This window comes from Paenibacillus hemerocallicola (assembly GCF_006265175.1).
Lineage (GTDB): Bacteria > Bacillota > Bacilli > Paenibacillales > NBRC-103111 > Paenibacillus_AB > Paenibacillus_AB hemerocallicola.
Genome location: NZ_VDCQ01000026.1, coordinates 676 through 58,346, shown reverse-complemented (window position 1 = coordinate 58,346; position 57,671 = coordinate 676). Strand labels below are relative to the sequence as shown.

The following is a 57,671-nucleotide window of genomic DNA, read 5'->3' as shown; positions in this document are numbered from 1 at the left end:
GGCATATGCCAGAACAGCAGCAGGATCGCCAGAAACAAGCCGACGTCCCCGATCCGCGTAATAATAAACGCCTTTTTCGCTGCCGCCTTCGCTTCCGGCTTGAAGTACCAGAAGCCGATCAGCAGAAACGAGCCGAGGCCTACCAATTCCCAAAATATGTACAGCTGCAAAATGTTCTCCGCCATGACTACGCCCAGCATGGCGAACGTAAACAGCGAAACGTAGCTGTAGAAGACCGAAATCCGTTCATCCCCGTGCATATACCCTTTGGAATACAAATTGACCAGAAAACTGACCAACGACACGATGATGAGCATCAATGCGTTCAAGTTATTGATTTCGTATCCCATCGAAAGCGAGTAATCGCCAAGCTTGATCCATTCCAGACTGTTCCACGTGAAATCTTCCGCGCCTTTTCCGAGGCGCTCGACGAACACTAGCACCGACACAATGAACGATGCGAGCGTTGCGAGAATGCCCACATACGCCCCTGCGCCTTTCCACCCGCGCCCTGCGGCGATCAGAACGAGGAACGCGAGCAGCGGAAACAGTGGAACGAGCCATGCGATTTGTGCGTACGATTCCATCTTTTTTCCTCCCGTTACTTCCTCAATTCGTTCATATCGTCCACATTCGATGTCCCTTTATTTCGGTACAGCGCGATGAGGATCGCGATGCCGATCGCCACCTCCGCCGCAGCCACCGCCATGTTGAACAGCGAGAAGAGTTGGCCTTGCAGCGACGGGTTGACTCCAAACTTGGAGAAGGCGACCAAATTCAAGTTGGCCGCATTCAGCATCAGCTCGATGGACAGCAGGACGATCACCGCGTTCTTTTTGGTAAGCGCGCCGTACAGACCGACGCAAAACAAAATCGCTCCGAGCGTCAAGTAAGGCAGAATCGTATTGCTCATCCTATTCTTCCTCCCTTTTCGCCAGCACGATAGCTCCGATAAACGCTACAGTAAGCAGGATCGACATCAACTCGAACGGAATGACCTGCTCGGTGAATAACAGCTTGCCGATTTCGAGCGTGTTGTCCTCGGGCGATTTGAACTCCCCTTGCGGAAACGTCGCTTTTTGAAAAGCGTAGAACAGAATGCCGAACAGTCCCAATATTCCGATCCACAAGAGCGTGCCGTGCAGCGTACGCTTCGTTTCCTGTTCTTCGCCGCCCTGGTGGCGGGTCATCATAATTCCGAATATCATCAGAATGGAGATGCCGCCGGCATAAATCAACACTTGAGCCATGGCCAGAAACTCCGCCTCCAGTAGGACGTACAGGCCGGCCAAGCTTAAGAACGTAACGGCAACCGACACGACCATCGAGACGACCTTCGTGAAACTGATCATGAAGATCGCACCGCCGATGGCCAGCAAGGCGAACAGGAAAAACATCAGATTGGCACCGCTGGAGAAAAAGTCCGCGATATTAGCCAGCATCTTTTTTGGCTCCTCCCTTGGGCGCCGCCAAGTTGTTTTCCTTGCGGATGTTCGTGTTGTTCTCGTTGAGCCACTCCAGGTTTTTGAACAAATCGTCCCGGCTGTAGGTACTAAGCTCGAAATTGTTCGTCATGACGATCGCTTCCGTCGGACATACTTCCGTACAAAAATCGCACAGGATGCAAATTTCGAAATTGATATCGTACGTGTCGATGACGAGCTTCATTTTGCTTTCCGGATCGGGATTCTTTTTCCCGGTCAACGTGATGCAGTCGGTCGGACATATTTTGGCGCATTGATTGCATACGATGCATTTCTCCGGATCGAAATGCTGGATTCCGCGGAAGCGGTCCGGCAGCTTGAGCGGCACGTCGGGGTAGGCGTAAGTAACCTTTTTTTGCATCATCGTTTTGAACGTTAGCCCGAGTCCTTTGACAATCCCTTTCATATCGCATTCCCTCCGATCCTACCCTGGTAGTGTTAGCGCAATATTTCCTTTACGATAGCCGTCAGGAAAATGTTGACGAGAGCGAGCGGCAGCAGCACTTTCCAGCCGATGCCCATCAGCTGGTCTACGCGTACGCGTGGAAGCGTGGCGCGCAGCCAGAACATAAAGAAGACGCAAAGCGACAGCTTGATCAGAAACCAGAGAATACCCGGTATGAAATCCAGGAACGGAAACGGCGCATGCCAGCCGCCCAGGAACAAAATCGTGGTCAAGGATGCAATAGCGAACGTGTATACGTATTCGGACAACATGAAGAAGGCGAACCGGAAACCGCTGTATTCGACGTGGTACCCCGCGACCAGCTCCGACTCCGCTTCCGGCAAGTCGAACGGCGTCCGATTCAATTCGGATACGGCGGCAATGACGAATACGACGAAACCGATAATTTGCGGAATGAAGTTCCATTCCCAGAACCAGTTGCCCTGCGCCTCCACAATTTTACGCAAATTCAAGCTTCCGGTCATCAAAATGACGCCTACCATCGACATGACAAGCGGGATTTCATAACTGATCATCTGCGCGGCGGAGCGCATGCCGCCCAGCAATGAATATTTGTTGTTGGATGCCCAGCCGCCAAGCACGATTCCGATTGTGGATATACTCGACAAGGCCGCATAGTAAAGCAGTCCGACATTCAAATCGGCAAACTGCCATGTCTTCGTAAATGGAAAGGTGGCAAGTACGGCAAATGCCGGTACGAAGGTAAGAGCCGGCGCGAGAATAAACAGCTCCCGATCGGCCTTCTTCGGAATCGTATCCTCTTTGATCAGCAGCTTCAGTACGTCGGCCACCGTCTGCAGCAAGCCGAACGGTCCCGTCCGGGTCGGCCCGTGGCGGAATTGCATCCATCCGAGCACTTTCCGCTCGAAATAAATCGCGTACGTTACATAGCCGAGTATAAGCAGCAGAAACAGCACCGCGAAGGCGAACATGATGCCGAAATTGGCCCAGGTCAGCTGTTCATGCAATAGATCGAGCATCAGCAGTCCACCTCCCCGAGTACGATATCAATGCCTCCCAATATCGTGATCATGTTCGCCATCGGCTGCCCGACCAGCAGCTTGGGCAAAATTTGCAGATTGACGAACGACGGGCGGCGGAACTTCAGCCGGTACGGCTTGTCTTTGCCTTTGGACACGATGTGACAGCCGATCTCTCCGCGCGGCGATTCGATGCGGACATACGCTTCGCCCTCAGGCGGGCGGACGACTCTCGGCGCCTTGCCCATAATTTCGCCTTCGGCAGGGAACTGCTCTACCGCCTGCTCCAAAATGCGCAGCGATTGGCGAAGCTCCTCGAGACGTACCAAATAACGGTCATAGCAGTCGCCGTTTTGGCCGACCGGCACGTCGAAATCGAAACGGTCGTAAATCCCGTATGGCTTATCTTTCCGCAAGTCCCATTTGACCCCGGTACAGCGCAGATTGGCTCCGCTCAATCCGAAATCGATTGCTTCCTGAGCCGTATATTTGCCGATCCCTTTAATACGGGCAAGGAAAATTTCGTTGCCGCTCACGAGATCGTCATATACCTTCAATTGCTCGCGCATATGCGGGACAAAGTCGCGGACCTTTTGGATCCAGCCTTCAGGGGCATCCCATTTGACTCCGCCAACCCGCATATAATTGTACGTAAGCCTTGCTCCGCACAATTCGTTGAACAGGTCGATAATGATTTCCCTGTCTTTAAAAGCGAACAGGAACGGGCTAATCGCGCCGATATCTAGCAAATAAGTCCCCCACCAGACAAGATGGCTGGCAACCCGCTGCAATTCCATCACGATCAGACGCAAATATTGAGCCCGCTCGGGAATTTCCAGCTGCATCATCGTCTCGACGGCATGACACAGCACATAGTTATTCGTCATGGCGGACACGTAGTCCATCCGGTCCGTATAAGGAATGATTTGCGTGTAGCTTAAATCCTCCGCAAGCTTCTCCGTCCCCCGGTGCAAATAGCCGATTACGGGCTGAGCTTCCGTGATGACTTCTCCGTCGAGCTTGACGATGACGCGGAATACGCCATGCGTACTAGGATGCTGAGGTCCGACGTTAAGCAGTAATTCTTCGGTCCGAATCAAAGGTCACACCTCCGGATCAATCGGTTCGTAGTCTTTGCGCAACGGGTGACCGACCCAGTCGTCCGGCATCATGATTCGTCGCAAATCCGGGTGACCCGGATATTCGATGCCAAGCAGATCGAACGATTCCCGTTCATTCCAATTGGCCGTCGACCAAACGGGGGTCACGGAAGGGATCGATGGCGCTTCCCGGTTCGTTTTTACTTTAAAGCAATAATCATGCTTAGTCTGGAGCGAGCCGACGTAATACACCGTCTCCATGTATGACTCATAATCGACACCGCTCAAGTTGCTTAAATAGTTCAGCTGCAGCTCTTCGTTATTTTTTACGAATTGGGCTACCGCTTCCCAATGTTCGTTTTCTATCGTCAAGGTCGGCAGATGGCGGTCCCTTTCATTTATAACCGCTTCCGTTACGGCATTGTCCGCGACATGCTCTTTGATCAATTGCACGATACGGTCCAGCCTCGGCTGATTCGGCGACGGTTCCTTCGGCCCGGCATCCGCAGCCTCTCCTTCGATTTTCTTCGCACGCGCAGCCGCTCTCGCCGCACGGGCGTCGGCTGCCGCATCGCCTTCCGCTTTCGGTGCGCGGGCTGCCCGCGCTTCCGCCGCATTCCCGTCGGCGGTTTCTCCCTCCGCTTGCTGCGCCCGCGCAGCCGCTCTTGCCGCGCGCGCTTCCGCTGCGGCTTTTATTTTTGCTTCCCGTTCTTCATCGGCGGGATTCTTTGCTCCATCTGAAGAGTCTTCTGGCGTCGGGGCGGCATCCGCTTTCTTTGCATCGCCCTGTTCGGCGGAAAGGGCTTCCCCTTCCGGGTCGACTTGCTTTTTAATATTATCGGTCTCGCCAGAGGTGGGATTGGTTGCGCTTTCTTGTTTGCGATTATTTTCGTTTTCCTCGCTCATGAGTTGGTCACCCTCTTCCCGGTCTTGGCCTCATAGCGAATTTTCTCCTGCAGCTTGTTAATTCCGTATATGAGCGCGGCCGGATTAGGCGGACATCCGGGAATATATATATCGACCGGTACGATCTGGTCCACGCCTTTTACGACCGCATACGATTTGATATAAGGTCCGCCTGCGGTAGCGCAAGAACCCATGGCGACTACCCATTTCGGCTCGGGCATTTGCTCGTACAAGCGTCGCAGCAGCGGTGCCATCTTTTTCGTAACGGTTCCGGCCACGATCATGACATCGGACTGTCGCGGCGACGTACGGAATATGACGCCAAAACGGTCGAAGTCATAGTGTGCTCCGCCGGTACCCATCATCTCGATCGCGCAACAGGCCAGCCCGAACGTTAACGGCCACAACGAGCTGCTGCGTGCCCATGCTTTGACTTGATCCAGTGATGTCGTAAATACGTTCCGTTCCAGTTCTTGTCTCTCTTCCGGCGAGATCGTCTCTAGATTGAGCTCCATTGCAGCACCTTCTTCTTCCAGGCGTAAAGTAACCCCACCACCAGCAGGGCGACGAAAATCAGCATTTCAATCAAGGCGAACAGTCCCAAGAAATCATACGCGACGGCCCATGGATACAAGAAAACGGTCTCTACGTCAAAGATAACGAACATCAAGGCGAACAAATAGTACCTGATGTTAAAGCGGACATGGCTCTCGCCCACCGGCTCGTTACCGCTTTCATATGTCGTTTGCTTCTCCTCCGTCGGTTTGTTAGGACGAAGAAATCTTCCTAACGTCAAAGCGACTATCGGCAACATAATGCCCAGCGCAATAAAGATGGCTACAAGCACATAATTGTTGCTGTACAACGCCATTCCAACGCCTCCCGCCTTTTCATGGAATTATGACTTTTTCAAATAAAACCTTAAATTTTTTCTAATATTGCCCACACAATTATATCAAAAACAGGTATTGCAGTCTATCCAAGAAGCTCGCCCACGATTCTGCGCTATACTTCATGCATGACCAAAGTACATGGTAACAAATGCAAACATTCGCGTCTATGACATTAATCCGTCTCAAATACCTATTTATCGACAATGTCTTTCCCCGGCCAACTACTAGTATTGCGTTTTAATTCCTTTTTCATTCCTAGATCCGACAAAACAAAAAAAGCAAAGGAACCAACTCCTCTGCTTGATCGTTTTACTTCTTCAGTACGGTCTCCAAGCGGCTCATCGCGCGCTGCAGCGAAAGCTCGGCCCGACGGAAATCGATCTCGTCCTTTTTGGCCGCATTCATACGTTTCTCGGCACGCTCTTTAGAGGCGCGAGCACGATCTACGTTGATGTCTCCAGGAAGCTCGGCCGATTCGGCCAGTATAACGACCTTATCTTTGCGCACTTCCATAAATCCGCCGTTTACTGCGATGTATTCCGTCTCCTTGCCTTTTTTGATCAAGACAGGAGCGATTCTGAGAGGTGTCACGAGCGGAATGTGATTTGGTAAAATCCCTAGTTCCCCGGAGACGCCTTTCACGACGATCATATCTACATCCTGAGCGTATACTTTCCGCTCGGGCGTAACAACTTCCAATAGAAAAGTACTCACGCAAATACCTCCTGAGAGCTTTCAAGCCCGAAAGCTTCATCGTATGCCAATGCTGATGCCATAGAAAGAGAGGCATCAGCACGACACGGTCAAACGGCTTATTGCATCGTTTTCGCTTTTTCGACAGCTTCTTCGATGGTGCCTACGAACAGGAACGCGGCTTCAGGAAGATCGTCATGTTTTCCTTCCAATATTTCCTTGAAGCTGCGGACGGTATCCTTAACCGGCACGTATTGGCCCGGGAAGCCGTTGAATTGCTCGGCAACGTGGAACGCTTGGGACAAGAAGCGTTGGATTTTGCGCGCGCGCAATACGATAACTTTATCGTCATCGGACAACTCATCCATCCCAAGAATCGCGATAATATCTTGAAGCTCTTTGTAGCGCTGAAGAATTTTCTTTACGCCCTGAGCAACGTTGTAATGCTCTTCGCCGACAATATCCGGAGCCAAAATCCGCGAACTGGAAGCAAGCGGGTCAACCGCGGGGTAAATCCCCATCTCGGAAATTTTACGCTCCAAGTTGGTCGTGGCGTCCAAGTGGGCAAAAGTCGTTGCCGGAGCCGGGTCGGTGTAATCGTCCGCCGGTACATAGATCGCTTGGATCGACGTAACGGAACCTTTTTTCGTGGACGTAATCCGTTCCTGCAGTTGACCCATTTCGGTAGCCAGGGTCGGTTGGTATCCTACCGCAGAAGGCATACGGCCGAGAAGGGCCGAAACCTCGGAACCTGCCTGGGTAAAGCGGAAAATGTTGTCAACGAACAGAAGAACGTCTTTGCCTTCGTTATCGCGGAAATATTCGGCCATCGTCAATCCGGCCAAAGCAACGCGCAAACGCGCCCCAGGCGGTTCATTCATTTGTCCGAATACCATTGCGGTTTTGGAAATAACGCCAGAATCTTTCATCTCGTGATACAAGTCGTTGCCTTCGCGCGTTCTTTCGCCGACGCCCGCAAATACGGAAATACCGCCATGCTCTTGCGCGATATTGTTGATCAATTCTTGGATCAAAACCGTTTTACCAACGCCTGCGCCGCCGAACAGACCGATCTTACCGCCCTTGGCATAAGGTGCGAGCAAGTCGACGACTTTAATGCCGGTTTCCAAAACCTCCGCTTGTACGGACAACTCATCAAATGCCGGTGCCAGTCGGTGAATAGGATCTTTTTGCGCGGCGTTAACTTCGCCAGCGTTGTCGATCGGATCGCCGAGCACGTTAAATACGCGCCCCAGCGTAGCGCTACCGACTGGAACGCTGATCGGAGTACCGGTGTCGACCGCTTCCGTGCCGCGCACCAATCCGTCCGTGGAAGACATCGCGACACAACGAGCCACGCTATCGCCCAAGTGAACCGCGACTTCAACTGTCAGGTTGATTTCCGGATCGTTGGAGTTTTGCGGTTTTGTTTGAATTTTGACCGCATTCAAAATATCAGGAAGGTGACCTTTTTCGAACTCAATGTCGACGACAGGTCCCATTACCTGCAAAACGCGTCCTTTGTTCATTTTTTTCCCTCCTAAGAAGCTTTCGTAAGAAGAGCTTCACATCGTAAGCATCAGTCGCTAAGATTTTTCGCAAGAAAAATCTCTCATCGCAAGCAGTGGCTAGGCATTTCTTTGATAAAAACTTCACAATGGCACATCACCGAGTTCCCTTCGACTGGAAACTCGCGTTTCGCCCATGCATTGTATTGATTTCAGATCCGCTTGTTACCCTTGCGCATTCGCGCCGGCGACGATCTCAGTTATTTCCTGGGTAATCGATGCTTGACGGGCGCGATTGTACATAAGCGAGTAGCGCGCGATCATTTCCGTCGCGTTACGCGTTGCATTACCCATTGCCGTCATTTTCGCACCGAACTCGCTCGCCTTGGCTTCGAGCAGCGCGCTGAAAATAAGCGTCTCCGCATATTTAGGCAACAGTACGTCGAGCACTTCTTCAGACGACGGTTCATACTCGTAGTCAGCCGCTTGTCCGCCGTCCGCCATATCGAGCGGCAGCAAACGGTTCAGAACCGGCTCTTGCGATATAGCGTTGTGGAATTTGTTGTATACGAGGAATAACTCGTCGTACTTGCCTTCCACATAGTTGTTTACTGCAAGAGATGCGAGTTCCTTGATGTCGGCAAACTTAGGCGAATCGGCCAAGCCGGTTACTTCCCCGATGACCGGAATGTCGCGCTTCTTCAGGAAGTCGCGCCCTTTCCGTCCGACGACGAACACTACGTATTCATCTTTGGATTTATGCTTTTCGCGAATCGTTTGCATCAATTTGCGAAGCAGGTTGGAGTTGTAGCCGCCTGCGAGTCCGCGGTCGGAAGTGATAACCAAGTAGCCGGTCTTTTGGATCGGGCGCGATACGAGAATCGGGTTTTTCGACCCTTTCGTTCCGGCCGCGATGCTGGAGACAACTTCTTTGATTTTTTCCGCATACGGACGAGCCGCTTGGGCTGCTTCTTGCGATCTTCTCAATTTCGAGGCAGCTACCATTTCCATTGCTTTGGTAATCTGCTTCATATTTTGAGTACTTTTGACTTGTCTTTTAATCTCGCGCATTCCTTTTGCCATGCTTTCACCACCTCAAAGCTTTTGCAGAGCAAAAGCTAACTTCGTAAGCATAACCCTGAATCGTTCTATTAACGCGCTTGTGCGGCCTTATGAGGCCGCCCAAGCGGTAGTCGTCTTATTGCTCCGATACGGCAAAGCCCTTTTTGAACTTCTCGATCGCTTCAACGAGCACCTTCTCGTTGTCTGCAGTCAAGTCTTTCGACTCACGGATATTGGCATACACTTGACCATAGTTGGCATCTACGTAAGCCAAGAACTCGCGGTCAAAGCGAAGTACGTCTTGAACCGGAATTTCGTCAAGGAATCCTTTAACCGCTGTGTAGATCGACACGACTTGCTTCTCGACCGGCATCGGTTGATTGTTACCTTGCTTCAATATTTCCAATGTACGTTGTCCACGGTTCAAGCGAGCCAAGGTGCTCTTGTCCAAGTCGGAACCGAACTGCGCGAACGCGGCCAGCTCCCGGTATTGGGCAAGATCGAGCTTCAAGGAGGAAGCGACTTTTTTCATCGCTTTGATTTGCGCGGAGCCGCCGACACGGGATACGGAAATACCGACATTGATAGCCGGACGCTGACCCGAGTTGAACAGGTCGGACTCCAAGAAGATTTGACCGTCCGTGATCGAGATCACGTTCGTAGGAATATAGGCAGAAACGTCGCTCGCTTGGGTTTCGATGAACGGTAAAGCCGTCAGTGAACCGCCGCCGAGTGCGTCGCTAAGCTTAGCAGCGCGCTCGAGCAAACGGGAATGCAAGTAGAATACGTCGCCCGGATAAGCTTCGCGGCCCGGAGGACGACGGAGCAGCAAGGACAGCTCGCGGTATGCGGCAGCTTGTTTGGTCAAGTCATCATAAATGATAAGCGCATGCTTGCCTTTGAACATGAAGTACTCGCCCATCGCAACGCCTGCGTATGGTGCCAAGAACAACAGAGGGGAAGGCTCGGAAGCGCCGGCCGTTACGACGATCGTATACTCGAGAGCGCCGCTGCGGCGAAGCGTTTCGACAACGTTCGCTACGGTCGATTGCTTTTGGCCGATGGCGACATAAATGCAAAGCACGCCATTGCCTTTTTGGTTGATGATCGTATCGATCGCGATCGACGTTTTACCCGTTTGACGGTCACCGATGATCAACTCGCGTTGTCCGCGGCCGATCGGAACCATCGCGTCGATAGCCTTGATACCCGTTTGCATCGGCTCGTGAACCGATTTCCGGTCGATAACGCCCGGAGCTTGCGATTCAACCGGACGGAATTCCGTAGTTTCGATCGGACCTTTGCCGTCTACCGGTTGTCCGAGCGGATTGACGACCCGGCCAAGAAGAGCTTCTCCTACCGGCACTTGCATGATGCGGCCGGTACGTTTGACTTGATCGCCTTCGCGGATGTCCGTATAGGGACCCATAATAACGATACCTACATTGTCTTCCTCGAGGTTGAGCGCCATACCTATAACGCCGTTCGAAAATTCGAGAAGCTCGCCGGCCATACAGTTTTGCAGACCGTGCGCACGTGCAATACCGTCACCGATGTAAATGACCGTACCGACATCGTACACTTGGATATCTGATTTATATTGCTCGATTTGCTGCTTGAGCAGTGTGCTGATTTCTTCAGGTCTGATACTCAACGAAACTCACCCCTAACATTGGCTTTAAGCTTGAACCAAAGATTTTTCGATTCTTTGCAGCTTTCCGGACAAACTTCCGTCGTATAGGCGGTCTCCGATCCGAATTTGCAGTCCGCCCAGCAGACTCGGGTCTACGAAGCTTTCGATACGGATTTTTTTGCCGGTAATTTGGCCGAACGCTGCAGAGATTTTGTCCGATTCCTCCGCAGTAAGCGGAAGCGGCGTATATACTTTCGCTTTGGCCTGCCCCAAAGCGTCATTCGCAACTTGGGAATATTGGGTGACGAGATCGCGAAGAATCGATTCTCTTCCCCGTTCTACGAGCAATTGAAGCGTATTTAACACTTCCTCGGACGCACTGGCTCCGAAAGCCTGCTTGAGCATGGTTCCTTTAACCGAAGCGCCGATATTCGGATGTTCGAGCAGCTTGACGTAATCCGGGTTCGCCTGAAGGGCATCGGCAATCGCTTGAAGCTCTTGCTCCACTTCGGCGATTTTGCCGCGTTCGCGGGCTACCTCGAACAACGCTTTCGCGTACCGTTTCGCTACGATCGTCTCCTTGCTCATACTTTGCCCCCTACCTCTTTCAGGTATTGGTCAATCAGCTCTTGCTGGGATTTCTCGTCCACTTGCTTTTCTACGATTTTGGAAGCGATCATAACCGACAGTGCGCTAACTTGACTGCGCAATGCGATAATCGCTTTGTTTTTCTCGCTCTCGATATCTTTCAAAGCGTCGTTTTTGATACGAACGGATTCGTCCTTGGCCTGTTGAATGATCTCATCCGCCTGACGGACGCTGGTCGTTCTAGCCTGTTCGATCAACTCGTACGCATCTTTGCGTGCGTCTTGAATGGCTTTCTTCTGGTCTTCCAGCAGCTTTGCCGCCTCCGAGCGGTTTTGTTCCGCCGACTTCATTTGATCCAGTACCTGTTCCCTGCGCTTTTCCATAATGGAAAAAAGCGGTCCGAACGCATACTTGCTCAACAGAACATACAAAACGACGAAAGCGACGATCGCGTATACAAACGACTCCCAATGCCATGCCATAACAGGTCACTCCCTTCTGAAAGCTGTATTCCGAATTGGTATTGAGTGGGTTGTCAAAACGAAGGCGCGGACGGCATAGGGCCTTCCCCGCCTAACCCAATCTATTACTTACGCGCCGAAGTACAGCAGGAAGCCCAATACTACGCCGATGATCGGAACAACCTCGACGATACCTACACCGATAAACATGGTCGTTTGCAACGTGCCTCTAAGCTCAGGTTGACGGGCGATGCCTTCTACCGTTTTGCTGACGATCAAACCGTTACCGATACCTGCGCCCAAAGCGCCCAATCCGATTGCTAATGCTGCTGCCAAAAAAGTCATTGTAAAATCCTCCTTAAAATGGTCCTGATTATAGTTTATTTGTCTTTCATTTATATCCCAACCCTTATTGTAAGGGGTCGAATACAGACATGTTGCATTAATGGTGCTCTTCGTGCACGGTCGATTCGGAAATGTAGACCATCGTCAGTATCGTGAACAGGAACGCCTGAATCGCGCCGACGAACAAACTGAATCCTTGCCATGCAAGCAATAGCGGAGTTCCCAATACGCCGGCCATCAAAATCGTGGCAATCAGCACCTCGCCCGCAAAAATATTCGCGAATAGACGAAGGGCAAGCGTGAGCGGCTTGGAGAATACTTTGATCAAGTTCAGCGGGAAGAAGAACCAGAAAGGCTCAAAGTAGTGTTTGAAGTAATGCTTCGTATTGTTCTTGATGCCCAGATAGTGGATCAGGAAAAATACAACTACGGCTAATCCGCTCGTTACGGACAAGTCGGCCGTAGGCGATTTCCACCAAGCGAATTCATGACCTTCGATTTTGTACCCGAACAGGGTCAATCCATGCTCGTGATGAGTCACGATCCCGAACGGTAGCCCGAGAAGGTTCGACACGAAAATGAACAAAATGATGGTCATGCCTAGCGAAACGTACTTCTTGGCTTTGTCGAGCGGCATGGTGCTGGCCGCCAAATTGTGAACGAATTCGACTACCCATTCCATGAAGTTCTGCAGCTTGGAAGGATTGTCCACCGACAAGTTGCGAGTGGCCCTAATGGCCAGCACCAGAACGATAATAAACGAAACGGTTATCGCCAGGAAGCTCGAAATGTCGATATTTAAAGATCCAATCTCTAACACGGGAAAATCATGCATCGGATGTTTTCACCCCTTTCCAGTAGTTTATAGCAATCATGAAGATTTCCTAAAAAAAGCTACCGCAGCGGTTACAAACAATGCCGCTTGTCCATAAAACAGCCCGATAATCGTGGTAACCAGTTCGACATGCTCGGATTTAAAAGCGAACATGACCGCCAATACGGCAAGCGAGGCCCGGGTCAGAAAGCCGAGGTTGAACCGCTTTCTCTCTCCCTGTGCTACGAGTTCTCCCAGCTGCCGCGTCTTCATGCCCAGATAGAGCACATTTGCATAGCTGACGAGCATGCCGAGAAGCAATCCGGAAATATACGGGCGATAAGACGGCAAAGCACCCCATAGAACCACACCGACTGCAAACAGAACCATGGAGCTTCTAGATATCGTTTTCAGAAAGCCTGCGAGATCGCTCATTTGGAATCCTTTACATAAAATCGAATTAACATGACCACGGTGAAAATCCCGACGAACAAACCGACCAGTGCTCCGATCGCGATATAAATGGGTTGATTGTCCATTCGGACGCTGACCCACTTGCCCCCGAAATAGCCCAGCACAATACAGACGGCCAAATCGGCACCGACGGCGCCGGCCATTCCCGCTGCTCTCCAAGGATTATTCTCGGATTTGCGTTTTTGCATACATGATCTCCTGTTAATCCTCAATTATTGTATCGAAGCATGATCTCGTTTGTCAATCGATATAATATCAAACATTGTGTGAACGCTGATTCGAAGAGTCCTTGTGCTTCAACGGCTCCCGGTATTTGCAAACCAGACACCGTACAGTAGCGCTGTCTGGTTTGCAAGCCGGTTTCGCAAGTTAAGCCCGGAACGTTTCCGGAGCGTCTTCTCGACGTCCGAATCGATGCAGGATGGCGTCGACGATTCTTTCCGAAGCGCGGCCGTCCCCATACGGATTTGCCGCCCTGCTCATCTTCTCGTAAGCGGAGGCGTCGCTCAGAAGCGTCCTGGCCCGGTCATAGATCAGCTGCTCGTCCGTTCCTACCAGCTCCAGCACGCCGGACTCTACTCCCTCCGGACGCTCTGTCGTATCCCTCAGCACGAGAGCCGGTACGCCGAATGAAGGCGCTTCTTCCTGAATGCCTCCGGAATCGGTCAAAATCAAATGCGTATGCGGGAAAAAATTGTACAAGTCCGTCACATCGAGCGGTTCGATAAGTCGGATGCGTTCATGACCGCCCAATATTTCATGGGCAGGCTCTTGCACAGCAGGGTTCAAGTGAACCGGATAGACGATGGCGATATCTTCGAATTCGTCGGCGATACGTTTGATGGCGCGGAATACGCGGCGGTGCGGTTCTCCGATCGATTCGCGGCGATGCGCCGTGACCAGAACGAGCCTCCGCCCTTTCGCCCAGTCGAGGACCGGATGCGAATACTCGTCCTTTACGAGATACTGCATGACGTCTGTAATCGTATTGCCGGTAATATAGATGGAAGAATCCGGCTTGTTCTCCCGGCGCAAATTGTCGGCCGACCAGTCCGTCGGGGCAAAATGCATATCGGCCAGTACGCCTGTCAACTGGCGGTTCATTTCCTCCGGATACGGGGACAGCTTATTCCAGGTGCGCAGCCCCGCTTCCACGTGACCGATCTGGATTTGCTGCAAAAACGCCGCATAGCTCGCCAGAAACGTAGTCAACGTGTCCCCGTGGACCAAAATAATGTCGGGCTTCGTCTCGCGGAAGACCGGCTCCAGCCCTTGCAGCACCCGAATGGTCACTTCGTTCAACGTTTGGCGGTCCTTCATGACGTCCAGATCGAAATCCGGCTTAATCTTGAAAATGTCCATTACGGAATCCAACATTTGGCGGTGCTGCGCGGTTACGCAAACAAGCGATTCGATCTGCTCCGTTCGCTTGTTCAATTCCAAGATCAGCGGAGCCATCTTAATCGCTTCAGGACGCGTGCCGAAAATGGTCATCACTCGTATACGGCTCATGGTCTATCTCCTTCTTTTAGAACAGTGAAATCATTACTTGGTGCCGAACAACCGGTCCCCCGCATCTCCGAGTCCAGGTACGATATAGCCGTGTTCGTTCAAATATTCGTCTACGGCCGCCACGTAAATGTCTACGTCCGGATGGGCTTCCTGTACGGCGCGGATGCCTTCGGGTGAGGCGATCAGGCACATCAGCTTGATTTGGCTGCAATCCCGTTTTTTCAGCACATCGATAGCGGCATTGGCCGAACCTCCGGTCGCGAGCATCGGATCGATTACGATCAGTTCTCTCTCCTGCACGTCCGTGGGGAGCTTCACGTAATACTCCACAGGCTGCAGCGTATCGGGGTCCCTGTATAAGCCGACGTGCCCCACCTTGGCGGCCGGGAGCAGCTTCAAGATGCCGTCCACCATTCCGAGCCCGGCACGCAGAATCGGAATCAAGCCAAGCATGCGGCCGGAAATAATTTGACATTCCGCCCGTTGCACCGGCGTTTCCACTTCGACGCGTTCGAGTGGAATTTCCCGCGTAATTTCGTAAGCCATGAGAGTGGCCACTTCGTCGACCAACTCCCGAAAATCTTTCGTTGTCGTGTTTTTATCCCGAATGTACGTAAGCTTGTGTTGGATCAACGGATGATCGCACACGAAAACCTTGCTCATAATCGATCCTCCCGGTTCACTTCCGTCAAGCTTCCATGACGAAAGCTCCTTGCGTATGGCGTAACGCCTTCTGAAGGCGAACCCTGTTTATTATATCATTGTCACATTCCCGTTGCACGAAAGAATTTGCCGGCAATTGCCGTCCAGTCGGACCGGCATGCGGCCGCTCTTGCAATACAGTAGAAAAACCGGTCCCTGTCTCTGAAACGGACAGGAAACCGGTGCTATTGGTTTTGCTTATTTTGCCAATTCGATTGCAATTTAATACGTAAGTCCCGCGTACAACGGGAATTGAGCCGTGAGTTCTTTAACCAGGCCGCGCGCTTGGTTGTGCGCCGATTCGCTGGTCGGATTTTTGAGCGTAAGCGCGATGATTTTGGCGATCGTTTTCATAGCCGCTTCATCCATGCCGCGGGAAGTCGCCGCAGGCGTACCGAGGCGGACGCCGCTGGTCAGCATCGGCTTGTTCGGGTCGAACGGAATCGCGTTCTTGTTGCAAGTTATGCCTACTTCGTCGAGCAAGTGCTCTGCGTCTTTGCCCGTCAGATTGATGCTGCGCAGGTCAACCAGCATGAGGTGGTTGTCGGTACCGCCGGACACGAGATCGAGGCCCTCGGACAGCAGCGCTTCGGACAACGCCTTGGCGTTGTTGACGACTTTTTGCGCATACGTTTTGAACTCCGGCTGAAGCGCTTCTCCGAACGAGACCGCTTTGGCCGCAATGATGTGCATCAACGGACCGCCTTGCGTGCCGGGGAAAACCGCTTTGTCGATCGCCGGCCCCCATGCTTTGCGGGTCATGATCATGCCGCCGCGCGGACCGCGAAGCGTCTTGTGCGTAGTCGTCGTCACGAAGTGCGCGTGCGGTACCGGGTTCGGATGGAGCCCCGCTGCGACAAGACCCGCGATATGCGCCATATCTACCATGAACAGTGCGCCCACATCGTTGGCGATGGAAGCCAACGCTTCGAAATCGATGACGCGCGGATAGGCGCTGGCGCCGGCTACGATCATTCTCGGACGGTGCTTGAACGCCGCTTTCCGCACTTCGTTGTAATCGATGCGGGAATCGGTCTCGCTGACGCCGTATGCGACGAAGTTGTACAAAATGCCGGAAGCATTGACCGGGCTGCCGTGCGTCAAATGACCGCCGTGAGCCAAGTTCATGCCGAGCACCGTATCGCCATGATTCAATGCCGCGAGATAAACGGCCAAGTTTGCCTGGGCTCCGGAGTGCGGCTGTACGTTTACATGCTCGGCTCCGAAAAGCTCCTTCGCGCGGTCACGGGCGATATCTTCGACGATATCGACGTATTCGCAGCCGCCGTAATAGCGTTTGCCCGGATAGCCTTCGGCGTATTTGTTGGTCAAGACGGTACCCATTGCCTCGAGCACGGCTTCGCTGACGAAGTTCTCGGATGCGATCAGCTCGATTTTGTCACGTTGGCGGTTAAGCTCCAAACCTAGGGCTTCTACGATTTTCGGATCAGATTTGCGCAAATGTTCCATATACGATTCCTCCGCTCATTTATACAAGGTTAAGTAAATAATGAATTCCTTAATCGCAGCTGTCGCGCGCTGCCTCGGCCCGCTCCGAAGAGTAAACGGCCCGCTCGCCCCCGATCAGCTTCGGCCGCGTGTAGGCCATATTGACATGCGCGTGTCCGATCGATCGGATCGAAGGACGCGCCGGAACGGCGACCCGGCGAAGGTGCATGCCGATCAGCGTATCGCCGATATCCAGACCGGCATGGGCCGATATCGTTTCTACGACGCACGCGTCCGTCAGGTGACGATAAGCGTAAGCGGCCATGGAACCGCCTGCTTTCCTCACCGGAATGACGCTGACCTCCTCCAATTGAGGATATTTCCCCAATATCGCCCGTTCCACTACAAGCGCCCGGTTCAAATGCTCGCAGCATTGGAAGGCGGGATACAAGCCGATATCCCGCCGAACGGCCTCTACCGCTTGAAAAATCTTCTCCGCAACTTGCTCCGTTCCCGCCGTACCGATGCGGCGGCCCATTACTTCGCTGGTGCTTGTCCCTATTACGACGATTTGTCCGCGGGACACTTTACCGATCTCGACGAGCTCGCGGAGCACCGTCTCGACATCGGCGCCGATCCGATCGGGATCAGGCTGCTGGACGGTTATTCCATTGCCCGGTTCCGAAGCGGAATATGCTCCGCCCGAGCCGGCCGCTCCATCCGTCTGCATGCATAACAACTTATATAAGAACGTATTGCTCACGGAAAGCCACTTCCTTCCGCAATCGCCATCCGATACATAGGTTTACGGATGAAGCGCGTATTTATCTTCGAGACGCTTGATTTTGTCGATCCGATTTTGGTGGCGGGGTCCTTGGGAAAACTCGGTTTCCAGCCATACTTTCACGATTTCAAGCGCAATGCCCGGTCCAATGACCCGTTCGCCCATCGCCAGCACGTTCGAATCGTTGTGCTCGCGGGTCGCTTTCGCGGAAAACAAATCATGGACGAGCGCACAGCGTATGCCCGGTACCTTGTTCGCGGCGATCGTCATGCCGATCCCCGTCCCGCAGATGAGAATGCCTTTGTCCGCAGCGCCTGCCGCCACTTTCTCGCATACCGGAAGCGCATAGTCGGGATAATCGATGGAGTCGGTGCAATTGCAGCCGAAATCCTCCACTTCGTGTCCTTCGGATTGCAGCACCTTCACGATCTCGTCCTTCAGCCGGAAACCCGCATGGTCCGCGCCGATTGCAATCTTCATTTCTGTTCCCTCCGTTCCCTTCATTGAAACAACCCGTATTTAGTATAACCCCCGGAATGCGAAAAAAGAGCGCGCCGCGCGTTTTGCAAGAAAACGCAGCTGCTCTTTGCCCAGGCGACCGGCCGTATCTCTCGATGCTCCATTGTGGTTGTATCCACTCGTCGCCAGTTACATCGAGTCTGAATTTATACTTTCATCATAACGTATTCGGTTACCGCTGTAAAGACGATTCAGCCAACATCGGGCTCGCCGATCGGTTCAATTCGGGTCCGTTTGCCGCAGCTTGCGGATCAGCTTGATCAAGTAGGCTTCAATCTCGGCAGCGCTTTTCTCGTACGTCGCCCGATCTCCTCCGTACGGATCGACAATGTCGAAGCCGGGCATTCCAAAATCCAGCTGACGGACTTGGCGAAGCTCCTCTTCTGTGATTCTTTCACCCAGGGCGCGCTTGATTTGCAGCTCGGAATGAAGCCGCTGACGTTCGGCGATCGCTTCGGCCACGGACGGGTCGTCCTCGGCGAATTCCTTCAGCGTGTACACCTTCTCGACCGTTTCGGGGTAACGCCGGATCAGCGTTTCCTTATGCCCTGTCGTCATCGTCAAGATCAAGTCCGCCCACGATACGGTCTGGTCCGTAACCGCGCTCGAAGAAATTCGGTCCAAGACGCCTCTGCCCTGCAAAATGTCGGCCGAATGCTTCGAAATGGGGGAGCCGTCCCACGCGGATACGCCGGCCGACCGAACTTCGCAGCTTAAGCCTTCCCTTTCCGCCAGTTTGCGGAATAACCCTTCCGCCATCGGACTGCGGCACGTGTTGCCCGTACATACAAATAAGATCCGTTCGTACATCCGAACCTCCCCTTTCGAGTAAGACGTCCACCATCTATTGTACCTCATGGGAGTTTTTATATCAAAAACCGGATGCCAAAAGCGAGTAAAATAACCCCGCCGAGCGCCTCTCCGTATTCTCCGATCCAATGGCCGGCCTTTCTCCCGAGCAGCAGGCCGAACACGGACATCGCACCCCCGAACGCGCCGAACATAAGCACCGTAAAGAGCAGATCGGTGGCAAACATGCCGAGCGATACCCCGACTGACATCGAATCGATGCTGACGCTGAGCGCAAAAAACAGCAGCCCCCACAATGTGCGGTGATCGAACGATTGCACCTCCGGTCCTTTGAACGAGCTGAAGATCATATGCGCCCCGAGCAGCACCAGCAGAGCGCCTCCGGTTATGGTGGCCACGTTGCCCAGCAGCGATCCGACATAGTGCCCCATAAACATGCCCATTAGCGGCATGATAATGTGGAACACCCCGATGACGAAGCTGATCTTCAGAATATCCAACAGCCGGATCCCTCTAAGCCCGATGCCGATCCCTAGGGAAAAAGCGTCCATTCCGAGTGCGATGGCCATGACGATGATCGTAATCAACTGGCCTGTCCCAGCCGCAGCTGCTGCCATCCTATCTCCTCCATGTCCACATGTTCCTAACCAACATATGCGGACAATCCCGGAAACATTCAGGCTTTGGAAAGGTTAAACCTTGACGATTCGGTGGCCGGCGGCTTTGTTTAGCCGGTTCATGACCGCAAGTCCGATTCCATCCGCGGATTCGTAGCCTTCGGCGATAATGTACGTAATCCCCGCTTGATCGAACCGGCGCAGCGCAGCGTACAGCTCTTTGGCAACGGCATTCATATCGTTCGCCCTGCCGCAGCCCATAACAAGGTCGGCCTCGTAAAGCTCCGCGTGCTCGAGTACCGTCAGCACCCCAGTCTTCTCGCCCGATCGCTTCGCCTCGGCCAGCGACTCGCGTACCCACGGCACGGTCCGTTCCATCTTGCCCTGAACGACCGTAAGCCTCCCTTGAGGCGCGTAATGCGCATACTTCATCCCCGGGGAACGAGGGGCTTCCGTATCCTCCGCTCCCGTCTCGGACGTCACCTCCGCGTCCGGCACCACGCGCCGCATATCAGCTACGGTAACTCCGCCCGGACGCAGCACTCGAATACGTCCTCCGTCCCTTTCGACAACCGCTACTGTGGACTCCAGTCCGACTCCGGTAGGCCCCCCATCCACGACACCGTCGATGCGCCCGTCCAGGTCGCCGTGCACATGCGCGGCTGTCGTCGGGCTCGGACGCCCGGAACGGTTCGCGCTGGGCGCGGCGATCGGACAGCTTGCGGCACGCAGGAGGGAAAGCGCGACAGGGTGGTCCGGCATGCGCACCGCAACCGTATCCAGCCCTGCCGTGACGCGGGGAGAAACGGTGCCTGGCCGCGCCGGCAGCACCAATGTCAACGGCCCGGGCCAAAAGGCATCCATCAATCGCCGCGAAATCGGGTCGACTTCATCGACCAGCTCGTCCAATTGCTCCATATCCGCTATATGCACGATCAGCGGATTGTCCGAGGGCCTTCCTTTGGCAGCGAATATCGCTTCTACCGCCTTCGAATTGCCCGCGTCCGCACCGAGACCGTAAACCGTTTCCGTAGGGAATGCGACAATCCCGCCTTGCGCAAGTATCGCTCCCGCTTCCGCCAAGAAAGGATGCGCCGAGGACGCATCCGGTTCCACACTCCAGCTTCTCGTCATAAAGTCCCATCCCTGCTTCCGCTTGTAGGCGGGACTCGCCCGCCCATCCATTTGTTTTGCCATTATAGCATTATAGCGCGTACCGGCAAGATCTGTCACGTAATCTCACACCCCCGTACAGACCGGGCGATAAATGAAAAGGATGCGCCGCGCGCATCCTGGTCCAACCGGTATAATTGCATTAAGCCAATAATCCTTTTACGAATGAGATAACTTTCACCAATACTTCCAGAAGGAAAAACTTCACTTCGACTTGCGGTCCCGAATCAGTTGCCTCGGCTGCGGCATCGGCCTTGACCGGAGCCATTGCGGTCTTCGTCCCGTCGGCAGCCTTCTTGGCTACGGCGACGCCGGCATTGCCGTCCACGAAGCAAAGCGGGGGAAACAGCACGCACCACCAGTTTTGACCTTCCCCTTTGCCGAGCGTGATGCGCAGCGCCTCGTAATCGCCCGCCGGGTATACTTTATTGCCGTATATTTTGGCCGGGAACGGAACTTGTCCGATTTCGACCGTATAAGCGTAGTTGTAGCCGTTTTGCGTCAACACGGCACCTACCAGCGATTCGAGCTCCGCCAAGTGCAGATGTACGGCGTTTCGGGCCGCTGCGATTCCTTCCGGCTCGGTGACCCACTCGCCCATTTGGCGAATGACCTCGTCACGCACAATCCGTTTCACCAGTTGATCGTTAGGGGCGTCCGAATTGGCCAATATGCGAAGCCGGATCGACTCTTCCGGAATTCCCGAATCGAGCAAGGCTGCTTGCGTGCGGTTCGAATCCCAACAAGTTACCATGACGATAAGTGCAAAAGCGACGAACCAATAAGACCGGAATGATAACCGTTTCACCATATGTAAAAACCCCTCTTTCGTCTTCCTGTTACCCAGTATGGACAGACGAGAGGGGGCTTAAACCTATGAATCTATGAAATGTTGCGCAAACCTATTACATGACGCTCGATGCCCGCCAAGTCGGGAACGATGACCAGCTCATCCCAATATCCGCGGTCGCGGAGCAGGTCCGCCACTTCCCGGGCCTGCCCCTGGCCGAGCTCGAAGCCGATTACGGCCGGGGGATTAGGCAGCCGGTCCAACTGCTCCAGTATACGGCGGTAAAATAGGAGGCCGTCCGCCCCCCCGTCCAAAGCAAGGACCGGTTCGTGAAGCCCGACTTCGGGCTGAAGATGCGGGATGTCGCCGGATTCGATATAGGGCGGGTTGGATACGAGAATGTCGATCGCCAGTCGCTCCCCAATGTAAGCCTCCAGCAAATCGCCGCGGAAAAAGGTTACCCGCTCGCCCACTCCGTTGGACCGGGCATTGCCGCGCGCCACCTCGATAGCGTCGGCAGAGATATCCGTAGCCGTCATGTTCCACGAGGAACATTTTACGGCGATCGTGACCGAGATCGCTCCGCTGCCGCACCCGATATCCGCTACGAGGGGACTTCCATTCGGCCATAACCGCCTTCCGGCCTCAATCACCTTTTCCACGAGAAGCTCCGTTTCCGGCCGCGGGATGAGGACAGCCGGCGTTACCCGGAACGGCAAGCCGTAAAATTCCTGCTCCCCGGTAATATACTGAACCGGCTCTTTCCGCGCTCTCCGCTCCAGCATCCGGTTCCACCGTTCACGCCGCTCCTCGGGAAACGCTTCGCTCCATCTCATGAAAAATTCGCTCCGATTCAGGCCGAGCAAGTGCTGCAGCAGCCATTCCGCGGACGTTTCCCCGTCTTCCACTCCCCGATCGCGCAAAAAAGAAGAAGCCTGCAGCCAGGCTTCCCGAATGGTCATTGCCGCGATAGGGCCCGGACCGGAGACGCCGGAATGCGCGGCATCGGACATGTCGCCTTTCCGTTCGGACATTCCGTATCCGGTTCCTTTTTCCGCATCGTTCATGACCGTATTACTCTCCTTTTTCCATCAGCTCGGACTGCGCCTCCAGCGTGAGTGCGGAAATAATTTCTTCCAAATCGCCGTTCAGCACCTGGTCGAGCTTGTGCAGCGTCAAACCGATCCGGTGATCGGTAATGCGGCTTTGCGGGAAATTATAAGTGCGAATCCGCTCGCTGCGGTCTCCGGTGCCGACTTTGCTTTTCCGTTCTCCGGCATATTTCGCGTCCTCTTCCTGCTTCAGCTTGTCGTATATTCTCGCCCTCAGCACCTGCATCGCCTTGTCTTTGTTCGAGTTTTGCGACTTGCCGTCCTGACAGGAGACGACGATGCCCGTCGGCAGATGGGTTATGCGAACCGCCGACTTGGTCGTATTGACCGACTGTCCTCCGGGGCCGCTGGAGCAGAACGTATCGATGCGGATATCGTTCTCGTGAACATCCACTTCGATCTCCTCCGCCTCCGGCATGACCGCGACCGTCGAAGTGGACGTATGGATCCGCCCGCCGGACTCCGTCGTCGGTATGCGCTGCACCCGGTGCGCCCCGCTCTCATACTTGAGCTTGCTGTAGGCGCCGTTTCCGCTGATCATGAAGACGATCTCCTTGAAGCCGCCGAGATCGCTCACGCTCGTGTCGAGCACTTCCGTGCGCCAGCCTTGCGTATCCGCGTAGCGGCTGTACATCCGATACAAATCTCCGGCGAACAGAGCCGCTTCCTCTCCGCCTGCGGCGCCGCGGATTTCGACGATCACGTTTTTGTCGTCGTTCGGGTCCTTCGGCAGCAGCAGCACTTGAATAGACGCTTCCAACCGCTCCTTGAGCTCCGCCAGTTCGTCAAGCTCCTGCTTCACGAGCTCCCGCATCTCGTCGTCCAGCTTTTCGCCCTGCATGACCTTCGCCGCTTCGTACTGCCCCACTACGCTTTTATATTCCGTATACGCCTGATAGACGTCTTGCAAATCCGACTGCTCCTTCGAGTATTCCCGAAGCCGCTTCGAATCGTTGACGACATCCGGATCGCAGAGCAGCTCGCTCAATTTATCGTACCGATCCGCCAATGCCTGCAGCCGATCCAACATTTGCCCTCACCTCCACCCTGTGCCTTTCATCGTTGCCCATACTTAATCCTTATATCCCCATGACGCAAAGGCAAGCCTTGCAGCCTCCGTCTCTTTAGCAGCGTATTACACGTTAAAGCGGAAGTGCATGACATCCCCGTCCTGCACCACATATTCCTTGCCCTCGAGACGAAGCTGCCCTCTTTCCTTGGCGGCATTCATCGAGCCACTGTTCACGAGATCGTCGTATCCGACAACTTCCGCGCGGATAAAGCCGCGTTCGAAATCGGTATGGATCACGGCGGCGGCTTGCGGAGCCTTCGTTCCTATGCGGATCGTCCAGGCGCGAACTTCCTGCACCCCGGCGGTAAAATACGTATATAGGCCAAGCAGCTTGTATGCGGCGCGGATCAACCGGTTCAATCCGGACTCGTTCAATCCGAGCTCCTGCAGGAACAGCTCCTTGTCCTCGCCTTCCAGCTCGGCGATCTCCGACTCCACCTTGGCGCTGATCGGTACGACTTCCGCTCCGCCTATCGCGGCATATTCGCGCACCTTCTCCACGTAAGGATTGCCGTCTGCATTGGCCGCCTCCCCTTCGCTGACGTTAGCCGCATACAGCACCGGCTTCATCGTGAGCAGGTGAAGGTCGCGCACGAGCAGCTTCTCCTCATCGGACAGCTCGACGCTCCGGGCCGGCTTATCGGCGTACAATGCTTCTTTGATACGCTCGAGCGTTTCGACTTCCTGGGCGTACTTCTTGTCGCCGCCCTTCATATTTTTGCGCGAACGGTCGATTCGTTTCTCGATCGATTCGATGTCGGCGAGAATAAGCTCGAGATTAATCGTTTCGATATCGCTGATCGGATCGACCTTCCCCGATACGTGCGTAATGTTCTCGTCCTGAAAACAGCGGACGACATGTACGATCGCGTCCACCTCGCGGATATGCGCCAAAAACTTGTTGCCGAGCCCTTCGCCTTTGCTCGCGCCCTTTACCAGCCCGGCAATATCGACGAATTCAAATGCGGTCGGCACGATGCGATTCGGCACGACAATATCGGCCAGCTTCTGCAGACGTTCGTCCGGCACCTCCACGACGCCGACGTTCGGATCTATCGTACAAAACGGGTAATTGGCCGATTCGGCCCCCGCTTGCGTAATCGCGTTGAACAAAGTGGATTTCCCTACGTTGGGAAGCCCGACAATCCCAGCCTTCAATGCCATGAAACGATACAACTCCTCATTTACAAACTGAACACACCCATCATTATATAGCACGCCCGAACGATATACAATGACAGCTCCTGCCCGATCCGTGCCGGATTAAGGGTTATACCGAGCATTTCGCGGGACAACCCCACTCTTATCCACATTCTATTCACAACACCTGGGGAGTTATCCTCATTATATCCAAAGGTTATCCACATGTTAATAACATTGTCTGAATATTCTCATTCCGGTTGTGCACAGACTTAGGTCAAAGCCGGAGTCCTGATTTCGAGGAAAACGCTGGCGGAAAAAACGTCCTTTTATTTTGCCGCCGGTCCGGATCACGACTGTCCGCCATGACTTTCCAGCCCCCAGGAGCCCGTGTCGCGCACCTTCTACCGAAATTTACTCCCGAAAAAGATGGACCGACACGCCTTTGGCGAGCCAATCTCCTATTTCATCTCGCTCCCGGAGCAGGCATGCTTCTTGATTCAGAGGAGGCGTTGTCCTAAAATAATGGGGGCAATACAACTTCTCATGCGACTTTATCCCCATATTTGCAAATGTTATCTACAGCTCTTAGCCAGTTGTCCACAATGTTATCCACAGCATGTTAACAGAATGGACGTTCGCACTTGTGCACATGGGAATAATGCGAAGGAAAGGACACCGAATCGATGGACGATCACGAGCTGTGGATGGAAGAAGCGATACTGGAAGCGAGAAAAGCGGAGGCTCTGCGGGAGGTCCCGATCGGAGCGGTTATCGTGAAGGACGGGAAAATCATCGGGCGCGGCCACAATTTGCGGGAAACGTCGCTCGACCCTACCGCCCATGCGGAAATGATCGCCATCCGCGAGGCTAGCGAAGCGCTCGGCGCTTGGAGACTGCTCGATTGCACGCTGTACGTCACGCTCGAGCCTTGCCCGATGTGCGCGGGCGCCATCGTGCAGTCGCGCGTCAAAACGGTCGTATACGGAACGCCCGATCCGAAAGCGGGCTGCGCGGGTACGCTGATGAACTTGCTGCAGGAAGACCGGTTCAATCACCGGGCCGAGCTCGTCCCGGACGTGCTGCGAGAGCGGTGCGCCGCCCTGCTGACCGATTTTTTCCGGGGATTGCGGGGAAATAAGACGCTTTAAGGGAACCGCCGGAACATAAGAAAAACGTCTATCGACGTATTTCAAGGATGAGCGACCGCGATTTAGCGGTAGTTTTCCTTGGTTCAGAAACTCGCACTTCGCTTTAACGCTTTAGCGAAGTTAAACTTTCTGAATCGATAAAAATAACCCCACAAAGTGGGGCTTTTGCTCCAATGCTCATCCAGATACTTTGTGTGGCACCCGACACTTATAAATTCTATCCTGAGCCGTACCTCTTATGGGAAACGGCCTTCGTCGCGTATTGTCGTATCGTCCCGAATGGTGCCCCGGCCCTATTGCTTACCTGCCGTCCGCTCCCTCCATTCCGGATTAATGATCCCGTAATAGATGATGGACGTGATCTGCTCGCTGACCGAATGAATGTCCTCGAAGGACGCGAGCATTTCCGGACGGGCAAACAGCTCCTTCAATCCGAGCATAAAAACCATCAATACGTGCGGAGAAACGTCTTTGCGCAGCTGGCCGGACTGCTGGCCCCGGAAGATGAGCTTCTCCGCCTCGGGGATAAGGTGCTCCTTGGAATAGGAGAACATCCTTTGTGCCAATACCGGGTAATATTCCAGCAAATCCTTCATGAACAGCTCGGAATACGGTTCCGCATCCCAGAAGCGGGCCATATTTTTCAGAGCGCCTATGGCGTCATCCGCTTCGCCGACCATTCTCCGAAACCGGTCGTCCCAGTTCGACAGCAGCCTGTCGACGACTTGATCGAGCAATCCCTCTTTGCTTTGAAAATAATTGTAGATCGTCATTTTCGATACCGGGACGGCTTCCGCGATCTGCTCCATGCTCGTATTCTGGATGCCGTTCTGCCGAAACAGCGTGCTCCCCGTCTCGATGATGCGCTCCCTCTTGCTTTTCACCCGCAATGGTCCTCCCCTGCAACGCGAACAAAGTTCGTCCGCAGCAGTCTAGACGTCCTGGCGACGGAACAGCGTCCCTCCCAGCAATAAGCCGCAAACGTATATTCCTAAAGTAATCGTTATACCGGACGCTGTCAAGGCATGCGACGTAACGATATCGTCGGCGGCAAAAGCCCGGAACAGGCTGATGCCGGACAACCAGCCCAGGCCGTCGCTCATGCCCGCGACCATGTTGAACAAAAACGATACGATCACGATTCCGATCCCGATCGAGAGCGCGGACCGCTCCGAACGCAAAAACACGGTAACGACATACCCGATGCCGGTAAAAGCCAAAACCGTCAAATACCCCGCCACCCCCAGCCATATGATAACGCCGGGCTCCTCCATGCCGTTATTGCCGCCAAAAGCGAGGACAACGAGCGTCCCGAGCGCGGTCATAGCGGTGAGCTGCAGCCAATGCGCAGCGGCTTTGGATACGAATATCGTCCATCGGCTATAAGGCAGCGCGAACAACATCTCTCCCGTTCCCTGATCCCTTTCCTTGACGATCCCGGTACTCGCCCATATCGCGCCGAACGCCCCGGCCAGCAGGACAAAAAACATATAAGGCTCGCCGCTCATCCAGCCTTCGTACGTCCCCATCAAATCGATCCGGATCCCGAACCCCTCCAATAAAGAAGGAGGCAGCGAATGAAGCTTGTCGAGCAGCACGTCGTTCTCGGTATAGATTTTGGCCGCTCCGCCGAACATCGCCTGAAACAGCAGGACGACGGCCGTACTGATCATCCAGCCGCGCCGGCCCAGCAGCAGCTCCTGCGATACGAGATTCCATTTCATCTCGCGCTCACGCCCTTTCCGTAATACTCCATGAACAGTTCTTCGAGCGAAGGCTTCGCGATCGAGATGTCCGCAATCTCGAATTGCGATAAGAAACGGAGCGTCTCATGGATAGGGAGCTGTGTGGCGAAATGGTGGACGCCGTCCTGGAACGCAACATCCGGATCCAGCTCGGCAAGCCGGAATCGTTCGATACAATTGCCCTGCTCCGCGAAGCGGACGGCGTAATTTCGCCGGCTGTGGCTCGCCAAATCGGCGACTTGCTCGGTCCGTACCATAATCCCTTCCCGTATGATCGCTACCCGGCTGCACAACTTCTCCACCTCGGACAAGATGTGCGTTGAGAAAAAGATAGTAGTGCCTCCCTCGTTCAATTCCTTCAGCAAGTCGAAAAAAGCATGCTGTACGAGCGGATCGAGCCCGGACGTCGGTTCGTCCAGAATAAGCAGCTTCGGATTGTGGAGCACGCTCAGCACGATGCCCAGCTTTTTGCGGTTCCCGAGCGAATACGTTTTGACTTTCTGGTTCATATCGTACTGCAGCCGTTCCGCGTATTCGAACGCCCGCGTCCGCTTCAGCTCCAGACCGTAGGACCGTGCCGCGAATTCAAGCAGCCGTTTGCCCGTCATGTCTTTGTACAGATTGATTTCCGAAGGAAGAAAGCCGATTTTTCTTCTGAGCTCAGGCATTTCACCGCGGACTTGGCGTCCGAACAAATAAATTTCGCCCGCGGTCGGATTGGCCAACTGCATAATCATACGTATCGTTGTAGACTTTCCCGCTCCATTCGGTCCAATGAACCCGAATATTTCCCGTTCCTCGATATCCAGGTCGATATCCTTAACCCCACGCTTCACGCCGTAATTTTTAGTAAGCCGGACCGTCTTGAGAACACTCACGAGCTCCACCTCGTTTGTACTTATATTGATATACAAGTACATATTATTCCGAAATCAAAAAAGAGTCAACATAATTTATACTCGATGTGACTCGAAAGTATAAAATATGTTGACTCTCCACTCATTCTGCCGTTATTGCAAAATAGCCTCGATAGTATCCAACGCTTCAGCCGGAATGCTCACTCCGGACGCTTTGGCGTTCTCGGTTACTTGCTCCGGTCGGCTCGCCCCGATAATCGCGCTGGAGACGTTCGGCTGCCGCAGCACCCAGGCAAGCGCCAGCTGCGACAAGGTCAGATCGAGCTCCTGCGCCACGTTCCGCAGCCGCTCCACCTTGTCCAAATTCCCTTCGGTCAAATAGCGCTGAATCGCTTGTCCGCCGCGCTCTTGGGCAGCCCGGCTATCCTTCGGCACTTCGCCCGCCGGCTTGTATTTTCCCGAAAGCACGCCTTGCGCGAGCGGGGAATACACGACTTGCCCGATTCCGTATTTCAACCCGACCGGGATGATTTCTTTCTCGATATCCCGCCTTAGCATGCTATACGGCGGTTGACTGGCTACTATTCGATCCGAAAGCCTGCGGTCGGCGATATGGATCGCTTCCGTCATCATCGCGGCGGTCCAATTGCTCACACCCACGTACAATACTTTGCCTTGCCGGACCAAGTCGTCCAGCGCCCGCAGCGTCTCTTCGATCGGTGTCGAAGGATCGGGACTGTGGCAGTAGTACAAATCGATGTACTCCATGCCGAGCCGCTTCAGGCTCGCATCGCATTGCTCCATAATATGTTTGCGGGACAACCCGCGGTCATTCGGACCGTCGCCCATCTGTCCCCATACTTTGGTAGCGAGCACGTACGACTCGCGCCGACAGCCGCCGAGCGCCTCGCCTACCACCTTCTCCGCCTCGCCGCGCATATAGACGTTGGCCGTATCGAAAAAATTGATGCCCGATTCGAATGCGAGCTGCATCGTATGTATAGCCTGCTGCTTCTCCACATACCCGCCGTATGTCAACCAACTGCCCAAACTGATCTCGCTGACTTTCAATCCTGAACCGCCCAATCTCCGGTACTTCACCTTCATCCCTCCCTGACAGGTTGTTCTATCCGGCAGCGTGCCGACATGAGAATGCCGGGTACGGCTATCGCCTCCCGAAAACGTTAAACGAGCCGGAAACCCAACCCGGGCCCCGGCTCGTTCCTCGATACGATTGTACCACACGATCGCTTACTGTACCATTTGCTTGATCTTGGCGTCCGTTTCGCGGATATGCTGCTGCATAAGCATATTTTGCCTTAGCAGCGTCTCCAGCGTCGCGGACAGCTGCTGCATCGTCGCCGACGATTGCTCGCTGACAGAGGCGAAATGCTCAGTAGATTCCTGGATTGAATCGTTTGCGCTGCGCACGGCCCCCATCATGTCGTTGTAGCCGCTAGCCATCTCGTTCAGCTCGGTGACCGAGACGCTGATTTCCTGGAACGCCTGACGCGTGTCCAGCGTAACCGCCGCGTTATGCTTCATCTGCTCCGCAATGCGTGTCATGCTGCCGCTGGTGGCGGCGGCCTGCTGCGATACGACTCCCAGCTTCTGCGATATTTCGTCCGCGGATTTTCCGCTCATATCCGCCAGCTTGCGAATTTCTTGCGCCACGACGGCGAACCCTTTGCCGCTTTCGCCGGCTCTCGCCGCCTCGATCCCCGCATTCAGCGACAGCAGGTTCGTCTGCTGGGCGATTTGCTGGATCGATTCGTTAAATCGGGTCACTTCCTGCAGCGTCTGGGTCAAATCGGCTATTTCGCGGGACATCGTTTCGATGCTCTGCTGGAATTCGTTTGTCACGCGGAACATCGTGTCCATTTTATCGCTGCCTTCCATGCTTCGCTTGCTTGTCCCATCCGTCTTGCGCTTCAGCTCGTCGAGCGAATCGAGCATATCGCCTATCATCCGCCCCGTCTCCTGAACCGACCGGTTGATAGACAACGTAGAATCGACCTGACTGTTCGCCCCGCTGGCGATTTCCTGGAACGCCGTGCTCATTTCCGCGAACGAGCCGCTGTTTTCCTCGCTGGCCGTGGCGATCAACGACATATTCGAGGAAACTGCCGCAGCATTGGCAAGCAGCCGCTCCTTGTCGTCCTTTTGCTGCGCGAACAGCTGCCCCGCCTCGACGCCGAACGCTTCCAGCTTCTTGGACATTTGGGTGGCGACGACGAGCAGCATAATTAGCATCGCACAAATCAATATGTAATAAATAAAGACGGTCGACTCGTTTCCGGCTATGCCCGGAGCCCCGTTTTGGGTGATGACGAAATAGGCGAGCAGGGAGCTGCTAGTTACCAAACTGACGATGGTAGGCCATAAGCTCATATATACGGCCGCAAGAATAAGGCCGTAATAGACGGCAAACACGTTGCTGATCGACTCGTTCTGCATGCCTGTCACGAAAGAAATGGCGGCATTGCCTATTATCGCTATGTACGGGAGCGCGTAGGGGTACCGATTTGTAAAATGGAGCAGGCCGAATACGACGAGCAGGCCGATGAGCAGGCCCATGACGACCCAGGAATTCGACCCTTCGGTCTTCGCCGCCCCGCCAAGCGCAACAATGCTCAGCATGGCCAAAAGGCACGTCACCGTCAATGCCGCGAAGACGATTCCGTTTTTCCGCTTCATAATTTGAAGTTTGATCGACTGTTGAATATCCACGCCGCACGTCCTACGCCAAAATAGTAACATCCATAGTATACTCGTAATTTGTCGAATATGCGAGCGCTTCCACGAAAAAATAACAACAAACGAAGCTGCCTCCGGGCCGGCACCTCATCTGCGTCAATATACGATTTTTCGCTTCAGGCCGTCCATATTCTCGATGCGGATTTGCTTGTTCTGGATCGAGATGATCCGATCGTCCTGCAGCTCCTGCAGTACTTTCGTCACCGATTCCCGCACCGTTCCGACCATATTGGCGATTTCCTGATGAGTCAGCTTGACCGTGATTTGAATCGAGCCGAGCTTCGTCTCTCCGTATTCCATCGACAGCTGGTGGACCGCCTTTAGGATGCGGGTTCTGACATCAAGAAACGTCAAATCGTGAATTTGCTCGTTAGCCCGGCGCAACCGGTTCATCGTCACCTCCAGCAGTCGCAGGCAAAGCGACGGTGATCGTCCGACATACTCGTAGAACGTCGAACGCTTCAACGTAAACACGATGCTCGGCTCCAGCGTTTCGGCATTGGCCGAACGGGTCCCCTCTTTTTGCATGATGGACATTTCACCGAAAAAGTCGCCGCTGCGAAACAACGCGAGCGTGATCTGTTTCGTGTTGTCGATCTTGTAAATTTTGACGGTTCCCGATTTGATGACGAAAAGCTCCTCGCCCGGGTCCTCTTCGAAAAAAATAATAGCATTTTTCTTGTATTTCCGTTCGAAGAACAGGGCCGATATGCTGAGAAGTTCTTCGTCGGTCAAATCCTGAAACAAAGGGATTTTGCGAATGAGATCGGCGACCTGCTCCATACGGTTCTACTCCTTCTTGCTCGGGGGACGAGCTTACTTCGCCGTTGCCTCTCCGACACGGTCGATCATAATGCTCAAGTTGCGTGATAAATCGATTTCATAAGGCTGCTTGAGGACGGCGCCATTGGAGTCCTTCAATACCCGGACAACCGGGCGGTGCTTGTAATCGGCCATTACTTTGGAGACGATTCCGCTTTCTCCGGAGCTTAGCTGGACGCTAAGTCCAAGGGGGAATATCGACACTTTGTTGCGGAAAAATTTAACTTTATCCAAATCATACAACGTTCCGGCTCCCCCGTAAAGGATCTCGATCGCTTGATGGGGCAGCAGCGCTTCGCGATGGGCGCGCGGGTGGGTCAGCGAATCATACGTTTCGAGCAAGCCGACCCATTGGGCGAACGAATGGATCTCGTGCTTCTTCAAGCCGTACGGATACCCGCTTCCGTCCACTCTTTCATGATGCTGCAGCACGCAATGGGCGGCCAGGAGCGGTATGCCGGGCTCATCCTTCAGAAGCTTGAAGCCGTACTCCGGGTGTTTCTTCACTTCCTCGTACTCGAATGGGCTGAGCGTTCCGCGTTTATTCAAAATTTCCCTCGATATTTTCAGGCTGCCCACGTCATGCAGCAGCGCTCCGAGACTGAAGGCGATCAGATCGTCGCCCACGTAGCCCTCGGACATCCCGATCTTGGTCGCGTACACGCAGACGTTCATCGATTTCTGGATAAAATGCTGGGCATAGTCGTTGGACGGAAACATATGCATGTTCATAAGCATGAAAGCGTCGTTCTTGTCGTAGCGCAAATCTTCCATCACCATGCTGACGCTTTTGGAGCATGACCGGAACAATTGCGTGTTGCCGAATCGCGTATCGTAGGAGGAACTGCCGAACGTCTCCATCATGCTCTGCAAGGTCGCGCGGAGATGCATTCTCGTTTCTTCCTTGATGCCTTCCTCGATGAGAATGTCTTCGGTATTCGGATCTTCAATGTATACGTAGTCGATCCCCATTTTTTGCAGCCTGGTAATGATCGTTTGCGTCAGCTGGAACTGGTAGCCGACCAGTATTTGTCCCTCGCTGTTGAATATCGGTTTGCCCAATCTCATCCCGGGTTGACACATGTAGATCGGTATTAGGCGCATAGACGCAGTCCTTTCTACCCTTCATAGTTCATAAGGCCCTGACGGAAGCTTATGTAACGTTAATTATGCCATATCTATCATTTCTGCCTCTGTGAATTTCGAAACAGAATCATTGTGATTTTTGACACTTTTTGATCAATTATTAATCTGTTTTTGATTGACAACTCATATAATTCCACAACTATCCTTTCCTACTATAGCATGATTCCATTGTTCCTGAAATACCCGGCTCCCGCCATACTACGCAACTTTATTCGCCTTGGTGAAACGCGCTGTATGATTATGAAACGTTATGGAGCTTTATGTCTTATTTTGTCGAATAAACTCGCTGCGGTAAATGAAGTTCCGTTCGCATATATGCAGCAGCCGACGCTTCGCCCCTTTGGCCGGCAATACCGGCTTGGCCTTTATACGACGGGCTCGCGCCGCCTGCAGGATCGGCTCTGCCCTATCCGCATCGTTGGTTATGATTTCAACCTTGCCTTCTTCCGGCAGTAAAGAAGTGAGTCTTTGGACCCATTTTTCCTTCGAACCGTCATCACCCTTGTCATAATCGAGCCATATAAACCGCGAACGCAGCATTCCGTACTCGATACGGGCGGCCAGCAGATGCGTCGTTCCGAAAAAGACGGCGATCTGGTGGTAATCCCGCGGCACGTTGACCGCCTGAACGTCCAGCATGCTTCGCAGCGCGCTTAGACGTACATGCATGTCCTTCGCCTTCTCGAATTGCAGACGCGTGGCCAAAACCTCCATCGCCTTCTCCATTTCCCGCGGCACCTCGCCCGGGTCGGCCAACATCCGCAGCGCGTCGCATAACCGCTCGTCATATTGCTCCTCCGACTCCTTAAGCTCGCATACTCCACCGCATTTCCCCAAATAATACCGCATGCACAGACGATCCGGTATCGGCTCGCACGTGCGCAATCGGTAGCTGTCGATGGCGAATTCGAGTGCGTAATTGCGGAAAACGGGGTTTGGAAAAGGGCCGATCAGCCGTTCCCCGCCGTTTCTTCCCGAAGCGGGCGGAGCTTGCCGATCCCGATCGGCCGCCGATAGCCGGGGCAGGGGCTCCTGCGTTACCGCTATGTACGGGTAAACCGAGCTTTCCCGTTTTTTGGCTCGGTTGTAAGGGGGCAGGTAATATTGGATCAGATTCGTTTCCAGCGTCAGGCTCTCGTTCTCGTTGCCCACGATCATGATCTCGATATCGGCGATTTCCTGGACGAGCCTCGCCACCTTGGGCCGATCCGGTCTCGATTGGAAGTATGAACAGAGCCTGCGGCGCAAATTGACCGCTTTGCCGACGTACAGCAGCCGACCGCTCCGGTCGAACATTAGATAGCAGCCCGGCTCCTCCGGATACCGGTCGGGCTCGAAACGATAAAAATCCACGACATAATTCCTCCGGTCGCATAGTACTTTCATCGTAGCAGATGAAGCCGCGGCCAGTCAGCAACTTTTTCAGCGTCTAACGGCAGGGCGAAGCCCCTTGCGCGACGGTGCGCAAAGGGCTTCTAATTTTTTTGGACTTACGGATTGTCAGTACATTCCCGGCAATTCCCGGATCAAGCTTTGAATGCCGGAGCCGATTCGCTCCGCCGCCGACGGCGACACCTTGTCCGAATGCTTCGACAAAGCGTCTAGGAAATCTCCCAAATGCTTGAGCGCCTGCATCGAATGTCCTTTGCTCCATTGGTCCTCGGCCTGCTTCAGCCTGTTATCCAGTTGGCTATGCAGTGGGGAGGCCAGTTCCCCGAGCGCCGCATATTTGCTCAGCAGCTCCTCCAGTGCACGGAACAATCTCGATACCGGAGAGCCCGCCCCGACGATCGCCCAAGAGATATGCCCCCCATAGGAAGCGGTGATGACTGCCCCGCCGCTGCCGGCAGCGGCAATGACACCATTCGCGATCGAGGCGACTCCCGGATTGGACGAAGCGTACGCAGCCAGCAAAGTTACGTCCGATCGGCGCCCGTCCCCGTATACGGCGGTAACGACCGTTCCTCGCTGCGTACCGCTCGCCATGAAATAGACGGGAGAATCGAATTCGATTTTTGCCACTCCGGAAGGATCGAGAACATGAACCGCCCGGGTGATCGGCAGCGCGGTATTGCCCGCCGCATCCGCGACGCGGTACGTTATTTGATACGCTCCCGGCGTGCCCGTGTTTACGAAGCCCGTTGCCTCGATCCGCCCGTTCACGCCCGCGTCGAGGTTGTCTTCCGCCCTTGCGCCCGGATCGGCATAGACGCTGCCGGCCAACAGGGACATTTCCGGACTGCCGTTCAGCTGCAGGACGGGAGGCGTCTTATCGATACCGATAACGGCTTGCTTGATCGCTTCGACATTGCCCGCACGGTCAACGGAACGATACTCGAACGCATGGACGCCTTCCGCCGTCAAGTACACGGAATCGGTAACGGCAGACCAGCTGCCGCCGTTCAGTCTGTATTCCGTGCGATCCACGCCCGATAACGTCTCATAAGTGCTAAAGGTGACCGTCACATCCCGGTCGTTGTACGTTCCTTGGCCGCTCTTGCCGTCGATATGCGCGGTCGTTGACGGAGCAACCAAGTCTTGCGCCCCCAAGTAAGTCAGCGTGTAGTCGCCGGGCGCACCGGTAAAATAGAGCACACCCCCGTCCGCCGTAACTTCTCCCCGAGCCTGCTGCGTACCTCCGGCAATGCTCCAAGAGCCGGCAGCCAGATCCGTAACGATAAATTGCAGCTTCTCCTCGTTGCCGTATACCGAGAACGAAACGGTCCCGCTCTCCCGATCCCCCGACTTGGCGAACAGGACGACGGCATCGGAGACAGCGGCTCCGACCATCCGTTCGGACTCGACCGTGCTGACCGGAAGCGGCGAGGCATTGCCGTTGTCCATCACTTGCATGACGTTCAGGAATCGATCGGTCTCCGCCGGGGCCTGCGGCGACAGCTGAATCCGCCATGCTCCCGCCTCCACCGTATGCTGCCCCGCCGGCCGCGACGGCTCCTGCACATAGTTCGTACCGAACACCTCGAATTCCCGTCCTGGCCCGCCGACCTTCTCGATAACCGCGTTGCCGGCCTGCGGCAGCAGCGTTTCATTGACCAGCTTGCCGGAATATCCGGATTCGGTGCGGGCGATCGTCGTCGTGCCGCCGTTTACTTGCGGTTCTTCCATACTGTGCAGCAGCCAGTACTTTTTGAAATTCGGGTCGGAGGAAACGACCTTGTCGTACACGATCATCGCTGCCGGATGACTGGCGTCCTTCAAGTTCAGGAACAGGAACGAACGTTTGAACTGCTCCACCTTATCCGTATAGGCGGCGGTCAAATCGCCTTTCATATAGCTGAAGGCCGGCGCGTCCGGATCCGGTCCGTATTGGTGACCGACGACGAGGCCGTTATTATAATTTTTCCCGAGCAGATCGTCCAGCTTGACCGCCTCCGCAAGCTTACGCTGCCCTCCGTCGTTGGCCCAATCGCCGTAAAACTTCTCCGCCGGGTCGTAAACGAGCATCGAATTATGCGCAATCGTCCGTTTGTAGTAATGCTTGTCGTGCTCGCTGCCATAAGCGCCGTGCACGCCCTGGTACATGCCCGAATCAATGGCGAGCCCGCCTTTGTAATACAGCTGGAAGCTGCCCATATCGAGATGCTGATGATTGCCGTACTGGTAGTTGCCGATCTTCATCTCGGCCACGACATCGGAAGCCCTTTCCTCCGGGGAATCCATCTCCCAGCCGGTGCGGGCGATCATCGTACCGTACGGGTACCCGAAATACCGGGTTAACGGAAGCTCGTCAACCGGGCTCGCGGGAACGTCCGGATCGGCAAACAAAATTTCGACGAACGGATTGGAGCCCATCGTATGCTGCCGCAAAAACTCGCCCTGCAAATACGGATCTTTGTAATATGAAGCGGCAAGCAGCGGAATAGGCGACGAATATTTCCAATACATGCCCGGCGGGTTGGAGTTTTGCCAGGACGTATCCCCGTCGCGAAGCAGCTGACCGTCGGGCCGGCGCAAATAAAGGCCGCGGTACAGCACGTCCCGCTGCTCGTCCGCGAACACGCCGGGATGCCCCATCCGGGCGAACATCCATTGCGCCCACAGCTCGGGCATCAGTCTGACGCCGAAGCCGTACGAGTCCCCTTGGTGGTGCATGCCGGACAAATACCAGAAGTTTCTCGCCGGTACGAATTCGTTAAAGAAGCGGGCGGCCGACAAGTCGTACATTTCCGGGTCCTCGTCGTATATCGCGATGCCGGCGGCCAGTAAATCCTTCATCAGCATATTTTCGCCCGAATGCCCGGTAATCGAGCCGCCGATCGTCGGAGGATAGCCCATCGACATTTGCCCGGCAAGCTCCTTCAGCTTGACGACAAAGGCCGACTTCTCCTCGGCGGTCAGCAACGGGTAGCACCAGTCGTACGTCACGGAGGCGGCGTGTATCGTCTCCCCGATCGGCCGGAACGTGTCGAGTCCCGCGTATACGGCCGTATCCATGAAATTGAGCACGGTCCGGATCGCCAGCCGGCCGCTGGCCGCATCGCCCGTCAACATATATTTCATCGCATTGTACTCGATCGCGTTTTTCAGCGAGGCCGAGTAGTTGGATTGTCCGACCGGAGGCGGATCCAGCAGCCCCGGCTGCTTGCCCAGGCCGAGGTCGACCAGCCTCCAGTTCTGCCCGTCGCCGGATACATAGATGTCGAAGTAGGAAGTTCGGGTATTGCCGCTGTACCAAGCTATGCCGAGATCGGTTATCGCAGAAGCCGCTCCGAGATCGTAGCGGATCCACTCCTCGACGCCTTCCGCCGACCATCTGGACTCGGCGTCGAGATTGCCGTCGATCGTATTGTTGCCGTCGTATTGCCGGTCCTGGCTGCTCCAATCGGCGCTCAGTACGGGCAGCTTGACCCGCTGGCCGGACGTATCGCGAGCGTATAGTTCCGTTTCCGTAATCGAATTCCATTGATTGGTCGAATTGCCTCTGCCGAACAGCTTGACATAACGGGCATTTTCCGCCGCCGGAAAAGCATAATGCTCCATCTGAAGCGTCGTCCCGCTGCTCCTGCCCGTATACTGCGGAATGTAGGCGAGACCGAGCAGCTTGCTCCATATCGGCTGGAACGCCGGCGTCTGAATTTTCGCCTGCAGCTGCGGGACAAGCTCCGGTGTCACATACAATCGCGGATGGGCGGCCGGGGGCTTCGGCATATTTTGTGCCGTGACATTGCTCTTGACGGGCATCTGCAGAAATGCTTCGGTGTAATGTCCGTCCCTTACCGTTACCGGAAAGGCAGCCGTATAATATCCGGCCTTCATCGCGCGTGCCGAATATCTGCCGTTCGGCACGGTCCGGTCCAGAGTGAACGTGCCGTCCGTCGCGGACACCGCGGCTCCGAGCGCCGTCGTGTAAGCGAGATCGTCGTCGTCGTACAAGGCGATATTGACCCCGGCCAGCGGCTGGAGGGCGCCCGGCACGTATACTTGTCCGCTTACCGTATACAGGACAGCGGCAGTATCCTTCGCCAAAGAAACGGCCCCGATGCCGGTACCCGTTCCGCCGACCTGAACCGTGGCGGTGCCGCGCAAATATCCGTCCTTCGCTGCCCTGACCACATAGCTTCCGTCCGCCATGCTCTTGGAGAATGTATACTTCCCGTTGATATCCGTAACCGCCTTGTCGAGCGGAGTCTCAAAGCCGGTATCGGCGGCATCGTATAGATAGGCCGCCGCCCAAGCGACCGGGGAACCGGAGGGGGTATCCGTTACGGTGCCGCGGACGAGGCTGATCTCCGACACGCTCACCTCGTCGAAATAAATCGTGCCCATGTTGGCCAAGGCGCTGTACAGAAGAACACTGGCCGTTACGGCGCCTTCCGGTGCTACCAGCGTTGCCGTTACGCTGCGCCATTGTCCCGGCGCAGCGCCCGCCGAGGTTGCCTTTTGATCCACCTGTTGGTTCGCGGCGTTGTAGAAGCGCAGATAGACGGCGCCTCCGCCGCTCTCCACCCTCGCTCTCGCTTCGGCCGTATACTGCTTCCCGGGGGTGACCGGGAATTTGTCGCTCTCCATGCCGAAGGAGCTGGCGGACGAATTGTCGTCGATTTTCAGGCTTCGGACGCCGGCAAAGGCCGCCTCCGTAGTCGCCGTCATGCGCTGCTGGCTGCCATAGGCCGCATTCCAGCCCGTCAGTCCCGATTCGAAGCCGCCGTTCGCGAGAGGCACGGATGCGGTCAGGTTGACGTTGTCGAAATAAGCCGTACCTACGTTGACAATGCTCGTCGCAAGCACGACGCTGACTTGAACGGCTCCATCGGGCACGCCGGAAGTGATGCTCACGTCCGTCCACTCCGTCTGAGGTGAGCTTTTATTCGAGAATACGCTGTGCATCATCGTCCCTGCCGCATTATAGAAATACAGGTACACCGAACCCGTGCCGCCGGATAAATACAGCTTGGCCGAGGCCGTTACTTGCTTTCCGGCCGATACGGGATGCCTGTCGCTGATCATGGCGTAGGAGGCGTTGTTCTCCAAATCTTTGATTTTCAGACTGAATCCTCCGGAATATTTGATCTCGCTCGTCACCGTCATGTTGTCGGCATTTCCGTGCAGCCTGCCCCACCCCGTAAGCCCGGAGTCGAAACCGCCGTTCAGCAGCGGCAGCGTCTCGGCACGGGTTTCCGTCGGATATAAGGGGAACATCGTGAATACGAGCGCGAGCAAAAGCAGCCAGCGGCCCAGTTTTTTCATCAATACGATCACTCCTCTTATGGATTTACGACCATCGTTATCGCAAGGGTAATTAGTGGCGTACCGTATGAATGCAACACTCCATCGATTAATAATTGGCGTAGTCGACATAAAGATCGACCGTCGCATAAGTGCCGGCCGCAAGCCCCGAGCCGACCGAGGCGATCCGGATCGCGATCCTGTCGCCGCCGTTGAATGCCGCTCCCCCTGTAAACGCTGCCAACTTCGGATTGGACGAAGAGGTCGATCCGGCAGTTCCGCTTATCCAGACGGAGCCGTTCTTCCATATGTCGAACGTAAACGCCGCAGCGGCGAGCGGCGCGCTTACGTAGACGGCATACTTGGCCAGTTGGCCGGCCTGCGGCAGAACGTATTCCTGGGACGGGTGGCTCTCCGCTCGCTTCATGGCCGTTCCGGGAGCGACCGTCGGCAGTTCACCGGCATAATAATGCAGCGTATCCCCCGCCTTCGCCGGGCTGACCCAGCGCGTCCCGTCCCACACAACCGGTTCGCCGAGATCGGTATCGAAATAGGCGAAGCCTTTCTCCGAATTGAACTTGGCCGGCGCCGGCCGTTCCGCCGTCGTTCCTTTGCGCTTGGCCATCGAGATGCTTTCCGAATCGTGGTGACTTTTCAGCATCGCGTAAAACTCCGGCTCGACCGGCGTGCCCGCATTCGCGAAGTAATCGACGAGCGTCTTGGACAGCTTCGTGCCCAGATGGTTATATCGGAGCGTATTGTTTACATTTATAAAATCGTAACGCGCCAGCAAATCGGGACGCTCCGTTCCGTCAAGTAAAGGCGCATGAATGATGCAATTGACAAAAGATACGCCATGGACGGCGCTTAACGAGTACAGGAGCTTGCCGTCGTCCGCGGCGTCCGCCTTGATCTGGCAGTTGTCGAACACGATTCGTCCCCGCATCGGCCCGCCCTCGTAAGCGTCGAGACAGTTGACGGTGCAGCCGTTGAAATACGCCTCGGCGATTGCGCCCTTGAAATGGCCGAAAAATTCCCCGCAATTGACGATTTCGATCTTCGGATGAAGCGCATACTCGTCGTCGTACACGGCCGTACCGAGCGCATTCAGCAAAAAATTGACGTTCGCGGTAGACTGCGACGTTTGCCTCGGCACTTTCTCGCCTTGAATGTTAACAAAGCGCATGTGGCAGTTCGGAATGACCCGATTCGCATCGTAGCCGCCCGGCTTGCCGAGTTGGAAGCTCAACGGATTGGCGATGTCCATTATGCGTACGCCTTTCTCCCGTCCGACTACGCCTACGTTGCCGAACTCGATCGTGTGCGGGAAGAACAGCCTGTCCGAAGTGCTCGTAATTTTGGAGAACGTCGCGATCTTCATGATACGGCATACGCCGGTCGGGTTCGGAACGCCGGTATAATCGAAAATAAAGTCCTCGATCCGGATCGAACGTCCGTAGCCGATCGGGTATTTGTAGTTGAAGTTGGCGGGAACGGCATGTAGCGCGACGGCTTCGGCGGTGCCGCTCGTCGCGACCAGTCGGCAGTTTTTGAGCCGGATATTGCCGTCCCACTTGGCCCCGTAATCGACGCGGAAATCGATGAACCGGCTGCCGAACCGTTTCGTATTCTCGATGAATAGATCACCGCCGCCCGTAAGCGTGAAGCCGCGATACCCGATCTCGGAATCTTTCACGTACAGGTTCCAGCAGTGAAAATGGACGTCGACCCGATTGAGACGGCAGCCCTCGATGCGGAAGTTTTTGAATAAATTCGTGCCGAATACGCCCCAATGCACATTGCTGCCTTCCGCCGTCACATTGCGAAACATAGCGTTCAGCACGCGGGCTCCGCCGATGCCGTACGTGCCGGCCGGCACGTCGCGGTCGGTGCCTTCGCGGTCCTGCTCCCACGGAATGAGCCGGACATTTTCCAGCGTTACGTCGAACGCGTTATTGAAATAGTAAAATCCCGATCTCGGATCGAGCGAGACGTCGACCGCTCCCTCCTTCAGCCCGACCCATTGATTGCGGATGATCGTGCGGCTGCGCCTGACCAAAATGCCATTATGCAGATAAGCCCCGTTCGCGCCCGGGCTCGTCCCCGACATGTAGAACGTCCCCCCGTCGATGACCAGATAGCTGTCGTCGCACGGGTAAGCGACAAGACTCGTATAATTCGTAAACGTCCAGGCGATGTCTCCGACCAGACGGCCGTGCTCTTCGACGTAAAAAAACTCCTCCCTGTTCCATCCGTTATGGGTGTAGCCGTAGCGGACCCCTATTTTATCGTTGCTGTCGACCACGAAGATGAGACTGTTCTTATACGGCGCCAGTTCGGGGATCAGCGTCGTACCCGGCTTCATCTGGGCGAGGAACGATGCCTTCGCGGCCGCATCGAGAGCGATGGCGACTTCGCTCTTGCGACTCGTTATCCGAAAGCGGGGATTCGTTCTCGTATTGAAGCTCTCGTCAATATGCAGCTTGGTGCTGCCCCAGCTCACGTTCGTCTGGATGACGATTTCGTTCGTCGCTTTTATCCAATACTCGCCGCTTGCGTTTACGATGGGCAAATCGCGCTCGTTCGCGTACGCGTGGGCATTCTTGATCTGTACGCCGTCATCGTTCGTGCCGTCTCCGACGGCGCCGAACTGCTTGTATCCGATACTTTCCCCGGGGAGAAGGATGGCCTGCAATCCGTTCGTCGCCAGCTGGATGACGCTGCCCCCGTCCTCGGCAAGCGTGCTAGATCGGATTGCATAATCCGCTCCGCCGCCGTCTCCTGGCTCGAAATAGCCGGAGGTGCTCACGAGCATCCCGTCGCCCAGATGGGCGTCAGCTCTCATGTCCGCGACCGACTCGTATAGAAGATGGTACAATCCGTTTGCCATCGCCAGACCCGGCGGATAGCCGGAGCCCGGTCCGTTCCCGTTGTAGGTGGCTCCTGTCACCGTGCCGCTCCCTCCCCCATAGACGCCGCCCGATACGTTCGCTCCTTGCGCGGCCGCACCCTGCCCGGCGATCAACGATTGCGCGGCCAACGCCGCGCTGGCCATGCCGAATGCCGCCAGCACCTGGCGCCTGCTCAGCGGCGCCATTGCATTCCCGTCTTGCTGCTTTTCTTCATCCATTCGATTTCCTCCCATTCGTCTGCCGCGTGAAACAAACGGCTTAGTTGGCGTCCTGCGCCGCTTTCGCGACGCAAGCCCTTCTCACCAAAACCTGTATGTGGGATATCATGATGAACGATAGATGGGTACTAGCGTAACGGCAAGAACGATAAAAATGAATGGTTATCCTATGTAAATCAAGCGATTAGTCTCACTGGTATCGGACCAATAAATCTATCGTAACCCCGGCTTGCTCGTCCGCGATTCCATCCGGAAGTGAGAGCTTGATCCCGATACGGTCCCCGGCGGCAAATAAAGCTTCGGCCGGAAGCTCGACCCAGCCGGGCCGGCCGTCGACGGCAGCCGTGATGCCCGCTTGCCAAACGACTCCGTTTTTCGTGATATCGAATGTGAACGGACCGGAAAACTGCGGGGTCGTATACACCGAGTACGAGAGGCCAATTCCGGTCGAACGCATGATATATTCCTGGGTCGGGTGACCTTCCATCCGTTTCATCCGGATCCCGCCCGCTTCGACCGCAGCCGCACCCGAGGCATAATAATGCAGCGATTCTTCCGGCTGGACCGGAAGCGTCCAGCCGCTGCCGTTCCATACGATCAGTTGGTTCGCATCCGTATCGTAATAACCGAAGCCCGCTTTGGCACCGAGCAGGCTCGGATCGGGACGCTGGCCTCCGGTCCCTCTGCGACGAAGCATCCGGTCGCTTTCCGACTCGTGATGACTTCTCAGCATTTCGATGAATTCCGGCTCCGCCGGCGTCCCCGATTTGGCGTAATGGTCCGTGATTTCGTTGGACAGCCGGGTATTGAGATGATTGAATCGCAATGTACGATTCATATCGATAAAGCCGTAACTGGCCAACAGGTCCGGCCTGGCCTTTCCTTCTACAAGAGGAGCCTCTACGGCGCAGTTCACGAAACTCGTGCCGAGAGCGGCATCCAGCGAATAGAAGCTTTTCCCGTCATCTTGGACGGCGGCCTGGAACCGGCACCGGTCGAACGTCAGCCTGCCCCGCATCGGTCCGCCCTCGTAAGCGTCAAGACCGCGAATCGTGCAGTCCTGGAAGGAAACGTCCGCCGCACCGGCTTGCATATGACCGAAAAATTCTCCGCAATTGACGAACTCGATTCTCGGATAAAGCGCCGTTTCATCTTCATAGCCATCCGTTCCCGCCGACTGGAGCAGGAAATGGACTTGCGTCGTCGATTGCGCGGACTGCGGCGGCAGCTTCTCCGTCTGAATGTTGGCAAATCGCATATGGCAATTCGTCTCGATCCGCTGTCCGTCATAGCCGCCTTTCTTGCCGAGATCGAAGCTGTACGGATTGCGGATTTCCAGCAGCCGGACTCCTTGTTCCCTCCCGGCTACCGCGACATTGACAAACTCGATGCGATATGGGAAAAACAGTCGTTCCCCATGTTTCATCTTGGAGAAGGCGGAGATTTTCATCAACCGGCATACGCTTTTCGCTTCCGGACTTCCCGTAAAATCGAAGATGAAGTCCTCCACCTTGATCGTCCTGCCGTAGCCGATCGGATATTTATAATCGAAATCTCCCGGATTGAACAGCAGCCCGGTTGCATCGCCATTTACGTTCGTTACGACGAGCCGGCAGTTTCTTAATCGGATATGTCCATCCCACTTCGATCCGAAATCGTTGCGGAAATTGATGAAGTTGTTGCCCATTACGGTCGTATTGTCGATGAACAGGTTCCCTCCTCCGGTAACCGTAAGCCCGAAGCGGCCGATTTCCGAGTCGCGCACGTACAGGTTCCAGCAATGAAAATGCACGTCGATCCGGTTCAGACGACAGCTCTCGACACGGAAGTTTTTGTTCAGATTCGTGCCGAACACGCCCCAATGCACCTGGCTCCCTTCCGCGGTAACATTGCGGAACGTTGCGCAGAGGATGCGGTTGCCGCCGATGCCGTATGTTCCGGCGGGCACATCCTTGCCTTGCCCCCCTCTATTCTGTTCCCATGGAATGAGCCTCACATTCTCCAGCAGCACATCGTAGACGTAGGTGAACGTGTAGAACCCTTGACGAGGGTCGAGCGCTACGTCGGCTTTGCCCGGTTCAAGTCCGACCCATTGATTGCGGATGATCGTACGGCTGCGCTTAACGACAAATCCATTGTGCTTGTACCCCTCGTAATTTTTGCCGGGACTGTCTCCGGACATATAGAACGTTCCCCCGTCGATAACGAGGTAGTTGTCGTCGCAAGGATAAGCGGTAAGGCTCGTATAATCTTTGAACTTCCAGGCGAGGTCGCCAATTATGCGCCCGTGTTCCTCCACGTAGAACAGCTCTTCCCTCGCCCAAGACTGTCCGTCATACTTTTCACCGTAGCGGAATCCGATTTTGTCGTTGCTATCGGCAACTACGACAAGACAATTTTTATAATTCGCCAATTCGGGAATAATCGAGGTACCCGGCTTCAATTTCGCCACCAGGGACGCTTTCGCAGCGGCGTCCAACGCGATCGGGCCAGAGCTTTTCCGACTGGACACTTGGAACCGCGGGTTCGACTTCGAATTGAAGCTTTCGTCAATATGGAATTTGGTATGCCCCCACTGGACGTTTGTGAGTATGCTGATCAGATTCGTTTCCTTGATCCAATATTCGCCCGATAAGTTGATGACCGGGACTCCTGACCTGTTCGCATAAGCGTGTGCCTGCTTGATCTGCACTCCGTCATCCTGTTTGCCGTCGCCCACCGCGCCGAACATCTTGTAATTCACGCCGGCAACCGGCAGCAGATGCGCTTGCAGCCCGTTCGGCAAATTGATGACGCTGCCGCCGTCCGCCGGCATCGAATCCGCTTTCAACATATATTCGGCGCCTCCGCCGTCGCCTTCCGCATAGTAGCCGGTCGTGCGTATGATCATCCCTTCGCTCAGACCGGGCACGTTTTTCAATTCCACTAATGTGTTTGGCACCTGGCTCCCTCCATCGCGGTCCGCCATCCGTTTGCGGGCCAATATCGCGGAGGAGCCGCCTATGGTCAGGACAGCGCCGGCCGTCCCCATAATGGCCAGCATTTTCCTCCGGCTCATCGATTTATTCCCGTCCTTCGATTCGAATTCCTTTCCATTCCCGGACAATAACCGTTCCCCCTTATTTTCCTATTCAAAGCAATGCGCCACGTCCTCATGCCCCCTGCATAACGTAACAATCGTCTATACCGAGGCCGCGCACGTATTCCTTGCCCCCGTCATCGTCCCCAAATCTTTGAACGCCCCTGTCTGCGTGTCGTATTCGAACATCTTGCCTTTCGGGTAGACCGCACCGTACAGATATCGTCCGTCAGGCGATGCGTCTATATCCCAGACGAAGCTCCCCGAAGGGTTGACTCCAAGCTCGGTAATCGTCCGCTCGTCCGGGGAATAGCGAAACAGCCGCCTGTTCTCCGGGCTGGCGAAGTTGACGCTGCCGTTCGGCGAGGCCGCCATGGCCCAGACGATGCTGGCCCCTGCAACCTGCATCGAGAACCGTTACGCTCCCGTCGCGGCGTCCAAAACGTAGAACGTTCCGGGTGCCCCCTTGGCAAAAAAGTACGCTTCCGGCGTGCCTTCCCGATCTTGTCCAATCGCTGCCGATTGGCCCAGCTTGTTAAGTACGGCATCGGAATCGTCTGAACCGGGCCGAAATTTTGCTTCATCGGACTCTCTCCTTTTCGTGAGCGCCACTGCGGCGCTCTATTCCCCCGCACATCCGGTCTTCCGTATTCCAAATGGAAATGCCGCCAACCTATTCGAGGACGACGGCATATGATGTCAGTCTTTCCGCTTCGAGTGCTACGATCTGGGATCGTCTCCCAGCTCGTGGTTCTATTATTGCATATTAATGTCAGCGCTTCCATAATGAAATCGTATTTCCTCTGTCTTAAATAGGAGAAAAAATACGGGCCTCGTATCGTCCCCGATTACTTGGCATTTTAACGGCGGTACCCCTCCTCATTTCTTGAACGATCTGCCGCGGTCCCGTGTCTCCCGCTTAAAACCCGCAAGCTTCCGAGCTATACCCCGTTACGTATCCGATCAAGCGATTCGCCTTACGAATATCTTGTGTGCTGGGACGTTTTGTGATATACTGTTTCTTGCAACTATTTAGCATGCGCCCGTAGCTCAGTAGGATAGAGCGACAGTTTCCTAAACTGTGCGTCGCGGGTTCGAATCCCGCCGTGGCGCGCTTGCCGAATAACATAGATGATGACGGAACGTGGCTCAGCTTGGTAGAGCGCTTGGTTCGGGACTAAGAGGTCGCAGGTTCGAATCCTGTCGTTCCGATATTTCAGAGAAAATTACGGGTTTTTGCCCGTAATTTTTTTTGTTTTACAGGCTCCCTTCGTCCGCTTAGCCGCAACGCCTCCGGTCTCCTCCTTTTGCTTTTTTGTTTCGTTTTGGGTAGCATGGTTAAAATAGAAACGGGAGGAATGATCCATGAACAAAGTGAAATTGTCCAACCGCTCCATCGAGATCTCTTATAAGGATGCGGGAGAAGGAATTCCCGTATTGCTGCTCCACGGGTTTTGCGGCAGCTCGTCGTATTGGGATGCTGTCGTCCCGCTGCTTCAATCGCAATGCAGGCTTATTGTTCCCGATTTGCCCGGTCACGGGAAATCCGGCGTTCCGCAATCGCCTTATCCGATCGAAGCTTTTGCAGACGATATGGCGGACCTGCTGCAGCAGTTGAATATCGGAAAAGCGGTGTGGCTGGGTCATTCGCTTGGCGGGTATGTCACCTTGGCGGCCGCCGAGCGCCATGCGGACCGTGTGGGAGCTTTCGGGTTAATCCATTCCACGGCTTATCCGGACGACGAGAAAGGCAAAGAGGGCCGTCTTAAGGCCATACAGACGGTGCTCGATTCCGGAATCGTACCGTTCGTCGACGGCTTGATTCCCAAGCTGTTTGCGCCCGAGCATGTAGAATCGATGTCCGATAAAGTCGAAGAGGCTAAAAAAATCGGGTACGCCACCCCGCCGGAGGGTGCCGTTGTGACATTGGAGGCGATGCGCGATCGGCCCGACCGGAACGAAGTGTTACGGCAGGCCGCGTGTCCCGTCTTACTCGTTGCCGGCGAGAACGATCAAATTATTAAACCGGACAAAACATTTTCCGTTCAAAGCGACTCCATCCGACATGCACTCTTGAACAAAGTCGGACATATGAGCATGATGGAGCACCCTGAGCAATTGGCGGATAAGCTATCCGCTTTCCTAAAAACGATCCGACTATAGTCGCTCATGCGTTCGGAATCCGCAGAAATTTGACTGCGGGTTCTTTTTCTAGAACGTTAAAAAGGACCCTTTCGGGTCCTTTTCGACGGTGATCGTTTGTATGAATCGCTTTCCCTTACCTTCTGCTTCGGTTACGGTCGTCAGGATCGCTGTCAGCCAACAATCCTTGTTCCATGTGTTAGTAACACGCTAACGTGTCTTTAGCACATCGCCTCCGCTTCAATGTTCGGTATACGGATCCTTACTTGGTGTTGCTGTTGAATAGTTCAACGGAACCACACCTCTCTGTTCACCGTCGATAATAGTATGTCCGGGATACGGTTCGTTATACGCCGGATAGGATTTTATTTTTTAGCCTTCGCCGTTGTTATGACGGGTATGATTGGCCTGCTTCGTCCGCTTGGACCCTGATAAAGGCTCCTGCTTCCCGCCGTTGTTGGCGTTTTGTTGTCCCGCTCCGGTAGGAGGGTTTACAGGTTGGGGAATATCTTTCGGCATATTCGGCTCTCCTCGCTTGTCCTTTTATTTTACTGTCGTAGTGTCGTGGTTATGGCGATCCCGTTTCCGACGGTCGTTCGTATCCTGCTGAAGCTGCATCGCATGATGGGCGTTTACGGGATTTTGATCCAAATCTTTGACCACGTTTTGCAAATTTTTATCTGCCGCCTTTTGTCTTGTCACGGTTCGGACCCTCCCTTTTCAGCTTGTCGTAACGTTCTTCAAAGCTTGCGCGCATTCATGGATATGGCGTACGTAGTCTTCGACCAGGTTCTGGATGACGTCGTTGCGTTCGTCCACCGTCTGATCGGCCTTCTCTACATCGACCAACTTGACGCTCACTTCGCGCGAGTCGACATAGGTGACCAGAAAGTCGAACGTATACATGGAGTGCCCGGCCGTCCGGATATGGATGCGCAGCGATTTCGGGTCATGCTCGTCCGGCGCGACCTCGGCTTGATCCGACTCGTTCAACACGGTAGGCAGCGTTTGCTTCCACGCCTCCGTCAGCTCGTTTTGATCGATCGTGAGCACGTCTGTTTTGCTCATAAACAACACCTCCGCAACGTTAACTTGCGAAGCTGGGCACCCTTTTATGCGAAGCGCGGGACGTACAAAAAAAGCCATGAACCGTTAGGTCCACAGCTTGTCCGTGCAAGAAAGCTTATACGGAGAGGGTGGGATACTCCCCCTTCGGGTGAGACTGCGAAGTTGTCCTAACGAAGCCTATGCTTCGACGAACCTAAAGGTTCTGCATCCCGTTGCATAAAGTTGCTTATACGGAGAGGGTGGGATTCGAACCCACGGAAGAGTTTCCCCTTCGCTGGTTTTCAAGACCAGAGCCTTAAACCACTCGACCACCTCTCCAAGATTAGGCGCCCGCCAATGACAACATGGATTTTATCACAGGATACGGGCGCACTGCAAGGTCTATTTTCTGGAGATTGCTTTTACTCCGTTCATGTAAGGCTGGAGCGCCTCAGGCACGAGCACGCTGCCGTCCGACTGCTGGTAATTTTCCAGAATAGCGGCCAATGTCCGCCCGACCGCCAGCCCCGAGCCATTCAAGGTATGAACGAACTCCGGCTTCGATTTCGCATCTCGGCGGAACCGCATGTTCGATCGGCGAGCCTGGAAATCTTCAAAGTTGCTGCAGGACGAAATTTCGCGGTACATGCCGCTGTTGGGCAGCCATACTTCCAAGTCATACGTCTTGGCCGACGAGAAGCCCAGATCGGCCGTACAGAGCGTCAGAACGCGATACGGAAGCTTCAACAGGCGCAGCACCTTCTCCGCATGCTGGGTCAACGTCTCGAGCTCGTCGTAGGAATCCTCGGGCTTCACGATCTTGACCAGCTCCACTTTGTTGAACTGGTGCTGGCGAATGAGACCGCGTGTGTCTCTTCCGGCGGAACCCGCTTCCGAACGGAAGCATGCACTGTATGCGACGTAATATTTAGGAAGAACTTCCGTCGGCAATATTTCGTCCCGATGTACATTCGTTACCGGCACTTCCGCCGTTGGAATCAAGAAGTAGTCGGTATTTTGAATTTTGAACACGTCTTCTTCAAATTTGGGCAGCTGCCCCGTCCCCGTCAAGCTTTCGCGGTTCACGATGTAAGGCGGGAGAATCTCCTCGTATCCGTGCGAATCGCTATGCAGATCCATCATGAAATTGATAAGCGCGCGCTCCAAACGGGCTCCGAGTCCTTTATAAAATACGAACCGGGAGCCGGTTACTTTCGCCCCTGCTTCGAAATCGAGTATGCCTAGCTTGTCCGCCAGCTCCCAATGCGCCTTCGGTTCGAACGGAAACGATGGAACGTCGCCTTCCCGGCGCATTTCGACGTTATCGTCTTCGGACTTGCCCACCGGAACCGTTGCATGCGGCATATTGGGGATGGACAGCAGCAGCTTGTTCAAATCCTCTTCAAGCACGCGCACTTCTTCGTCCAAGCCTTTAATCCGATCGTTTACGTCGCGCATTTCCAATATTAGCGGTTCGGCGTCTTCCCCGTTTCGTTTTTTGGCCGCTACTTCTTGCGAAACGGTATTTCTGCGGTTTTTCAGCTGCTCGCTTTCCTGCAGCAATTCCCTTCGTTTTCCATCCAAACCGGTGAAGCGGTTAATTTCCTCGGCCGATTTCCCGCGCGTGGTCATCGCTTCCTTCACCCGTTCGATTTCATTACGCAACAGCTTGACGTCGAACAACAAAAACCCCTCCCAAAAGGGAACTAGTATACAAAGTTATGCAATATAATGTACTATACATCGGTAAAATATTCAACTTCGCCACGGGAGTGCGCAAATGCTAGCGGCTTATTTTATGCAAAAAAGAAGCACCCCGGGCTTCAGCCAAACAAGGTGCTTCCTGCAGAACGGCGACAATAACGATCCATCTGTTAGTCGTAGCCGTTATTTCATTGAACCGAAGAAGACTTGGCCTCTTTGACCATATCCAAAAAGTATTGATGCATCCGATAATCGTTCGTCAGCTCGGGATGGAACGACGCGGCCAACAAACGGCCTTGTCTCGCTGCAACGATTTCGCCGTTATGCGTCGACAGCACATCGACCTCGGCACCCACTTCCTTGATCAATGGGGCTCGGATAAATACGGCACGCACCCGTTCTTCGATGCCTTTGATCGCAAGCTCCGTTTCGAAGCTTTCCCGCTGGCGGCCGAACGCATTGCGCTGTACTTTCATATTCATCAACTGCAGATGAGCTTGCTCTTGTCCTACGATTTCATCAGCCAAGATAATCAGCCCCGCGCAAGTGCCGAAAACCGGTTTGCCTTGTTCATAGAAAGTTCGGATCGCCTCGATGAATCCGTAGTCCCGCATCAGCTTTCCGATCGTCGTGCTTTCCCCACCCGGAATGATAATGCCGTCCAAGTCCGGAAGCTGGTCCGTTTTTTTGACGACGACGCCTTCGGCTCCGGCGGATTCGATCATCTTGATATGCTCAGCCACCGCTCCTTGCAGAGCGAGAACGCCTATTTTCATAGCTGACCCTTCTTTCTAAGCTTACCAGCCGCGGTCCTGCATCCGCTGCGATGCATCCAGCTTGGAGATTTCGATCCCTTTCATCGGCGCGCCCAAGTTTTTGGACACTTCGGCGATCAGGGCATAATCCGTATAGTGCGTCGTTGCTTGAACGATTGCTTTGCCGAATTTCTCCGGATTGTCCGATTTGAAAATGCCGGATCCGACGAATACGCCGTCTGCGCCCAAATGCATCATAAGAGCCGCATCGGAAGGAGTCGCTACTCCGCCCGCCGCGAAGTTGACGACCGGCAAGCGTCCGTTTTCATGAACATACAAGACGAGATCGTACGGAGCGCCCAAGTTTTTGGCTTCGGTCATCAGCTCGTCTTTGGACATGCTTTGAATTTTACGGATTTGCGAATTGATGATCCGGATATGGCGAACGGCTTCCACGATGTTGCCCGTTCCCGGCTCGCCCTTCGTACGCATCATTGCCGCTCCTTCGCCGATACGGCGAAGCGCTTCTCCGATATCTTTGGCGCCGCAAACGAACGGCACGGTGAAATCTTTTTTGCCGATGTGGAACACTTCATCCGCCGGCGTGAGCACTTCGCTCTCGTCGATGTAGTCGGCGCCGAGCGATTCGAGCACGCGGGCTTCGACGTAATGGCCGATCCGGCATTTGGCCATGACCGGGATGCTGACCACCTTCATAACTTCTTCCAATACGGTAGGATCCGCCATACGGGCTACGCCGCCGGCTGCACGAATATCCGAAGGAACGCGTTCCAGAGCCATTACGGCACAAGCTCCGGCCGCTTCCGCGATTTTTGCCTGCTCGGCGTTCATAACGTCCATGATGACGCCGCCTTTTTGCATTTCGGCCATTCCTTTTTTAACTGTCCAAGTTCCTGTTTCCATCTTGTATTCCTCCTGTATATGAATAGCTGTGGATCCATACCGATATCACGCTTGTCCGTGATCCTCTTCTAAAGAGTCATTGTACATCAAGCATCCTTAATTAACAACCCATGTCAGCCCTTTTTAGAACAGGTTTTTCAGGCCGTCCGCAATGCCGGAAAATATTCCTCCGAAGAAGTTTTTGATTCCTCTCATCATGAGGCGGAACCAGCTTCCTTTTTCCAAATCCTGAGAGGCAACCAGATTGATCGTCTTCTCGATCTCGTTGTATTTGACCTTGACGCTTCCCAGCACGTCGCCCGTCTGAATCGGAGCGCTTTTCAACTCCGGCAACGGTGCCGCTTCCATCGTCACTTGCGGCGTTTCGCCCTTTTTCACGACGAAATCGACGGGGTCGGCGGTTACGACCGGCACTTCCGTTTTCACGCCTTTTTTGACGGGAATGGCCTTCAACGAGTCGATCGGGCTCTTGGCAGGAACAACCGATTTCATCTCAAACGTGGTGTACCCGTAATCCAGCAGTTTTTGTGTTTCTCTGAACCGCTTCGCTTCCGACGGAGTATTCATGACGACGCTGATCAGCCGCATGCCGTTCCGAGTGGCCGTACCCGTAAAGCAATACCCGGCTTCATTCGTATGCCCCGTCTTCAATCCGTCCAATCCCTGGTATACATAAGACTTGAAGTTGGGGTTGTCCTTGTTTCCTTCAAGCATCCAGTTCCAGTTGATCATCGGAGATTTATCCGTCTCGCGGAATTTTTTCGAGGGAACGCTGGAGTACTCCAAAACTTCCGGATGCTCGATAACAATATGGCGCGCCAGTACTGCCGCATCCCGGGCCGTAATCATCGTATCCGGCTCCGTTCCAGGCGGCGCATATTTCCCCAGATCGGCCCGAGACAGTCCGGTCGAGTTGATGAAAAACGATGCTTCGTTGAATCCGAACTTTTTGGCCGTATCGTTCATCATTTTAACGAACTCCGCTTCGCTACCTCCGCCCACGAGTTCAGCCAATGCAACGGTTGCATCGTTTGCGGAATAAATGGACATCGCTCCAAACAAATCTTTTACCGTATATTTTTCCCCGGGTCCGATCAATTGACCCGAACCGATAACATCTACGGCATATTGAGAAGGAGACACGATCGTGTCCCAACTAATTTTCCCCGATTTCACCGCTTCCATGACCAAATATTCGGTCATCATCTTGGACATGCTGGCGGGAGGCATAGGTTGGTCCGCATTCGTCTCATAGAGAACTTGTCCGGTCGACGCTTCAATCAGAATCGCGGACTTGGCTTCCAGCTGCAAATTCACGGCTTCGGCCGCTTGCGCCTTGGACGGTTGTATGAAAATAAGCGTATTGGCCAACACGGTAATCCAACATACCCATACGATCCATCTGCTCCATCTGGCTTTTCCTGCTCCCAACACTCTTCTCCCAACTCCCTTTCAAACTATGATTGCGAAGCGGGAAAAGCAAGTCCCGATCTCCCCATATAAAACCAAGAAAACCCGTTTGTTTTCATTGTAACATACCGATCCTTGCGGCAAAAGGCAAAACGGCCGTTCGTCCAAATTAGCGATATCGATAGAGTAGACGATCGACTTCCGAGATGAAAAAAAGCAGGGCACGCGTGTACCCTGCCTTCTGCTTATCGTTACATCGAATAGTTCGGAGCTTCTTTCGTAATCTGCACATCGTGCGGATGGCTCTCGCGAAGACCGGCCCCGGTAATGCGGATGAACTCCGTATCTTCCTGCAACTCGCGAACCGTCCGGGTTCCGCAATAGCCCATCCCTTGAATGAGGCCGCCGACCAATTGATGGATCGTATCCTGCAGAGGTCCTTTATAAGGGACCCGGCCCTCTATCCCTTCCGGAACGAGCTTCGATTCGCCCTCTTGGAAATAACGGTCCCTGCTTCCTTCCTTCATCGCGCCGATCGACCCCATGCCGCGGTAAACTTTGAACCGCCGACCTTGGAAAATTTCCGATTCCCCGGGACTTTCCTCGCAGCCCGCAAACAAGCTGCCGATCATAATGGCGTCGGCTCCGGCCGCGACCGCTTTCGTAATATCGCCCGAATACTTCACGCCGCCGTCCGCGATAATCGGTACTCCGTATTCCTTCGCTACGGTAGCGCAATCGTAAATGGCCGTTATTTGGGGAACCCCTATCCCTGCAATAACCCGTGTCGTACATATCGAACCAGGACCCATACCTACCTTGATGATGGACGCCCCTGCTTCGATCAAATCACGAGTGCCTTGGCCCGTTGCCACATTGCCCGCGATGATGACCAGGTCGGGGAATTGGCTCCGAAGCTTGCGAACGGTATCCAAAATGTTGATATGATGACCGTGAGCCGAATCGACGGCAATGACGTCCACGCCGACTTTTACAAGCTCGCTGGCTCGCTCCATGGCATCGCGGGACGCTCCGATAGCCGCGCCGACCAACAGCCTTCCCTGGGCATCCTTGGCCGCGTTAGGGAACTGTATCGCCTTCTCGATGTCTTTGATCGTAATTAGTCCTTTTAGCGTGTTGGAATCGTCCACGAGCGGCAGCTTCTCGATTTTATGTTTTTGCAGCAATATTTCCGCTTCCTGCAGCGTTGTGCCCACCGGAGCGGTTACCAAATTTTCCTTGGTCATCACATCTTTAATTTTAATCGAATAATCGTGGACGAAACGCAGATCCCGGTTCGTTAATATCCCGACCAGCTTGTTGTTGTCATCGACAATCGGAACGCCGGAAATCCGGTATTTGCCCATAAGCTCTTCCGCATCGTATACATGGTGTTCCGGCGTCAACGAAAACGGGTTCGTAATAACGCCGCTCTCCGAACGTTTTACGCGATCGACTTCCTCGGCTTGTTGGGCGATCGACATGTTTTTATGAATAATCCCGAATCCGCCTTCGCGGGCGATCGCGATAGCCAAAGCGGCTTCCGTTACCGTATCCATCGCGGCGCTGATCAGCGGCATATTCAGCTTAAGCTTGCTTGTCAGCCGGGTGGAGACGTCTACTTCCCGCGGCCCAAACACTTCCGATTTCCTGGGGATGAGCAGAACGTCGTCAAACGTTAAGCCCTCCTTGGCAAACTTATTTTCCCACACGAGAAGAACCCCCTTCATAGTTGCCTTGCAGGTGTTTACATATAATATTGAAATAGTAACAAAAGCTCATTTTTCATGTCAAGGCAATCCGGTTATGTATCGCAGGTTCTACGAGCGACTGTCTCCGTTCCGACATACTTTTACCTGAAAGTGTAAGTACAGCTGGAATTCCATAGCAAATACTCTTCTATCCCGAGCTCTTTGGCCGCTTGAATCTGGGATAGTACTTCTTCCTTCCCATACGGTTGATGCGGCTTGACCCACGCCGCCGTGAAATCTTGCAGCCATGGGCGGACCGCAGCCGGCTGTTTGCCCTCTTTCAGAAGTTGATCATTTTTATCGAGGCTGTCCGATAACGCTTGCCGTACGATTCGATAAGGCTGCAGATCAGGGTGCTCCACTCCGAACACGCCGCTGCCATAATGAGACGGATAGATCATCGGACTGATCACATCGATTTCGGAAGCTAACTCGCTCCATTTCTGACCGATTCCCATATCGTCGGATACCGAAGGAGTCAGACCGAAAACATCGGCGGATACGAATACACCTTTTTCGTTAAGCTCTTTTTTAGCCTGGCTCAAAAATTGCGCGATAGCCGTCGTTTTCGACCAATTGTTCGGATTCTGGTATTCAACCTCCCGGTCGATCATTCGGCTATTATCGGGGAAGCGGACATAATCGAACTGGATTTCGTCAAATCCGCAGTCTGCCGCTTCCTTGGCCACGTCCAGCGCATATTTCCATACTTGTTGGTTGTAAGGGTCTATCCAAGATTCGCCGCGTTTATTCCGCCATATCGTACCATCCTTCGCATGCAGTGCCCACTCCGTCTTGATCGAGGCGGCGTAAGGATCTTTAAATACGACTACTCTTGCAATGGTGTATATATCTTTCTTTTTCAAATCTGCGACGAGCTTATGGATATCCGGTATCATCTTCTCGGAATCCGCTCCGAACTCTTTCACCAGTGGCAGTTGAGAATCGAACGTCACTTGGCCGGAATCGTTCTTAACGTCGATTACTAGCGCATTCAGTTCGCTTTGTTCGATCAACTCGATAATTTTATCGAGTTTGGATGTTCCTGCAGCCCACCCGCTAACGTATACGCCTTTCGCCTTCGGTCTGGATCTGGGGAGAGCGTCGTACGCAGGAGGCGAGGGGGGGCTCGTCAAATCATTCGAGCTTGTGTTTCTGTCCATTACTTCTGCACGGGGGGCCGCTTCCGACCCAAGTGAAACTTGGCTTAGCTTATCCGATACATACGGTTGACATCCGATCGTACTCGCCAAGATCGTCATACATAGTCCAAAGCGTATGGCTTTCACTGCATACCGCCTCCTTCGCAATGCTTGGTCGGATTAGGTCGACTTGGAAATAGTATGGCTCAATCCCGAAGCGCATATCGTTCTCCAATAAGAAAAGACCTCTGAGAAATTAATCCAAGAGGTCTTTGTTATGCTGAGAAAAACAAAAAGCCCTGCTTAAGGGCAGGACTTCTTGTTTGCTTATAGCC

55 protein-coding genes, 3 tRNA genes and 1 riboswitch (1 of these 59 running past the window's edge) are annotated in these 57,671 nt (G+C 54.3%); of the genes, 4 read left to right on the top strand and 54 right to left on the bottom strand.

All coding sequences use genetic code 11. From position 1 onward, the window contains the following. The 31 genes from nuoL to ychF form a co-directional block, all read right to left on the bottom strand. Positions 1-587, bottom strand: partial view of an NADH-quinone oxidoreductase subunit L gene (gene nuoL, locus FE784_RS18960; RefSeq protein WP_139603793.1) — the start only. 1,297 nt of this gene lie to the left of the window's left edge; the window shows 587 of its 1,884 coding nt (coding positions 1-587); the start codon lies at positions 585-587; the stop codon falls past the left edge of the window. A gap of 14 nt (positions 588-601) precedes the next feature. Next, positions 602-913 carry an NADH-quinone oxidoreductase subunit NuoK gene (gene nuoK, locus FE784_RS18955; RefSeq protein WP_139603792.1) on the bottom strand — a complete coding sequence of 104 codons (312 nt, stop codon included), beginning with the start codon at positions 911-913 and terminating at the stop codon, positions 602-604. Between the two features lies 1 nt (position 914). Beyond that, a complete protein-coding gene (locus FE784_RS18950; protein WP_139603791.1) occupies positions 915-1,442 on the bottom strand; it encodes an NADH-quinone oxidoreductase subunit J in 528 nt (175 codons plus the stop codon). After that, on the bottom strand, positions 1,432-1,890 hold the full coding sequence (gene nuoI, locus FE784_RS18945; protein WP_139603790.1) for an NADH-quinone oxidoreductase subunit NuoI: 459 nt from the start codon (positions 1,888-1,890) through the stop codon (positions 1,432-1,434). The genes FE784_RS18950 and nuoI overlap by 11 nt, the downstream gene beginning before the upstream one ends. 32 nt (positions 1,891-1,922) lie before the next feature. Next, positions 1,923-2,930 (bottom strand): NADH-quinone oxidoreductase subunit NuoH, encoded by a 1,008-nt coding sequence (nuoH, locus tag FE784_RS18940; RefSeq protein ID WP_139603789.1) that lies wholly within the window; start codon positions 2,928-2,930, stop codon positions 1,923-1,925. Further along, complete coding sequence (locus tag FE784_RS18935) at positions 2,930-4,030, bottom strand: NADH-quinone oxidoreductase subunit D (protein ID WP_139603788.1); 1,101 nt, start codon at positions 4,028-4,030, stop codon at positions 2,930-2,932. Before FE784_RS18935 ends, nuoH begins: the two co-directional genes overlap by 1 nt. Positions 4,031-4,033: 3 nt before the next feature. Continuing rightward, positions 4,034-4,936, bottom strand: coding sequence for an NADH-quinone oxidoreductase subunit C (locus FE784_RS18930; RefSeq protein ID WP_139603787.1), 903 nt, complete (start codon positions 4,934-4,936; stop codon positions 4,034-4,036). After that, positions 4,933-5,451 carry a NuoB/complex I 20 kDa subunit family protein gene (locus tag FE784_RS18925; protein ID WP_139603786.1) on the bottom strand — a complete coding sequence of 173 codons (519 nt, stop codon included), beginning with the start codon at positions 5,449-5,451 and terminating at the stop codon, positions 4,933-4,935. Before FE784_RS18925 ends, FE784_RS18930 begins: the two co-directional genes overlap by 4 nt. Further along, entirely contained in the window at positions 5,436-5,807 is a 372-nt protein-coding gene (locus tag FE784_RS18920) for an NADH-quinone oxidoreductase subunit A (protein ID WP_176706361.1), read from the bottom strand. Before FE784_RS18920 ends, FE784_RS18925 begins: the two co-directional genes overlap by 16 nt. A gap of 331 nt (positions 5,808-6,138) precedes the next feature. Next, a complete protein-coding gene (locus tag FE784_RS18915) occupies positions 6,139-6,543 on the bottom strand; it encodes a F0F1 ATP synthase subunit epsilon (RefSeq protein ID WP_139603785.1) in 405 nt (134 codons plus the stop codon). A gap of 98 nt (positions 6,544-6,641) precedes the next feature. After that, entirely contained in the window at positions 6,642-8,051 is a 1,410-nt protein-coding gene (gene atpD / locus FE784_RS18910) for a F0F1 ATP synthase subunit beta (protein ID WP_139603784.1), read from the bottom strand. A gap of 204 nt (positions 8,052-8,255) precedes the next feature. Next, on the bottom strand, positions 8,256-9,113 hold the full coding sequence (atpG, locus tag FE784_RS18905; protein ID WP_139603783.1) for an ATP synthase F1 subunit gamma: 858 nt from the start codon (positions 9,111-9,113) through the stop codon (positions 8,256-8,258). A 115-nt stretch (positions 9,114-9,228) separates the two neighbouring features. After that, on the bottom strand, positions 9,229-10,746 hold the full coding sequence (gene atpA, locus FE784_RS18900; RefSeq protein ID WP_139603782.1) for a F0F1 ATP synthase subunit alpha: 1,518 nt from the start codon (positions 10,744-10,746) through the stop codon (positions 9,229-9,231). Positions 10,747-10,770: 24 nt separating this feature from the next. Further along, positions 10,771-11,313, bottom strand: a complete 543-nt coding sequence (locus FE784_RS18895; RefSeq protein ID WP_139603781.1) for a F0F1 ATP synthase subunit delta — start codon at positions 11,311-11,313, stop codon at positions 10,771-10,773. Then, the gene (gene atpF / locus FE784_RS18890; RefSeq protein ID WP_139603780.1) at positions 11,310-11,795 is read right to left on the bottom strand and encodes a F0F1 ATP synthase subunit B; all 486 of its coding nucleotides are present in this window, start codon (positions 11,793-11,795) and stop codon (positions 11,310-11,312) included. Before atpF ends, FE784_RS18895 begins: the two co-directional genes overlap by 4 nt. 108 nt (positions 11,796-11,903) lie before the next feature. Further along, a complete protein-coding gene (atpE, locus tag FE784_RS18885) occupies positions 11,904-12,119 on the bottom strand; it encodes a F0F1 ATP synthase subunit C (protein WP_139603779.1) in 216 nt (71 codons plus the stop codon). Between the two features lie 97 nt (positions 12,120-12,216). Beyond that, the gene (atpB, locus tag FE784_RS18880) at positions 12,217-12,954 is read right to left on the bottom strand and encodes a F0F1 ATP synthase subunit A (protein ID WP_139603778.1); all 738 of its coding nucleotides are present in this window, start codon (positions 12,952-12,954) and stop codon (positions 12,217-12,219) included. A gap of 36 nt (positions 12,955-12,990) precedes the next feature. Then, the gene (locus FE784_RS18875; protein WP_139603777.1) at positions 12,991-13,368 is read right to left on the bottom strand and encodes an ATP synthase subunit I; all 378 of its coding nucleotides are present in this window, start codon (positions 13,366-13,368) and stop codon (positions 12,991-12,993) included. Continuing rightward, a complete protein-coding gene (locus FE784_RS18870; protein ID WP_139603776.1) occupies positions 13,365-13,595 on the bottom strand; it encodes an AtpZ/AtpI family protein in 231 nt (76 codons plus the stop codon). Before FE784_RS18870 ends, FE784_RS18875 begins: the two co-directional genes overlap by 4 nt. A gap of 181 nt (positions 13,596-13,776) precedes the next feature. Further along, complete coding sequence (gene wecB, locus FE784_RS18865) at positions 13,777-14,919, bottom strand: non-hydrolyzing UDP-N-acetylglucosamine 2-epimerase (protein WP_139603775.1); 1,143 nt, start codon at positions 14,917-14,919, stop codon at positions 13,777-13,779. Between the two features lie 33 nt (positions 14,920-14,952). Next, positions 14,953-15,582 (bottom strand): uracil phosphoribosyltransferase, encoded by a 630-nt coding sequence (gene upp / locus FE784_RS18860; RefSeq protein ID WP_139603774.1) that lies wholly within the window; start codon positions 15,580-15,582, stop codon positions 14,953-14,955. 261 nt (positions 15,583-15,843) lie between these two features. Next, on the bottom strand, positions 15,844-17,091 hold the full coding sequence (locus FE784_RS18855; RefSeq protein WP_139603773.1) for a serine hydroxymethyltransferase: 1,248 nt from the start codon (positions 17,089-17,091) through the stop codon (positions 15,844-15,846). 49 nt (positions 17,092-17,140) lie between these two features. Continuing rightward, a complete protein-coding gene (locus FE784_RS18850) occupies positions 17,141-17,833 on the bottom strand; it encodes a TIGR01440 family protein (protein ID WP_246132089.1) in 693 nt (230 codons plus the stop codon). Between the two features lie 42 nt (positions 17,834-17,875). Further along, positions 17,876-18,334, bottom strand: coding sequence for a ribose 5-phosphate isomerase B (rpiB, locus tag FE784_RS18845; protein ID WP_139603772.1), 459 nt, complete (start codon positions 18,332-18,334; stop codon positions 17,876-17,878). A gap of 101 nt (positions 18,335-18,435) precedes the next feature. Beyond that, a riboswitch (ZMP/ZTP riboswitch) is annotated at positions 18,436-18,516 on the bottom strand. 76 nt (positions 18,517-18,592) lie between these two features. Further along, positions 18,593-19,183 carry a low molecular weight protein arginine phosphatase gene (locus tag FE784_RS18840; RefSeq protein WP_139603771.1) on the bottom strand — a complete coding sequence of 197 codons (591 nt, stop codon included), beginning with the start codon at positions 19,181-19,183 and terminating at the stop codon, positions 18,593-18,595. Between the two features lie 56 nt (positions 19,184-19,239). Beyond that, complete coding sequence (locus tag FE784_RS18835; protein WP_139603770.1) at positions 19,240-19,800, bottom strand: manganese efflux pump MntP; 561 nt, start codon at positions 19,798-19,800, stop codon at positions 19,240-19,242. Positions 19,801-19,875: 75 nt separating this feature from the next. Continuing rightward, positions 19,876-20,934, bottom strand: coding sequence for an L-threonylcarbamoyladenylate synthase (locus FE784_RS18830; RefSeq protein ID WP_139603769.1), 1,059 nt, complete (start codon positions 20,932-20,934; stop codon positions 19,876-19,878). A 181-nt stretch (positions 20,935-21,115) separates the two neighbouring features. Further along, positions 21,116-21,784: a stage II sporulation protein R gene (gene spoIIR, locus FE784_RS18825; protein ID WP_139603768.1), complete on the bottom strand. Its 669-nt coding sequence runs from the start codon at positions 21,782-21,784 to the stop codon at positions 21,116-21,118. Between the two features lie 71 nt (positions 21,785-21,855). After that, a complete protein-coding gene (prmC, locus tag FE784_RS18820; RefSeq protein ID WP_139603831.1) occupies positions 21,856-22,776 on the bottom strand; it encodes a peptide chain release factor N(5)-glutamine methyltransferase in 921 nt (306 codons plus the stop codon). Positions 22,777-22,837: 61 nt separating this feature from the next. Next, positions 22,838-23,905 (bottom strand): peptide chain release factor 1, encoded by a 1,068-nt coding sequence (prfA, locus tag FE784_RS18815; RefSeq protein WP_139603767.1) that lies wholly within the window; start codon positions 23,903-23,905, stop codon positions 22,838-22,840. Between the two features lie 105 nt (positions 23,906-24,010). After that, positions 24,011-25,111: a redox-regulated ATPase YchF gene (gene ychF / locus FE784_RS18810; RefSeq protein WP_139603766.1), complete on the bottom strand. Its 1,101-nt coding sequence runs from the start codon at positions 25,109-25,111 to the stop codon at positions 24,011-24,013. Between the two features lie 662 nt (positions 25,112-25,773). Here ychF and tadA point away from each other — a divergent pair. Next, positions 25,774-26,238, top strand: coding sequence for a tRNA adenosine(34) deaminase TadA (tadA, locus tag FE784_RS18805; RefSeq protein ID WP_139603765.1), 465 nt, complete (start codon positions 25,774-25,776; stop codon positions 26,236-26,238). A gap of 293 nt (positions 26,239-26,531) precedes the next feature. Here tadA and FE784_RS18800 read toward each other — a convergent pair whose 3' ends face one another. The 13 genes from FE784_RS18800 to FE784_RS18740 form a co-directional block, all read right to left on the bottom strand. Further along, positions 26,532-27,122, bottom strand: a complete 591-nt coding sequence (locus FE784_RS18800) for a TetR/AcrR family transcriptional regulator (RefSeq protein WP_176706360.1) — start codon at positions 27,120-27,122, stop codon at positions 26,532-26,534. A 48-nt stretch (positions 27,123-27,170) separates the two neighbouring features. Then, positions 27,171-27,962, bottom strand: a complete 792-nt coding sequence (locus FE784_RS18795; RefSeq protein WP_139603763.1) for an ABC transporter permease subunit — start codon at positions 27,960-27,962, stop codon at positions 27,171-27,173. Further along, positions 27,959-28,861, bottom strand: coding sequence for an ABC transporter ATP-binding protein (locus tag FE784_RS18790; protein ID WP_139603762.1), 903 nt, complete (start codon positions 28,859-28,861; stop codon positions 27,959-27,961). Before FE784_RS18790 ends, FE784_RS18795 begins: the two co-directional genes overlap by 4 nt. A 132-nt stretch (positions 28,862-28,993) precedes the next feature. Continuing rightward, the gene (locus FE784_RS18785) at positions 28,994-29,941 is read right to left on the bottom strand and encodes an aldo/keto reductase family protein (protein ID WP_139603761.1); all 948 of its coding nucleotides are present in this window, start codon (positions 29,939-29,941) and stop codon (positions 28,994-28,996) included. A 150-nt stretch (positions 29,942-30,091) separates the two neighbouring features. Continuing rightward, complete coding sequence (locus tag FE784_RS18780; RefSeq protein ID WP_176706359.1) at positions 30,092-31,570, bottom strand: methyl-accepting chemotaxis protein; 1,479 nt, start codon at positions 31,568-31,570, stop codon at positions 30,092-30,094. Between the two features lie 123 nt (positions 31,571-31,693). After that, on the bottom strand, positions 31,694-32,380 hold the full coding sequence (locus FE784_RS18775; protein ID WP_139603759.1) for a Crp/Fnr family transcriptional regulator: 687 nt from the start codon (positions 32,378-32,380) through the stop codon (positions 31,694-31,696). Between the two features lie 33 nt (positions 32,381-32,413). Beyond that, positions 32,414-33,487: an HD-GYP domain-containing protein gene (locus FE784_RS18770; protein ID WP_176706358.1), complete on the bottom strand. Its 1,074-nt coding sequence runs from the start codon at positions 33,485-33,487 to the stop codon at positions 32,414-32,416. 336 nt (positions 33,488-33,823) lie between these two features. Then, entirely contained in the window at positions 33,824-34,918 is a 1,095-nt protein-coding gene (locus tag FE784_RS18765; protein WP_176706357.1) for a GIY-YIG nuclease family protein, read from the bottom strand. A 147-nt stretch (positions 34,919-35,065) separates the two neighbouring features. Then, entirely contained in the window at positions 35,066-40,273 is a 5,208-nt protein-coding gene (hepB, locus tag FE784_RS18760; protein ID WP_246132095.1) for a heparin/heparin-sulfate lyase HepB, read from the bottom strand. A gap of 88 nt (positions 40,274-40,361) precedes the next feature. Next, positions 40,362-43,382 carry a hypothetical protein gene (locus tag FE784_RS18755; RefSeq protein WP_139603755.1) on the bottom strand — a complete coding sequence of 1,007 codons (3,021 nt, stop codon included), beginning with the start codon at positions 43,380-43,382 and terminating at the stop codon, positions 40,362-40,364. A gap of 190 nt (positions 43,383-43,572) precedes the next feature. Then, positions 43,573-46,488, bottom strand: a complete 2,916-nt coding sequence (locus tag FE784_RS18750) for a hypothetical protein (protein WP_139603754.1) — start codon at positions 46,486-46,488, stop codon at positions 43,573-43,575. A gap of 75 nt (positions 46,489-46,563) precedes the next feature. Then, positions 46,564-46,869: an NHL repeat-containing protein gene (locus FE784_RS18745; RefSeq protein WP_139603753.1), complete on the bottom strand. Its 306-nt coding sequence runs from the start codon at positions 46,867-46,869 to the stop codon at positions 46,564-46,566. Between the two features lie 9 nt (positions 46,870-46,878). Then, positions 46,879-47,073 carry a hypothetical protein gene (locus FE784_RS18740; protein ID WP_139603752.1) on the bottom strand — a complete coding sequence of 65 codons (195 nt, stop codon included), beginning with the start codon at positions 47,071-47,073 and terminating at the stop codon, positions 46,879-46,881. Positions 47,074-47,500: 427 nt separating this feature from the next. Between FE784_RS18740 and FE784_RS18735 the strand changes: the two genes are divergently transcribed. The 3 genes from FE784_RS18735 to FE784_RS18725 all read left to right on the top strand — a co-directional run bounded on the left by FE784_RS18735 (position 47,501) and on the right by FE784_RS18725 (position 48,624). Further along, a tRNA-Arg gene (locus FE784_RS18735) sits at positions 47,501-47,575 on the top strand. A gap of 24 nt (positions 47,576-47,599) precedes the next feature. Beyond that, a tRNA-Pro gene (locus tag FE784_RS18730) sits at positions 47,600-47,673 on the top strand. Positions 47,674-47,826: 153 nt separating this feature from the next. Then, on the top strand, positions 47,827-48,624 hold the full coding sequence (locus FE784_RS18725; protein ID WP_139603751.1) for an alpha/beta fold hydrolase: 798 nt from the start codon (positions 47,827-47,829) through the stop codon (positions 48,622-48,624). Positions 48,625-48,975: 351 nt separating this feature from the next. On the opposite strand, the gene FE784_RS18720 is transcribed toward FE784_RS18725, so the two are convergent. The 10 genes from FE784_RS18720 to FE784_RS18680 all read right to left on the bottom strand — a co-directional run bounded on the left by FE784_RS18720 (position 48,976) and on the right by FE784_RS18680 (position 57,357). Continuing rightward, positions 48,976-49,122: a small acid-soluble spore protein P gene (locus FE784_RS18720; RefSeq protein WP_139603750.1), complete on the bottom strand. Its 147-nt coding sequence runs from the start codon at positions 49,120-49,122 to the stop codon at positions 48,976-48,978. A gap of 24 nt (positions 49,123-49,146) precedes the next feature. Next, on the bottom strand, positions 49,147-49,305 hold the full coding sequence (locus tag FE784_RS40990; protein WP_176706355.1) for a hypothetical protein: 159 nt from the start codon (positions 49,303-49,305) through the stop codon (positions 49,147-49,149). An 18-nt stretch (positions 49,306-49,323) separates the two neighbouring features. Then, positions 49,324-49,671, bottom strand: coding sequence for a hypothetical protein (locus FE784_RS18715; RefSeq protein WP_139603749.1), 348 nt, complete (start codon positions 49,669-49,671; stop codon positions 49,324-49,326). A 231-nt stretch (positions 49,672-49,902) separates the two neighbouring features. Continuing rightward, a tRNA-Ser gene (locus FE784_RS18710) sits at positions 49,903-49,989 on the bottom strand. A gap of 63 nt (positions 49,990-50,052) precedes the next feature. Beyond that, positions 50,053-51,333, bottom strand: coding sequence for a serine--tRNA ligase (serS, locus tag FE784_RS18705; RefSeq protein WP_139603748.1), 1,281 nt, complete (start codon positions 51,331-51,333; stop codon positions 50,053-50,055). A 209-nt stretch (positions 51,334-51,542) separates the two neighbouring features. Continuing rightward, positions 51,543-52,130 carry a pyridoxal 5'-phosphate synthase glutaminase subunit PdxT gene (gene pdxT, locus FE784_RS18700; RefSeq protein ID WP_139603747.1) on the bottom strand — a complete coding sequence of 196 codons (588 nt, stop codon included), beginning with the start codon at positions 52,128-52,130 and terminating at the stop codon, positions 51,543-51,545. A gap of 21 nt (positions 52,131-52,151) precedes the next feature. After that, positions 52,152-53,033, bottom strand: a complete 882-nt coding sequence (gene pdxS, locus FE784_RS18695; RefSeq protein ID WP_139603746.1) for a pyridoxal 5'-phosphate synthase lyase subunit PdxS — start codon at positions 53,031-53,033, stop codon at positions 52,152-52,154. A gap of 123 nt (positions 53,034-53,156) precedes the next feature. Next, entirely contained in the window at positions 53,157-54,464 is a 1,308-nt protein-coding gene (locus FE784_RS18690) for a D-alanyl-D-alanine carboxypeptidase family protein (RefSeq protein WP_246132088.1), read from the bottom strand. 230 nt (positions 54,465-54,694) lie between these two features. Continuing rightward, the gene (gene guaB, locus FE784_RS18685; RefSeq protein WP_139603745.1) at positions 54,695-56,155 is read right to left on the bottom strand and encodes an IMP dehydrogenase; all 1,461 of its coding nucleotides are present in this window, start codon (positions 56,153-56,155) and stop codon (positions 54,695-54,697) included. Between the two features lie 140 nt (positions 56,156-56,295). Beyond that, positions 56,296-57,357: a putative glycoside hydrolase gene (locus tag FE784_RS18680; protein WP_139603744.1), complete on the bottom strand. Its 1,062-nt coding sequence runs from the start codon at positions 57,355-57,357 to the stop codon at positions 56,296-56,298. Between the last annotated feature and the right edge of the window lie 314 nt (positions 57,358-57,671).

Bases quoted from the DNA above. Each gene is read 5' to 3' on its own strand.
- nuoK (WP_139603792.1), bottom strand. From the start codon at position 913: ATGAGCAATACGATTCTGCCTTACTTGACGCTCGGAGCGATTTTGTTT.
- FE784_RS18950 (WP_139603791.1), bottom strand. From the start codon at position 1,442: ATGCTGGCTAATATCGCGGACTTTTTCTCCAGCGGTGCCAATCTGATG.
- nuoI (WP_139603790.1), bottom strand. From the start codon at position 1,890: ATGAAAGGGATTGTCAAAGGACTCGGGCTAACGTTCAAAACGATGATG.
- nuoH (WP_139603789.1), bottom strand. From the start codon at position 2,930: ATGCTCGATCTATTGCATGAACAGCTGACCTGGGCCAATTTCGGCATC.
- FE784_RS18930 (WP_139603787.1), bottom strand. From the start codon at position 4,936: ATGAGCGAGGAAAACGAAAATAATCGCAAACAAGAAAGCGCAACCAAT.
- FE784_RS18925 (WP_139603786.1), bottom strand. From the start codon at position 5,451: ATGGAGCTCAATCTAGAGACGATCTCGCCGGAAGAGAGACAAGAACTG.
- FE784_RS18920 (WP_176706361.1), bottom strand. From the start codon at position 5,807: ATGGCGTTGTACAGCAACAATTATGTGCTTGTAGCCATCTTTATTGCG.
- atpD (WP_139603784.1), bottom strand. From the start codon at position 8,051: ATGAACAAAGGACGCGTTTTGCAGGTAATGGGACCTGTCGTCGACATT.
- atpG (WP_139603783.1), bottom strand. From the start codon at position 9,113: ATGGCAAAAGGAATGCGCGAGATTAAAAGACAAGTCAAAAGTACTCAA.
- FE784_RS18895 (WP_139603781.1), bottom strand. From the start codon at position 11,313: ATGAGCAAGGAGACGATCGTAGCGAAACGGTACGCGAAAGCGTTGTTC.
- atpF (WP_139603780.1), bottom strand. From the start codon at position 11,795: ATGGCATGGCATTGGGAGTCGTTTGTATACGCGATCGTCGCTTTCGTC.
- atpE (WP_139603779.1), bottom strand. From the start codon at position 12,119: ATGACTTTTTTGGCAGCAGCATTAGCAATCGGATTGGGCGCTTTGGGC.
- atpB (WP_139603778.1), bottom strand. From the start codon at position 12,954: ATGCATGATTTTCCCGTGTTAGAGATTGGATCTTTAAATATCGACATT.
- FE784_RS18875 (WP_139603777.1), bottom strand. From the start codon at position 13,368: ATGAGCGATCTCGCAGGCTTTCTGAAAACGATATCTAGAAGCTCCATG.
- FE784_RS18870 (WP_139603776.1), bottom strand. From the start codon at position 13,595: ATGCAAAAACGCAAATCCGAGAATAATCCTTGGAGAGCAGCGGGAATG.
- wecB (WP_139603775.1), bottom strand. From the start codon at position 14,919: ATGAGCCGTATACGAGTGATGACCATTTTCGGCACGCGTCCTGAAGCG.
- upp (WP_139603774.1), bottom strand. From the start codon at position 15,582: ATGAGCAAGGTTTTCGTGTGCGATCATCCGTTGATCCAACACAAGCTT.
- FE784_RS18855 (WP_139603773.1), bottom strand. From the start codon at position 17,091: ATGGAACATTTGCGCAAATCTGATCCGAAAATCGTAGAAGCCCTAGGT.
- rpiB (WP_139603772.1), bottom strand. From the start codon at position 18,334: ATGAAGATTGCAATCGGCGCGGACCATGCGGGTTTCCGGCTGAAGGAC.
- FE784_RS18840 (WP_139603771.1), bottom strand. From the start codon at position 19,183: ATGTACGAACGGATCTTATTTGTATGTACGGGCAACACGTGCCGCAGT.
- FE784_RS18835 (WP_139603770.1), bottom strand. From the start codon at position 19,800: ATGGCAGCAGCTGCGGCTGGGACAGGCCAGTTGATTACGATCATCGTC.
- FE784_RS18830 (WP_139603769.1), bottom strand. From the start codon at position 20,934: ATGACGAGAAGCTGGAGTGTGGAACCGGATGCGTCCTCGGCGCATCCT.
- spoIIR (WP_139603768.1), bottom strand. From the start codon at position 21,784: ATGGTGAAACGGTTATCATTCCGGTCTTATTGGTTCGTCGCTTTTGCA.
- prmC (WP_139603831.1), bottom strand. From the start codon at position 22,776: ATGTCCGATGCCGCGCATTCCGGCGTCTCCGGTCCGGGCCCTATCGCG.
- prfA (WP_139603767.1), bottom strand. From the start codon at position 23,905: ATGTTGGATCGGCTGCAGGCATTGGCGGATCGGTACGATAAATTGAGC.
- ychF (WP_139603766.1), bottom strand. From the start codon at position 25,111: ATGGCATTGAAGGCTGGGATTGTCGGGCTTCCCAACGTAGGGAAATCC.
- tadA (WP_139603765.1), top strand. From the start codon at position 25,774: ATGGACGATCACGAGCTGTGGATGGAAGAAGCGATACTGGAAGCGAGA.
- FE784_RS18795 (WP_139603763.1), bottom strand. From the start codon at position 27,962: ATGAAATGGAATCTCGTATCGCAGGAGCTGCTGCTGGGCCGGCGCGGC.
- FE784_RS18775 (WP_139603759.1), bottom strand. From the start codon at position 32,380: ATGGAGCAGGTCGCCGATCTCATTCGCAAAATCCCTTTGTTTCAGGAT.
- FE784_RS18770 (WP_176706358.1), bottom strand. From the start codon at position 33,487: ATGAGATTGGGCAAACCGATATTCAACAGCGAGGGACAAATACTGGTC.
- hepB (WP_246132095.1), bottom strand. From the start codon at position 40,273: ATGAAAAAACTGGGCCGCTGGCTGCTTTTGCTCGCGCTCGTATTCACG.
- FE784_RS18755 (WP_139603755.1), bottom strand. From the start codon at position 43,382: ATGGATGAAGAAAAGCAGCAAGACGGGAATGCAATGGCGCCGCTGAGC.
- FE784_RS18745 (WP_139603753.1), bottom strand. From the start codon at position 46,869: ATGCAGGTTGCAGGGGCCAGCATCGTCTGGGCCATGGCGGCCTCGCCG.
- FE784_RS18725 (WP_139603751.1), top strand. From the start codon at position 47,827: ATGAACAAAGTGAAATTGTCCAACCGCTCCATCGAGATCTCTTATAAG.
- FE784_RS18720 (WP_139603750.1), bottom strand. From the start codon at position 49,122: ATGCCGAAAGATATTCCCCAACCTGTAAACCCTCCTACCGGAGCGGGA.
- FE784_RS18715 (WP_139603749.1), bottom strand. From the start codon at position 49,671: ATGAGCAAAACAGACGTGCTCACGATCGATCAAAACGAGCTGACGGAG.
- pdxT (WP_139603747.1), bottom strand. From the start codon at position 52,130: ATGAAAATAGGCGTTCTCGCTCTGCAAGGAGCGGTGGCTGAGCATATC.
- pdxS (WP_139603746.1), bottom strand. From the start codon at position 53,033: ATGGAAACAGGAACTTGGACAGTTAAAAAAGGAATGGCCGAAATGCAA.
- FE784_RS18680 (WP_139603744.1), bottom strand. From the start codon at position 57,357: ATGGACAGAAACACAAGCTCGAATGATTTGACGAGCCCCCCCTCGCCT.